Source organism: Dehalobacterium formicoaceticum, from assembly GCF_002224645.1.
GTDB lineage: Bacteria > Bacillota > Dehalobacteriia > Dehalobacteriales > Dehalobacteriaceae > Dehalobacterium > Dehalobacterium formicoaceticum.
This window is the reverse complement of record NZ_CP022121.1, coordinates 574,224-631,894: the sequence shown is the minus strand read 5'-3', so window position 1 is coordinate 631,894 and position 57,671 is coordinate 574,224. Positions and strand designations below refer to the sequence as shown.

Here is a 57,671-nt window from a genome sequence, read left to right as displayed (position 1 = left end):
AAAAGACGTCCCGCAGGATGCCCACCTTGGCATCGTCGAGGGTGGTAACCTCCATGCCGTTTTCCGGATCGACGGTTACTTTTACCGCATAGACCGCCAAGATTTCCCGCCACTGGCTTGCGGAGATGCTATTGCTACCGGACAGCTCCAGGGTGTCATGTGGATTTTCATTTTCTATCTGTTCTATTTTTGCCGCAAATTCATTGTTAAGCTGATTGACCACCTCCGACATAACCGGAGTGTTCCCGCCGGGGCTTTCATTGGAATAGAATATTCCGAATGCTGAGCCTAATAAAAGCCCCGCAAGACATATCACAAGAATAATCGTCACTGCTATCCAGCCGCCAGCGGCAATCAAGGCGGTCAGGCCCTTGGCTGCCGCGATGATCGCCTTTATAGCAGACAGCATTGCCTTAACTGCTGTCTTTGCAGAAACAGCCGCCGCTTTTGCCGCTAATCGTGCAGTCTGGGCCGCTCTTTGAGCAGCCTGTGCGGTTTTGGCGGCGGTTTTTGCCGCTGCCTGTGAAGTTTTAACAGCAGCTTTAGCAGTATGCTCGGCGGTTTTAACCGATCTTTGCGTTGGTTTAATCGTACCTTTAGCGGCTTCTTTTAGGGTTTTGCCGCCAGTTTCGACAGATTGCTTTATGGTGCGTCCTATTTTAACGGAGGTGTGGAGGGTTTGTGCCGCTGCTTTCCTGGCTGGTTGAAAAAGGGGACGTTGAGCAGGTATTCGCTCGGATATCTGTTGTGATTGTATTTGACCGATATTTTGATTTGCCATCCGGATTTCAATGGTTTGAGAAAATCGCTGTTTCGCTCTGCTTAGAACGAACCTGCGTTTTGCTAATTCGCTTGGTCTGGACAGGGTAACTTTCCGTTTTATGGTTTCCTTTGCCTTGGATGGGATAGCATTGTGTTTTGCCGCCTGCTTTGCTCCGGGTTGGGAAACGTTCTGATTTACTGCTTCCTTTGCTTTGACCGAAGTTGTGTTCAGTTCCGTTGCCGGTTTTGTTTTAGTCTGGACAACATCCCTGTGTGCTGATTCCTTCACTTCACTTGTGGGGGTCTGCCGCACATTCTCACCGTTTGAATCGTGGTAACGAGGAGCATCTGCATCCGGAGCGCGACGGTCCTTTATTTTTTCAACTGCCTTTTTGCCGTAGTTTCCTGCGGTATGTCCGGTTTCCTGGATAACAACTTTTGCACCCTCATGGATGTTATTCCCGGCATCATCCACATAGTTGCCGTTATCGTTATGTCCGAGATGTTCTGCTTGGTCTTTGGTGCGGATATAGGCATTTTTCATCCTGCGGGACACGTCTGTCGTCTTATCCAGTGCCTTAATATCCTTTAGGGTTTGTTTGGTTTTGATCTCTTTCACCGCGCGCGCCTCCTTTCAAAATTTTGCTGATTTTACCGTTCCATTGCGGATTGACGGATGGTGCACTCCATGCTTCGGCAATATTCGGGATAGCGCAGACGGATAGCCTCAAAAAAGTACGGTGCAAAGCCGCAGTCAAACAACTCATAGGGTGTGGAACGGTTTTCTTTTCCTTCCTCCGTAAAGCCGTTCCAGAGGTTAAAGGCCAAGCGGCACAGGCGGCGCGTACTGCCCGTCTGCCACGGGTCCGAAAGACCATCCGGGTTAATTCCGCCGTTTTTGAAGTCAAAGAGTGATCGAATATTGCGTCTTGTCTCAGCACAAATTCCCATCGCATAGAAAAATGCCCGATGATAGGCGTCGTCATTGCGGGTTTTAATAAGCATTTCGCAATAAAAAGCCTTATGCTCCTTACTTGCAAACCGTATGGTTTCCATTGTGTTTTCCTCCTTCATAAGATAGATGAACGGCTGACCGAAGGTACGGCCAGCCGTTTGCATGTATAAGGTTCTGTCAGATTTGGGCCTGTTCGCCCGGCTTGGTGGTCATCAGGTTATAGAGCTTGGTATTGCGCGGGAATTGATCGGTAAAGGGCACAAGGGAACTGCCCACCTTAATCAGACCGTTCCCCGCATCCACGTTGGTGATGTAGGAAAGCTGAAGGTCGGAAATGTTCAGGAGCTTGGCAAGCTCCATTCTGTCCGTGGAAGCCTGGTTGAGCATGACAATAAACTCGCTGTTTGCCAACATGGTGCGGGCCGTATGGCTCTGCAGAAGATCGTCCACGTTTTGAGTGATTCCCGTACAAAAAGCGCCGTACTTTCGGACACGCTTCCAGAGCGTGAACAGGAAGTTGGCGCTGTACTCATGCTGGAACAGCAGATAGATTTCATCAATGATAATGAAGGTGTTTTTGCCTTTCGCACGGTTCTGTGTAATACGGTTCAAGATGCTGTCCAGAACCACCAGCATCCCGATGGGAAGGAGCTGCTTGCCCAGGTCAAGGATGTCATAGCAAATCAGGCGGTTGTTGACATCCACGTTGGTAGGCTTGGCAAAGGTGTTCAGGCTGCCGCTGGTAAACAGCTCGATAGCAAGGGCGATTTCCTGTGCTTCCGGTTCCGACTGTTTCAGCAGCTCCGCATGAAAGTCCTGCAAGGTTGGCAGCTTATCACGGTAATTGCTTTGCAGATACGTCCGGTAGACGCTGGCAGTGCAGCGGTCAATTAAAGATTTCTGCTTTGCGCCCAGGTTATGCCCTCCGATTAACTGCTCGCACAAGGAAAGGACAAATTCGGATTTGAGGATGACTGGGTTTGCGCCGTCGCCGTAGTCTTTGCTCATATCCATTGCGTTAATGTGATTCGGAGAGGTTGCCGAGATATGGATAATTTCGCCGCCCATCGCCTTGACAAGCGATGAGTATTCGCGCTCCGGGTCAATCAGGATGATGTCGTCATCGCTGGAAAGAATTTGATTGACGATTTCCCTCTTGGCGGTAAAGCTCTTACCGGAGCCGGAAACACCTAAAATAAAGGAGTTTCCGTTGAGCAGGTGCTTACGGTTGGCAATGATCATGTTTTTACTGATAACGTTTTGACCATAGTAGATACCACCACTGTGGGAAATCTCCTGCGCCCGGAACGGGATAAATACTGCCGTGCTTTCTGTAGTCAGTGTACGGATGGCGTCAATTTTCCGCAGGCCAAAGGGCAACACTGTGTTCAGTCCGTCCATTTGTTGGAATGTCAGGGTAGAAAATTGGCAAAGATGCTTTCGAGCGTTGGTAAGCAGGGTTTCTGTATCGCTGTCAAGCTGCTCTTTGCTGTCTGCTATATGCACCATCGTCAAAACGGCAAACATCATCCTTTGGTCGCGGGTGGTCAGGTCGTCGAGAAATTCCTTGCTTTCCTTGCGCTGCTGCTCCATGTCGTAAGGCACAACAGCAGAAAAGTTGTTGCTTTGATTCTGCCGCCTCTGCCAATTTGTAATGTTGGTTTCCACACCGAGCAGCCGATTTTCCACTTCCCGCACGGCTTCATCGGTTGGAATAGGGATAATGTCAAGCGATAACATCATATTGCGGTTCAGGTCGCAAAGCTCGGATACCATGCTGTCCTTGATGTAGCTGGCATACTCGCGCAGGAAGATGACACGCCCATATTTGTTTCCAATACGGAAGTGATCTTTTTCAAATTCAAAGGTGTCAGGACAGATGAAATCCTTGAAATTGTGTCCTTTTCTCATGGTAGCGGACAGGTCGAAATGAAAGTCCGTTTCTTCTCCAGCGCGGAAAAAATCGTGCAGGATACGCAGGCGGTCGGTGGCGTCCAGTTCCACACACTTTGATCCCAGGTGGGAAAAATGGGTAATCAAGTCGGTGCCGATGCGGGAAAAGTAGTTCCTTGCTTCCTCAATATTTTTCTTCATTACTGATACGGTGACATACTTATCCTGCACAATGCTGTTTGCGCCTGTGGCTTTATCCAAAAGCATCCGGTTATATTCTCTGCGGTACTCGTCCAGCCTGTCATCTTTTAACGGGATCAGAATGGAGCTTTCAAAGTCGGCTTTATTCAGTCTGCGGTTGTTGATGGTGATTTTGGTGGTTGCTCCGCTGTCAAAGGAATTTAAAAGCTCCGAATAGGACAAAAACATTGCTTCCTTGTCTTCTTTGGATGCTACCGCATAGTTTATATCCTCAAAGCGATAGGATTTGGAAAATTTGTTGCCCACGCGAAAAATCCCATCCGGCCAGATAGCGCTGATGGGAATTGCCTGTTGGACACCTTTGGGCACAATAAACCGTTCCTTGTCCTGCTTCATGATTTTTTGCAGGGTCTTAATCATGGCGTTTCAATTCCTCCTTTTCATGATTTGCAATAACGTTTTTGAGCGCTTCAAAGTAAATGTTGGTCGGATAAAAGGTCAGTTTTTTAGGCATGAGAAATTCCGATTTGATATACGCCCATAGAAACTGCTCTGCCGTCATACCGTGGTACTTGATAAAGCCGAGCGCCGCGAAGGGGGCAGCTCCCAAAATGCACATCCAGCTTACGGTTTCCGTGCCGAAGTAACTCCGCAGACCTAAGTAGATGCCCACGGCTATCCCAACGGCAAGAACAGAAAAAATGAACTGCCGTAGAGACAGTCCAAAAAACATGCTTTCGGTATAATCCCGGATTTCCCGGTTAATCTTGACTTCCAAAACTCAATCACCTCCAAATAAAAATAGCGCCTCATATCTAACTAAGCGCTATTGGATTGCTTGACTTATCGTTCCCGCTGTTTATTTCGGTGTCGTTCCTTCTCCATTTGTATTTTTACTATCAACTCATCTACCTTGCGGTTCTGAGCCATAAATGCTTCATCCTGTGTGAGAGGGATACCACTTTCCAAGGCTTTATCCGCAAGCCTGTTAAGTTTTTCTTTCTCTTTTTCCAGTTCGTTATTGTAATTTTCATGTTTCAAACTAAAACCCCCTTTTGCTTTATTCACGTTGAAGAATCCTAATCTTAACGATATACCGTTAGTATAAGTTACCTCTATGTCTATTTCAACGGTATTCCGTTAAACATATAGAGTGTAAATTGATATTCTTTGATTAACGGAATAACGTTTAGAGGTGATACAATGAATATTTCTCAAGCAGTAACCAAACGCATTGAAAGATTGTGCAGGGAACGAAATCTGACAATCAACGCTCTCAGTAACATTTCAGGCGTCACACAATCGACTGTAAATGATATAGTAAGCGGCACAACCTATAATGCGGGGATTGCCACTATTAAAAAGCTGTGCGACGGACTGGGAATCAGTGTTAGAGATTTTTTTGATTGCGACTTGTTCTCCAATCTGGAGCAGGAGATAAAATAGTCTGTAATTGGGACAGTCTTCCATTTCTCTTTTACATATGTGATAATGGAAATATACAGACTACATGGAAAGGAGTGTCCATTATGCCAATTGCAGCAATTATTTCACTTTGCATTACGGCGGGATTGCTCATTCTCTCTTTTATATTTAAAGTAGCCGGAAAAATCCGGCTGACGATTCCCATTCTTTGCTTCCTACTGTTCAGTACCGTGCTGAACAAGTGGGCAGGAGAACATGAGACTTTAGCATTCATCATTCTTTTCTCGCTGCTTGGCTTGACCATGTTAAGCTGGATTGTGTCGCTTATAAAGGCGATACGACGCAAACGTGATGAGAAATACCTTGAAGATGATGCCGCATGGCAAATCCGACGGGCAAGAGAGATGGGCGTACCTCTTGACAAAATTCAGTTTAACGAGCATGGGGATTTGCTTGATCCAAGAACAGGGGAGCCTGTTGTTTATGGGGAGGGTGTTCAGTTCAAGGATATATGAGGATACGGACTGTAATACCCGATCTCCCTTATAATCCCATCATCTCCCGCACCACCCGGTCGGCCATTTTCACTGCTCCGACCAGCACCAACATATTGAAGATCAACTCTCCTACATAGGACCATACCATTGTGACAGCGCTGACGCTGGTATCCACCACCGGCGGGGAGGAAGCAAAGACAGAAAAAATGACACAGGCAAGCACAATGATCGCCCCTTCCAGACAGACGGCGGCATAGCCTTTCAAAAAGGATTTGCCGATGCTCTGGCTCGGTTCTCCGGCAAAGGAGGCCAAAGGCACAGGGGCGATTGCCGTGTATAAATACAATTTAAAAAACCGCCCATACACCGACATAATCATAATGAAGGACAGTACCGTGATAAACAGGCCACCGATCAGCGTCACCGCCCACAACGGGATACTTTCCCAAAAGCTGCAATTCTCAATGGCCTGCACGATGGTGTCTGGCAAAACAGATTCGGTTGTTGTGCCAAAGCCTGCGCTGCTCATAATGGTGGAGATAATCCCCTGTACAATGTCTAATAGTGCCATCATCAGCTCCAGCCCGTAGGTTACAACAGCTTTTGCCAGGGCAAAACGTATGAATAGCTTTAAGGCGTGTTCGGGCTTTTTGACTTCTGCAAAACTGCCGCAGGTCTTGACCACGCCGATAACGAAAAACAGTACCAGCAGGGCAAGGCCGATGGCCTGCAGCGCTCCGTGTATATTCACAATAACGTTCCAGATACCGCCGCCTTTGAATTCCGTGGGGGATTGGGTCACAAGCTGCCAGATCTCCGCCAGTTTGTTATTCCAGGTTTCCAGTGCATTGTTCAAATTATCAATTACCCAGTTGCCGCTTCCCAAATAAACTCACCTCATTTCAAAGCAAAGCCCGCGCATGAAGCGCGGGCCTGCCTTTGTGATTGTTAACGGCATGGTTCATCCCTGCCGGGCAATTTGTCCCTGATGACGCCATACTTGTCATCCACATAGAATTTATTGACAAAGGGGTTGTAAATTGCATGGCACTTGACGCCGTTGTATTCGGCAAGATAATCGTTGTCACCCAGCCTCTTTAGGATGGTAGCTTCCCGCAGTTCGCCGTCAAGTGAATGTATGTGCATTTTTTCATTGATGGGGAATTTGTTAAACATAGCGATCAACCTCCTACGATGAGGTTCAGTATTTCCTTTGCAAAGGTGATGATAACGCCGCCCGCAAGGGTCAAGAAGCCGTTGGCCCTTTGGGATGGGTCATGGGATTTGAGGGAAAGGCCGATCTGCACGATGCCGAAGCCTAAAAGAATCATCCCAATAGCCCGGATCAGCCCGAATATGAAGTTGGACAGGTTGTTGACGACGGTCAGCGGATCATTTGCAGCGTAGGCCGGTGCGGCAAAGAGAGTAACAATTAGTACCAATGCGCAGTAGATGGCAAAAGTCATCTTGGTTCTCTTGGACATTTTCATAAGATCATACCTCCATATATTGTTTTTCAAGATTGCATTAAGGTTTCGAGTTCATCCTCAGAGAGAAGCTCGTAATCGCTTCCTTCGTTCAATAGCACAGTTCTCCAGTCCAGGGCACTTTCCACACCTCCGTGTCGGAATGGTTCACCGTTGCCATCAACGGTCAGTTTCAGATTGGGGTGTTTGAGAATATCGTATTTGTCGTCCATCACTGCCCGTTCTCCCCGGATGAACAGCAGGGCGTAACGATTGTCCAGCATCCTTACCTCGTCGGGGGTGAGAAGCTCCCGACCGGACTGCTGATAATTGGTGGAATAACTACCGTTTCTGCCCTTGCTCAGCCCATAGGTATTAGTGTCGATAGTTTCCTTGCCTAAAAGCTCGGACACATACTTGTGGGTGGACTGCTCGTTGCCGCCAAGGTACAGAAATTCGTCGCAGTTTCCGACGATGGACTCCCATGTGTCCTTAAAAAGGGCTTTTAATTGCGCCAGGTTTTGTAGGATAATAGAAACCGATATTTCGCGGGAACGCATGGTGGAGAGCAGCTTGTCAAATTCATCCGGCAAGGCGACGTTGGAAAATTCGTCCATGACAAAATGGACATGGATGGGCAAGCGTCCTGCATGATGATAATCGGCAAGATACATAAGGCTTTGGAAAAGCTGTGTGTAGAGCATTCCAACGATAAAATTGAAACTGCTGTCATTATCAGGGATTACGGCAAAAAGTGCCGTTTTGCGTTCTCCAATAGAAGGGAGCTCCAATTCGTCTGTGGTTGTAATTCCGGCGATGGAAGCCAGATTGAATTTCTCCAGTCGCACACCCAGGCTAATAAGAATGCTTTTGGCTGTCTTGCCTGCCGCCAGCTTGAAGATGTTGTACTGCTTGACCGCCAGATGCTCCGGCTCGCGCATTTCCAGCCGTTCAAACAGTTCATCCAGGGGGCTTTGATAGGTTTCGTCATCCTCCCGGACTTCAGCGGCGGCGATCATTTCCATGACCATTGGGAAGTTTTGCTCCTCCGGTGGCGCTTCATAGAGCAGGTAGAGAATCAATGCCTCCAGTAGCGCGGTTTCGGAGCGCTCCCAAAAGGGATCGTTAGTGTTGGAGCCTTTAGGGGTAGTGTTTCTAATCAGATTTGTCACCAGCTTTAACACATCCTTATCATCCTGCAAATAGGCAAAGGGGTTGTAGCAATGAGACAGGTGCATGTTGATTAAATCCAGCACTTTGATTTCATAACCTTTGGTTTTGAGTAAGTTCCCTGTGTCCCGCAGGATTTCTCCTTTCGGGTCGAGGACGACAAAAGAGGTGTTGGCCTGCATGACGTTGGGTTTTGCGTAAAATCTCGTCTTGCCTGAACCGGAGCCGCCTACCACCAGCACATTCAGGTTCCGTTTGTGCTTCCTTCCGTCCAGGCCGATGCGGACATTCTGTGTAAGGATTTTGTTTTTCTGAGGGTCTTTGTCCCGGTATTTCTTGCAGACAGCCGCCGCGCCGCCCCAGCGAGCGCTGCCGTGTTCCTCCCTTCGCCGGTAATTGCGTTTGGTGGAAAGATAAATCCCGATGCCCAGACAATAGGCGGTGACAAAAAGTAGGATGCACTTTAACGAATCGTCCACCCATCGGATATGAAACGGGTTGTTCATTGCCGCCGTGAGATTGGCAAGGATTTCGGGAAGTCCGCCCGACAGGGAAGGGGCGGTAAGCAAAGCCGCCCATACCACCGGAATTAAAAAAACCGCAAAAAGTATCAGGTTACTTCTTGCGGTTTCAGCGCGCTTCATCATGGTTCCTTCGTTTTACTTTTTTGGTTGGGGCGTCGATAGTTTTGAGAAGAAGCTCATCCACGGCATCGGTGGGTCGTTCTTCTTTAATCAAGTCGTTGCGCATTTCGTTCAAAGCGTTTACGACAACGCCGTATTCGTAATCGTCCAGGGTAAGCACCCTTTCTTCTTCCTTCATTGGCAATCCCTCCTATCGTTCCGGCTCCTGCCGTTTTTGCTGTCTTTGCTGCGCCAGCATCCGGTTCATCCTGCCGGAAATTTCACTGGCAGCTTCGCGGATGACAGAAAGCTCGGTGCGGATCTCCTGTGCGTCTAAGCCCTCCAGCATTTGTGGAGCGCGGTCAAAGCGATAGCCGTTTGTGTCCACACCATACTGCTTACAGAGCATATAGGACACGCAATAAGCGTGGAAGGCATGAGTAGAACGGTTGTAGCTTCCGTCTCCATTATCCATCTCCGCGTGGGCAAGCTCCTGGGAAAGGGCACGGAAGATATTGCTTGCGTCCATGCCCTTTCGGACTTGGATTTCTCTTGCTTCCGGACGGTACAAAGCGTTTGTGCCTTCCTGCAGGGTATCGCTGATACTGATCGGCACGGGTGTATGGGCCATCAGCGCTTTGATACGGGTGCGGTCATCGGGATAGGTCGGGGTTTCCCGTTTGCGGCTGTTCCCGGTCTGCGCAATATCGAACATCTTTTTGGGATTGTAACTGATGCCGGTGGTGCCGTCATCGCGCTGGTACTCCTCGCCCGGCTCCAAGATGTAGAAGCCGCTTTCCTTTTTGCGGATATAGGCACCTTGCTCCTTCCAGGTGTCAAAGTCCGCAATACGGGTGGCATCTGGCTTCTGTGCAAGGATCAACAGGGCGTTGGCTACGCTGTAGCGGTCAAAACGGCTTTGCACATCCAGGTACTTCTGGAAGGCAGCACCATCTTGTGCCACGGTTAGTGCTGTATCGTCGATCATGGCGTAAACCGTTTCCCGCTGTTCCTGCTTTTGCTGTTTCCATGCCTCCTTGTCAAAAGGCTGGTCGTTTCGGGAAGCAGGCTGTTCGTTTTTCTGCCGGAAAAGATCATCGAAACTACTCATAAAACTTACCTCGCTTTCGATTTTGGTTTTTTGGATTTGTTTTGCTGCCTGCTGGGTTTGACATTCTGTTTTGTGGTTTTTGGCTGTTCTCGGGCAGGCTCCCGCTTGGGCTGTGCCGCTTGTTCCTTTTGAGTGGCCTTAATTTCCCATAATTCTTGGCGGACGGATCTCCTTGGCGGCTCAATAGCACCCTCGGCGGCTTTCCCGCTGCGCTCTGAGGTAGGCTCGGACGGATGGGATTTCTCCGTCGTCGCCGTCGTGGGGTTTGGGTTGTCGGGCTGCTCCTTTACCGGCTCCGGCTGTTCGGGCTTTGCCATGAGTTCGTCCAGAAAATCATCTGCACTTTTTTCAGCGGGCGTTCCTTTTTCGGTAGGAGCTTTTTCATCGGCTGCTTTTTCCGCTTGCTTGGCGGCTCTGGATTTTTCAATTTCGCTCTTGATGCTTGCCGTATCCACGGTGGCCAGCTTGAAGCGTTCCACAATACGGTTGATTTTGGAGGCATCCTCGGTCCGTACCATGATGTCGCACATGCCGTCCGTGTCATTTTTGTCACGGAGGGCGCAATAGAGGACGCCGTAGCGTTTAGCCTCCTGAGTGAATTTCTTCAGGTCTTCGTTCTTGACCGCAAAGACTTTCAGTTCCTTGCCGCTGCGCAAAAGTGCTTCCAGACGGGCTTTTCCCTTAGTCTTTTTTTGGTCTTTCAAAACGGCATAGAGATAAGTGGCAAGGTTTTTTGCTCCCTCGCCGGAGATTTTAGCCATCACCTCAATCCCTTTAAGACTCATATTGATGATTTGGTCCGCTGCGTCGGCTCCGCTGTTCATATGCCTTTTCCTCCTTTCTTTGCTGGATTTCTTCCTGTTTTATTTGATGCAGTTTCTGCTTCATTTCTTCAGAACGGGACAGGATGCCCGCACATAGCTTCACCTCCTTCCGGAGCAGGGACAGCTTTTTCGAAAGTCCGGCGATCTGTTCCTTATATACCGTTATCTGTTCATCGTCTTTGCATCGGCGGATTCGGCTGTAAAGAGATTTCCGGGTGTCGTACAAGCCTGCCATTTCCTGCTCCAGGCTGTTTCGAAATGTGAGAAGCTGCTCTTTGTTTTCAATGCGGTGTGTACAGAGTAGTTTGGTTTGAGCGGTGATTTCTTCCATGTGCCGGATATCCTCGCGCAATAAAAAATGCGTCCGTTTATTGGACGCGCGGTGCTTGGGCAAGATGCCCATTTTGTAAAGGTAGTGAAAATAGAGCGCTTGCAAGCCAGTAAGCTTTTTTACTTTTTTAAGGCTTGCACCGCCTCGAATAGTATAACGTTTTTTCTTAGGTTCGGGCAGGGCTTGTGGCCGCTTCGGGGCACGGTTTTGAAGAATACGCTGCTTTATGGCTTCTTCGGTGTAATTGTCTCCCAAAGTTTTCAAGCGGACAAAACGCTCCTTGCCCGCAGGACGCACCGCCATGTATTTCACTCCAGTTTTCACCTCATAGCCCTGTTTGCGGAGGGTGGCAATAAACTGCGTGAAGGTCATGGACGCTGAGATTGCTTTATCTACATCCTCGCGGATGAGGCCACGCCAGGTGGGTTTGCCTTCCTGCTCGGCTTTCCATTCGGCGTAATGCCTGGATTTGCCTTTTTGCGGGTTTTCGATAACGTATAGAGAGTATTCCCGGCACAGACGGTCGGAGGTCTGCCGCATGAGGGTATAAGTGGCATTGTTGTCGTAATACCGCTTGCCGTCCGTAAAGGATACGGAATTGAGGACAAAATGATTATGAAGATGATGCTTGTCAAGATGAGTGGAAACTATCACTTCAAAGCGTTCGCTCCACAGTTCCTGCGCCAGTTTCACACCGATGGCGTGGGCAGTTTCCGGTGTAGCTTCTCCCGGAACAAAAGACTGATAGCCGTGGAAGGCGAGAATGCCGTCTGTTTTTTGGAATTGGAGCTTTGTCCGCGACATTTGTTCACAAGCAGTGGTCGGGTCGCAATTGATGCCGGTTACATAGAATTGCTTTTCGGTCTTGGTATCCTGCTGTGTGTATGCTAAGACATTTTGCAAGCCTCGAAAGTCAGGACTGGAAAAGTCAAGGTTCTCTGTCTTTTGAGGGTTGGTGGCGTAGTCGATTACCCGGTCAAGGCGGTCGGTTACATCCCATATCGCTGTGGTTGCCATTGTCAGCCCTCCTTTCAGGCGCTGTAACCGCCTCTATAATATCTTGTACCGCCTTTCTGAGTCGGTTGGCTTCATATTGAAACACCGTTTTGTCGATATGCCCGGTGGCATTGGCCTTTGCTGCAATCTGATTCAAGTTGCTGCCGATGGCGTGAAGTTCCCGCAGCATGGAAAAATAGTCGGGAGGGGGCAATTCCTTGGGTATGTAGCCGTTAATAAGGGAACGAATAAAAGCCTCCTGTGAAAGTCCGGATTTTTTTACCTGCTTAACAAGAGATTGCTGTTCTTTGGCATTCAATCGAAACGTTATTTTGATGCTTCTTTTGAGCATATAGAACCTCCTGTTCTGTTAAGGGTTTCAGGGATTATCCCTGACAAGCGAATAATGCTGGCATTATTCAGTGCTTGCTGCAACACAAGACATCGGTCTTGTGTTGGGTGTGGGTTACGATTGTTCTTAAAAAAAACCTGCCGAAAAGAAAAGGCCGGAGGTCATCGCTCCAAGCCACAGTGCTTCTTATTTCTGTTTCGTGAGTACACTTTCTTTTCCTGTGCAGCAAACTCCACACTGGCAAAGGGTTTCTTTGATTCCACCTGATAGGTTTTCATAAAAGCAAAGCTCCTTTCTTTATTTTTGGGCAAAAGAAAAAGGCATTGTTTCTTTTATCAACACCTTTAACTACTTTATTAAAACATTGATTATTAAGAATAATAATAAAGATTGTATTACTTAAAAGCTGATTGGGTTAAATTCGGATAATCAGCTTCAACATTAACGTTTTTCGTATTACCATCTACTTTAAAATTAAACACTTGTATATACTCATTCATAAAACAATCGAAGAACATGATTCCAAGGCTTGCTTCCACATCTTGATTGCTGTATTTAATTCCTATCAAAACTTTTTTTTCAAGAGTCTCACCAGCCTCCACAATATATTGAAATGCATTTCCTCCAAAATTGCTACCATTATAATACACACCTGTTCTTGCAAAGCTTTTACCCACATTTTTTAGCTCAATATGCGTATAAATAATTCTATCACCTTTCCCGATATCGCATAGATGCAGAAAATCATTTATATTAGCTGGCTTATTAGAATAATTATCTAATAGCTTTATATTTAAGAATGGTTGATTTGAGATTTGTCTATTAGATATATCTGATTTTCTGTAGTAATTAATTATTATGAATGTTCCACCCAGCGAAATCATCCCAGATACTGCTCCACCAATTATTCCACCCCAATATGATGCAACAGAACTAATCCAAGTTGCAGTATTAGCTTCATTATAAGGTTTTACACTATATATATTTCTGATATACAATTCTAAATACTTGAATGAATAAAAAAATAATATACAGAATATAATTGCAACTGCAACATAAACAAACATTTTTATAATTTCCCTCAAACAACTCTTTTTTACTTGTGGAACTCCCATGCGAGAAATTTCGATACTCGGTTTTTTCAATATATCTCCCCCCTTTAATCACATTCACATTAAGAACGTTCTTATACTAAATGTCCGTGAAATACTCTTGAATAACTGGAATTAAAGAATCTGCTGTTTCGGGAGTATAACCTGGAGATTTACTTAATATAACAAAATCGTATTTATCGTTATTTAAAAAACTTTGTTTTGGTACGGCCTTAAATGGAATAGCGGGGTCAATATTTAACGGAGTAATTTGTTTTAGCCTATCCATATTATCTCTATAAACCTCATAACTAAAGTTTTTCAGTTCTATTTGTAATGTTCTAAAGTCAAAATCTTTAAAAAACCATTTATGTAAATCTTCACCTTCCCATTTTTCATGATATACAAATTCCAATGAATCAACCCACCCTAAAGCTATAGCGAAAATTAAATAGTTTCCACATTTGATTTTACTCTCGTCAACATCTTCAATATAGTTTCTATTAGCTAAAGGTAATCTTGTAAGTTCTGTCATAATATAAGTTATTGAACAATCTCCAAACCAAAGATCTGGATGTGCGTCAACGTGAGTAATGTTAAAAGGTTTTTTTAATAAGTGATTTTTTATCATCTCATTCCATACGTATAATGCCTCATTATGGTGATTTACTACTTTACCTGGAACTTTATTTTCCAATGATAATCCGCATTGCTTCTCTAAAAACAGTTTCACATTTTCCTTAGAATCAACTAAATATTCTTCTGAGCTTAATCTCAGCCCACATGTATCATCAACATCATATGCAATTTTATTTAAAAAAAAGTCCAAATCAATATCTAGTATTTTCATCATAGTTTAATTCCTCAGTTATTAATTTTATATTCCTGACATCAGTCTAAGCAACCAATAACAAAATTCCACATACTATCAAACATCCAACCAATATTTTAAAGACAATATTGTAATTCTTATCTATTTGATTTATTTCCTGCTTAATATCACGCTTTTTACTCATTATAGCATCGTCTAGCAGTTGTAATGTTTTTAGAATAGTTTTTGCTTCTTGTATTATCGAATCCGTACAATATCTGAAAACATGTAAATGTCTTACTATCTGTGATTCATTATTCTTATTAGGATTCTCAAAAGCAATTAATTGTTTGCTTAAAAATCTATAGTAATCTAATCTTTCGTTTAGTCTTTTTATTCTCCTATTTATATCCTCATACCTTATAAGAAACAAATTACGCTTATTAATATAGTTTTCTTTTTCTTTATTAGTTTGCTTTAATAAATCAAGGAGTTCTTCAATTTTATTTTCTTCTATACTGTTTTCCATTTTGTCTATAAATTTACTTACAAGATAATCGCCTAAAGCAGGTAATTCAGGAATCTTATCAAATATAATAAATTCGTAAACATTTTTATAATCTGACATTTGAATTTGTTTTCCGTCTAAAATATCTCCAAAAAAGCGACGATAATCGGCTCCATCTATTTGCGAAATGTTCGTTAACGAATTATTTATCGACTGTGAAACAAATGTATATTTTGTTAAATCTATTTCCATTCTTCTAATATTGTTTCGTTTTCCATTTATATCAGTCAAAATGAATACTAACAGTCCTAATAAAGCAGAGTAGAAGAAACCTATTAGTACATTTATAGTTATATCTTTTGTCAATACATCAATAAAATTGGTCATATAATAAGCACCTTTCTCACGACATGAACCTATAAATAATTAAATTCTCGCATCTTCTTTGCTTTTATAGTTCCCCGCAATCCTGAAGGACAATTTTTAGAAAATCATGAAGGGAAAAGTCCGGATTGCCATAGCAGGCGACAGAATCTACCATAAAGCAGTCAGATTCCAATTTCCCGGCCCGGATTTGATCTGCCCGCCTGATTGCATGTCTTACATCTTCAAGGGTAATCTGCCTTAGTATCCTTTCAAGATTAGCCCTTTCTTTAATATCCGCCTCTCGGTTCAACCCATATATTCTGCGTACATCAACAACGTAAGCACCATTTGAAGCAACCGGTCTGTTAAAATCCTCTTTATGAAGAATAAACCACAAGTCTATGTTCACATTGCTGTATGCGTGGTAAACATTTTTTCCCTTTTCTCTCCGGCTTTTTCTTCGGAGCTGTTCACATATTATTATGTTTTGACGAAACTCCGTGTCCTTGAAATCATAGTCAAACAGAGCGGCGTTATCATACTCTGTGTAGTTTTTCTTAAGTCTTTCAGCGGAACCGCGTGTCGTATTGAAGGTAACAACCCGTTCCGGAAATATTTTCAAAAGAAATGCAACATGCTTTAGGTACATTTCTTCCTGCTGGCCGTCACAGACGCAAAAGTAAGTTTTACGGTACATCATTCTTCCTCCTTTGCTTCTTCGTTAAAAAGCTTGGAAAAGTCAATATACGGAAGTGTACCGTATTTTCCTTTAAAATAATTTAACAGATAGTTCTGGTCATTCCTGACATCTGTGGAACCGAAATCAGCCAGCGAATAAACGGTGCTTTCAAAGGTGTCCTTATCTTTTTCGACAAATTTGATTTGATCACGCCGGAATATCTTGTTGCTCAGATAAATCGGGTTATGTGTAGTAAAAATAAGCTGTGCCCCTTTTTTATTTACTGATTGATCATTGAAAAGAGCGATGATGCCTTTTATCAATTCAGGATGGATTGCCGCATCAAATTCGTCCAGTACGAATATGCCTCCCTTCGTGAATAAGTTTTCAAAGGGAATGGCAAAATCCAAAAGCTTCAAGGTTCCCCTTGATTCCATCAATTCAGCGGAAACCATTATATCCCGCTTGCCGGACTTGTAGATAGAAACAAGCTGCATATCGGCGGAATGCTCATCCTCCGATTTTTGGGATTTGAACAGGATTCGCTGAGGGCCGAAATCCGCGTTTTTTACAAAGCCGTCAAGTGTTTTGTTCCATGCAAGGAAATCTTTATCCGGCATATCGGTCGCAGAAAATGTCAGGTTTGCTTTCTTAAGGGTAAAATCACTTACCACAATCAGCTTGTTTTTAAAAAAATCAATTACTTTATCGGCAATTTCGCTGCTGACAACGGTTTTGAACGCATGTGTTAAAAATAACTCAGCTGGGTCAAGGTTTTTATTGATTTTGTTTTCAAATTCTGCCAGCAGCTTTTCATTATACTGTATAAGGGAAAGCACTTTCTTATCCCGTTTGATAGTAACCTTTTGCAGGTCGCGCTCAAAAATCTGTATCATTCCCTTGTTGCTGTCTATCCATAGCTGTTCCGATGTAATCTGGCGTTTTCCCTTGTCAAACAGCTTGGTCATGACTTCAAAGGAATATAGAAAATGAGAGCCTTCGTTTGAAAACTCCACTTCAAATAACATGGGGTTTTGTTTCGGACTGTGGGCGAAGGGGTATAATTCAAGATTATTCAAATCTGGAGACGAAGCATCAAGAGAACCTTGTAATACGATCTCCCGCATCAGTGCCAGGGACATAATAATATTTGATTTTCCGCTGGCGTTTGAACCATATATGACAGCAGAGGGAAGGATACGAAGTCCATTTTCGCGGATGAGATTTTCGTCCAAAGTCCGCTGTGGTCCTGCTCCCATATTCAGTTGGGTCTTGCCCTTGAAGGAGCGGAAGTTTTGAAATACATACTTTATCAGCATAAAGCATCCTCCTTAAGATTGCTATAATTCCGTAATTCATTATCTATATTATAACCAATTTCCTAATATAATACAATGCGATTGAGGAAAATCCTCAATTTACTTGTATTGAGGATGCTTATCTGTGTAAATTGCTAAAACTGCATAAAAGATTGCTGCTATTATTTTATTTTTCTCCCGCTATCGCTTTTATTTCAGCGATAACATGCCGAAAATAAAACTTTCAGCTTATTCACGTTCCCGTAGCTGTCGCATCTTTGAGGTAATTTTCAAATAGTCGTTCACATCCTTTCCACGCTTTGGCGGCTCATCGGAAACGGTAAGTGAGGAGGAAAGAAGGGTCTTGATAGTCTTTGCTGCCAGCCGTCCAGCCGTGTCGTTGTCCAGATGTAAAGCGATTTCCTTTATTTGTGGGAAGTCTTTTAAGTATTGCATGAGTGCAGCAGGTGGGGTGCTTTCCTCAATAATCTTTTTCGGCATATAGATTCCCGCAAGGGACAGGCAATTTTCCTGCTGCCAGTCCTTACCGGAAAGCAGTTCCAACGTACCATGGGATAATAAATCAATAGCGCTTTCAAATAAGTGCAGTTTGCGGCATTCGTTCCTGGCTGGGATAGAGAAGGAGAAGTGCTTGTCACTTCCGTTCACTTCCCCCATAAACCGTTTGCCAAAAGTTCCACGGAGAGTAGCATATTTGGGAACGCCATGCCGGTCAAAACCGATAAAGACGGCGTTGTGATAATCACGGCTTTCATATAGCTGTTTGGTCCGGATACAGTAGTCTATAATCTCCCGGTGAATGCCGCGCCCCATGAGGTAGGTAATCACGTGGTCATTGTTTTCATTTTTCTCAGGCAGGAGCAGTTTTTTAGGCTCAACAGGTTTCTGCACCTTTGGCGAAACAGGCGGCATGACCGCTGACTGTCCGTCTATCTGAAGTACCGCTTCCGGGAGCGTCATGCCCCGTACCTTGATGAGATAGTCCAGGGCAGAACGCCCGCCGATGTTGCGCGACCACCAGCACCATTTCCCATTGCTGATTTTCAGGCTGTCATGGGTACGTGTGGTATAGACGTTGCCGGAAAAGCGCACCAGCTCCTGCGGCTCATAATATTGCAGGTAAGTCAGCAGATCCATTCGCTTTGAGCGCTCAATCTGCTCCGGTGTTACATAAGGCATGTTTTTTCACCTCATCTTTCGTAGCCCACGGCTTTCTTTTCCGGTACATCTATGTCCTCATCCGGCTCGCCGTCGATCATCTCGTTTTCATGTTTATCCATGTTGAGCAAAATGTTCAGCTCTGCAAGCCGCGCAGATTTGGTTTGAAGCTCTTGCTCCTTCTCAAAGGGAATGTCGATTTGCTCTTTAGCCGTTTCCATCTGCTGGTGGAGCGTTTTTAACTGTTCTTGGCAATATTCCAGCTTCTTTGGTATTTCGGCAAGAGTGTTATTGAGTCTTGTGATATTGCCGTGGATGTCTGTACCCAAAGTGAACGTATGACTGAGAGCGCCCCGTAGGGTGATTTGATACTGCTTATTAAATCCATCAAAGGAAAACAGCATCGGAAATCCCATGTAGCTGCCCAGCTCCTGCGGCTCCGGCGTGGTCATCAGCTTGCAGGCTTCAAGGATGGCCGCGCCCGCCTGTGCCTTTTCGGTGTACGAAACTCCCTTGACCGTCATGCCCGCAAATTTGCTTTCCTCTGTGGTGCCATCGATAGTTTTCAATGTGCTATGCTGCTCATACAGGGAAAGGTCTTTTTCATAACCCTCAATCCGTTCCTCGGTGGATTTGATCTGCTGCGGGTAGTGTTTGAGCAACCGGTCTTCCAAAGCGTAACGCTGGCTTAAATGATTCGCCTTCAAAAGCTTCAACTTAGACACCTGAATATCCAGATCCATCTTCTCTTTTATATAGGGATTGCCAGTAGCCAGCGCCTTCACCTCAGCATAAGAAAGCGCTGTTTCGTCAATGTCCTCGGCGCTTCTTACAGGGGATTTGCTGGTCATAATCTGACTGATAAACCGCTGCTTGTTCTCAAGTATCTGGTAGAGGTAAGCATCGAAGGTGTTTTCCGTTACATACCGGAAGATATGCACCTCGTCGTTTTTATTGCCTTGCCGCACAATACGTCCGGAGCGCTGCTCCAAATCTCTTGGCCGCCACGGGCAATCCAGGTCATGAAGCGCAATCAATCGGTCCTGAACATTGGTTCCAGCCCCCATCTTAAAGGTGGAGCCTAACAGGGCACGTACCTGTCCCTTGCGGACTTTGGCAAACAGCTCCTTTTTCTTGGTCTCCGTGTTGGCATCGTGAATAAAGGCAACCTCGTCGGCGGGGATTCCACGTGCGATGAGTTTTTGGCGCACATCCTCGTACACATTGAAATTTCCGTCACCTTTAGGTGTGGACAGGTCACAGAACACAAGTTGCGTCAATTTCTTATCGCTGTTTTCCTGCCAGAAGCGGAAGATATTGTCCACGCAGGCGTTTACCTTGCTTTCTTCGTGGTCTGGCAGCATGGGATTGGCCAGTCGCTGGTCAAGGGCCAGCTTGCGGCCATCGTTGGTGATTTTAAGCATATTGTCCTCATAGGGTTCTACCAGCTTGGCGCGTACCCGTTCGGCGCGCTCGGCAAGCTCGGCCACCATGTCCTGCTGGAATACGCTGGGTTTCACAGCCACATTGTGGTAGTTAGCTTTCGGTACAGGAAGATTCAGCATATCCGCAGTTTTGATATCCGCGATTTCCTTGAACATGTTCATGAGTTCCGGGAGGTTATAGAACCGTGCAAACCTCGTTTTGGCCCGGTAGCCAGTTCCCTCCGGCGCAAGCTCAATGGCCGTAACGGTTTCCCCGAATGTACTTGCCCAGCAATCAAAATGTTGGAGTCCGTTTTTACGCAGAGCTTCGTACTGCAGATACCGCTGCATGGTATACATCTCGGTGATACTGTTGGAAATAGGTGTTCCCGTGGCAAAGATGATACCGCGCCCCTCGGTCAATTCATCCAGGTAGCGGCATTTGGCAAACAGATCGGAGGACTTCTGCGCCTCGGTCTGGGACAGACCCGCCACGTTCCTCATTTTGGTGTAGAGGAACAAATTTTTATAAAAATCTGCCTCATCAACAAAGAGTCGGTCAACGCCCAATTCCTCAAACGTTACCACATCGTCTTTTCGGCTGGTATCGTTGAGCTTATCCAGCTTTAATTTCAGAGTCTTTTTGGTTTTTTCAAGCTGTTTGATGGCGTAACGCTCGCCTTTTTCCTCTTTCAGTTCCTGAATCCCGCTGGTAATCTCCGCAATCTGCTCCTGCAACTGCTGTTTTTGGCGCTCCACAGAGATGGGGATTTTCTCAAATTGGCTGTGGCCTATAATCACCGCGTCATAGTCGCCAGTGGCGATTCTTGCACAAAACTTCTTGCGGTTTTTAGTTTCAAAGTCCTTTTTCGTCGCCACAAGGATGTTAGCAGACGGGTAGAGCTGCAAAAACTCTCCGGCCCATTGTTCGGTCAGGTGGTTCGGCACCACAAACATGCTCTTGTTGCAAAGCCCCAGATGTTTGCTTTCCATTGCTGCAGCCGTCATTTCGTAGGTCTTGCCCGCACCCACGCAGTGAGCCAGCAAGGTGTTGCCGCCATATAGGATGTGCGCCACCGCATCTACCTGGTGTTTGCGCAGGGTGATTTCCGGATTCATACCTGTAAACCGGATATGACTGCCGTCGTATTCGCGGGGACGGATGGAGTTGAAGCGGTCGTTGTAGAGCCTTGTCAGACGTTCCCGGCGTTTAGGGTCTTTCCATATCCAGCTTTGGAATGCCTCCTTGATGGTCTCCTGTTTTTGCTGGGCGATGGCGGTTTCCTTTTTGTTCAGTACACGCTTCTCAACACCGTCCTCATATACGGCATCAAAGATCCGCACATCCCGCAGATTGAGGGTTTCTTCGACTATCTTGTAGGCATTAATACGGCTGGTGCCATAGGTCATAACGGCCTTAATGTTTCCGCTGCGGTCGTCGTTTTTGCCCTTGACGTTCCAGTTGGCGGTATAGGTGGAATAAAAAACATCGATGTAGCGCCTGTACATATACGGAGTTTCCAGAAGCTCAAAGATGAAGTCCTTAACCACATCCGGGGGAAGCCAGGTCGCACCGAGGCGTACATCAATTTCAGAGGCGTTCAGGTCCTTTGGCTGCACTGCTTCTAGTGCCGTAACATTCACACCGTAGGTGTCAGGGTGCATTTCGGCAAATTGCCGGGCGGTTTTGAGTTTTTCCCGGACGTTGCCGGAGAGATAAGCATCCGCCGTTTCAAACATCGGCTTTCCTGTATTGTCTAGCTTTTCAGGATTGAGGAACACGACGCCTTCCAGGTCTTTTACAAGCTGTTCCTCGGAAAGCCCTGTCAGGCTCTGCATGAAGCCCATATCCACACAGGCTTTTTCCGCAATAGAGATCGCCAATGCTTCGGTGGCGGTATCCACATGGGTAACGCTCGTGCGCTGTCGGATGGTGCGTTTGGTGAACATATCCGCCTTACGCTCCAGCTCGCCGTTCTCGTCAAGAATTTCAAGGGAACAGAGCAGGCAGTAGGAGCTGTCGTCGGAAAATGCCATGTTGTTGCCGCGGCTGTTCAAGAGGCCGTATTTTGCGACAAAAGCGTCATATAGACGGTTCAGCTTGCACTGTTGTTCCTGGATTATTTCGTCGCTGTAATCCTCGGTCTGGTATTCTATGAGTTCACGGACTGAGTCCCGGATAGCAATCATGCCCTTGATCCGGCCCTCTGCCGTAACGGAAGTTTCCACGCGGTTCATACGGCTGTTTTCGCGGTAGTAGATTGCGCCGTCTACAATGGTATAGCTGAAATTGCGGACATTCGGATCTGCCGGGATAGAGGTGCCCACATCCTCGGTTACATCCTCCAGTTCATACTCGGTAATTTCCGCATGGATGTTTTCCAGCGCCTCGCGCAAGAGCTCTGCGAGGTCGGCACCTTCATAGGGCATACAGGTGGTTTCACTTTTGTTGCCGTACATCCGGTCGTCGTAGGCCAATGTGCCCAGTACCATTTCGGGATTGTCGGCAAAATAGCGATTTACGGGGATGCCGTCCTTGGTGGTGGAGAGATGCACCCAATCCGGTTCAATGTCGATTACCCTGTCACGCTTTTGCAGGAACAGGATGTCGGTGGTGACTTCCGTGCCGGCATTGGCAAAAAACGCATTGTTGGGAAGCCGGACGGCTCCCAGAAGCTCGGCCCGCTGCGCAATGTACTTGCGGACTTCGGAATTCTGCTTATCCATCGTGCCCTTAGAGGTGATAAAGGCAACAATACCTCCGGGCCGCACCTTATCCAGTGTTTTGGCGAAAAAGTAGTCGTGAATATAAAACTTGTATTTGTCGTACTTTTTGTCTGACACGCCATAGCTGCCAAAGGGCACATTGCCGATAGCCAGGTCGAAAAAGCTGTCGGGCAGGTTGGTTTCCTCAAAGCCCTGCACTGCGATGCTGGCGTTTTGATATAGCTGTTTGGCAATCCGGCCCGTGATGCTGTCCAGCTCCACGCCATACAATTTTGAGTTTTCCATGCTCTCCGGCACAAGGCCAAAAAAGTTGCCGATGCCACAAGCAGGTTCCAGAATATTACCGTTCTGAAAACCCATATTTTCCAAACAGGCATACATGGCCTTGATGACGGTGGGGGAGGTATAATGGGCATTTAGTGTGGAGGCCCGCGCGGACGTATATTCCTCATCAGTGAGCAGTTCCTTCAACTCGGCGTATTCCTTGGCCCATTGGCTGTTTTGCTCATCAAACACCTGTGGAATACCGCCCCATCCAACATACAAGGACAGGATTGATTGTTCCTCCGGAGTTGCGAGGCGATTTTGTTCTTCCAGTTGGTTCAAGAGCCGGATGGCGGCGACATTCCAGCCGTATTTGCTCTTTGCGCCTCCACGACCTAATTCATCGTCGATGATAGTAAAATTGATGCGGGGTTGCTTTGGTGTTTCCGGCACAAGGTCAATGATGACTTTAGATATTTCGCCAGTCTGTGTTTTCTGCCATATGGGTTCTTTAGCCTGTTCCAAAATGCTGCGTATAAACTCAATGTTTTCGCTGCGGAAAATAGGGAAGCCCGTACCGCGCTGGAAGGTGATGTCCCGCAGACTGACTGTACCGACTTTCTCGTCAATAGCATCAATGGTATAGCGCCGGTCCTCAATGGAAAGCTCCAGGCCCACGTTTATTTCTTTTTCGGCTGATTGCTTTTCCATTTCTCCTGTTTGACCATCCGGAAGCTCCAGGTCAAACTCCGCATAAGTTTTTTCGCTCTCGCCGTCGCTGTCGATGGTGACGGTATCTCCCTTGCGGGTGATGGTCACATCGCCAGTTGCCCACACCCATTCCGTTGCTGCGGGATCATCGGCATGAAGAGTAACGCTGTCCCTTTTTTCCGTCAGATAGTCCTGGTAGGACCGCTGAAACACATCCTCGTCAAGCCATTCCTTAAACTGCGGCAGGGTGGTATAGGCTTCATAAAAAGTCGGATGCTCCTTCCGCATGGAAAGGGCAATGCGGTCGATGGCACTGCCTAGCTCTCGTTTGGCACTGTCAGGGTCGGTATCTCTGTCTCTCAGGTAGGGGTAGATTTCGTCAGTTCGTATCTTATTTACGATTAGAGGCAGATACGTCTGGTACAGCGCGCTTGGGGATGGTGTTCCCGTTTTTTCTTCGGCTGGTTGCTCCGGTGCTTCCCCGGCTGCAATAAGATGGTCATTGAAGGGATTTTCCCGCAGCATCCGGTCAAAGTCATCCCGCACCAGTTCCTTGCTGAACAGCGGAAAACTGATGTCGCGGAGCAGCACCTTGCCACTGTCAAAGGATAAAATCTCGTATTCGTCCGTGCCGAGATACACCGTGTCGCCAAGTGAGAAGGCATATTTCGCATTCTTTCGTGACGGCGGCTTTGGTTCGGAGGGAGCCGGTTCCCGGTTCAGGATTTCGCGGGCATAGGTTTGCTCGGCAAGCTGTTGGCGGCGTTCCTCCATCTGCTGTTCATAAACGGGTAGGTATTCCTTTTCCTTACTGTTTAAGTAGCGGTTGGCGGCAATCAACTCGCTAAGGCGTTTTTGTACCTTTGACCAGGGCAATACAATTTTTGCATCCGGTCCCATGATTTTTCCGCTGGTGAGGGTAATGCCCTTGCTGTCATGCCATTCATGAATATCGGTGCCTGTCAGAACAGGTGCACGCCCGCCGATACCGTACTCATTTTTCAGAAAATCGACATTCTCTTTCGCGGAAGCATTGGTTTGATAGTGCAGATAAATCCGGTACTTACCGTCCTGCACACCGCTTCCCTGCCGCAAAACCGTATCAATGGCTTCCTGGGGAATAGAAAAAGCGGAGGATTTTTCTTCCTCCGTCTGTTCGATCAAGGTAATTTGCTGCTGCACTGACGGCAATGCCAGCGGTTCATCAAGGAATTCACCCAGCAGAATCATACTGCCGAAGTGACCGGCAATGACGCCCCAATCATAGTAGCTCTGTGATGTTCTTGCGGCGTAGCTGCCCTCCCAAAGATGGAGAACATTTTGGTAGGTCTTATACCCGACGCGATGATCTCCGTTGATTTTCAGTTCTGTGTAGTCATTATTAAAAATGTTTTTGATGTATTCGGTACGCTCGTTGCTATCCTCGTGAATGGTATAAAAGTCTACGATTTCCTGCTTTGTTGCCTTCAAGTGCGGGGTAGAGCGCAGGAGTTCATTGATAAGCGGCGTAGAATGAAAAAACGGAAGACTTTTGTCCTCCGTTTCTCTGTCGTACCATGTTAATTGTAAATCAGCTCCGCCAGCACCGACTCCTCCGCTGAGTGCCGTAGGTTGTTCATGTGTCCTGTCCAGCCCATCGGGTCGGTCGCCTTGTCCGGCGCGGGACTGCTCTGTAAGAGCTTCGCTGTGATCTGTTCGATGCGCTCCTTCGCTGTCCGGTCGATTTCCGACAGGTGACTGTTCAGTTTGCCCGACAGCATCAGGCTTGCGTACATTCCTTTCCGGTAGTTTTTCAGATATGTTTTGCGCAACATCCCATATTTGCCGATGTACGTTTCTTCCTTCGGCAGCATCAGGTCGGGTATCAGATAATTGCCCTTCTGCGTGTAGGTCAGTTCCATATTTACCATCCCTTTCAGAATTACTGTTTTGCTTTACGTTTTCATTGTGATGTACATCCTGATTTTTTGCAAAGGTACGGTTTTGTTTTTTCTCCGCTTTTTGCAGTTCCTTGACCGTTGCCCCGATTTCCTTTAAAACCATTTCGGAAATATCACTTGTGGCCGCACCCAAGCGCGAAATGGTATCCAGCGTATTGAAATTCACTATGCTTTGAAAATCCTCAAAGCTCAGGTATTTATCGGCAGGGTAGCCGCAGCGGACTAATGCTATGTAAGCCACGGAAATCTTGAGAATTTCCTTGAAGATTACTTCCACATTCAGGTCGTCCAGCTCTTCCAAAAAGCTATTTTCCCTAAAGTACATCAGATCAGAGAGATAGTCGGGGAAATTATCATCCACGGCATTGCGGGCGGCAGAGATTAAGGCGGTCACAATATCTTTTTTTCTTCAAGCTCACCAAAGGTGCTTTCCAACGTTTCCTTCACGGACTCCGCATATCTATCCTGCATCGCCCAAAGCGCAACGGGGCGGTTATAGCGGCTGTTGGTGTCCGACACATCGAACACATGTCGCAAAGTTAAACGGCTTCCGCTGTCGTCGATGAGGGCGATGCCCTTTGCGCCTCGGTTTACCCATCTGCCAAACTTCTGATTCCATAGCTCAATGGGAGCACAGGCAGTCGCATCGGGACGCTGCGCATAAATCAAAAGCTGATCCTGAAACGGATATTTGTAATTCCATGCTGCCGTTTTCAGAAAGGAAGTCCAGTTGACAGGATTTCTTGTGGCGCTGTGAGCCGTCCTTTCCGAAAGCTCTGTAATCAGTTGCAGCTTCGTTGCCAACGTTTATCCCTCCTTATCGTTCCGGCTCGTACCTTTTCTTTTGGGGCTGCTGTACCGGTTTTTCGGGTGTATCCTTTTCCTGCTGGAGACTTTTTAAATAATGGACTTCATCCAGCGCACGATTACATAAGTCTTCAAGGGCGGTTAGGCGGTCATTCATGTAATGGCCCCAGAAATATTCCTTTTCACCCTTTCTGCATTTCCACGTCACAAAGTTTGCGGGTGCTTCATCACGCTGACCGATTACAAATTCCGCATTTCCCACGGTCAGCCGGTCGGTGATGACATAACCTGCATTGATTTCCTTTTCCATGTTCAAACCTCCTAACGTTCCTGCTCATATTTTTTCTGCTTTACCTGCCTTTCGGTCTGTATCTGTTTGAGCCGTTCCTTTGCCCAATCGGGCATATGTTCTGGCTTGATGGTGCCCAAAATATCCTCCCGGTTCCAGCGCGATTCCTTTCCGGAGTATAGGTTGACGGTGTAGACTGCGCGGCCCCGGGAATTGGCATGAGAGCCAAAGCCGCCTGTGGCCAGCACGAGCTGTTTGTCGGCAGTACGGTATTCAGGACGCAGGCGCTCCGGACGGATGACCGCCACCTTGTTTTCAATACTCTCTCCGTAATCATTCGGGATACAATGCTCCAGCACGAAAGGCTGCAGGGGAACAGTGATTTTGTCCCGTTCCGCTTTGATCGCTTCAAGCTGCGCCTGTACGCGGTCGGTAAATTCTGTCATCATTTCCACGTAGTCCGCACTTGCTGAGGCATTAAAATAGTGATCGATGCCCAACGGGTTATCCCAGGTGCAATTGCATACCATGTACGGATAATCGGTTTTGGTATCATCCAGCGCAAAAAGGATTTCTTTATCTCCAACATGAATGGCGTGTTTTACCTCGTAGGTATCCACCATGCGTTTTTCTTCATACATCGATATTTCCACTCCAATCTATGAGGCAGACGAAAAGGGACGGTTTGCCGTCCCTTTTGCCATCCTGCCGTTATTTCTTTTTCCGCTTGATGTGCAAATACACCGCACCACCGACAATTACAAGACAGAGCACGATGGCCAGTATCGCTTTCAGTTCCACAAAATCACCTCCTACTACTTAACAGCAAATCAGTTCGTATATCAAAAGAGCCACGGCATACGTGAAGAAACCAATGCTCAGAAATACGGCCAACGGGACGCTTTTTTGCTTTGTCGCCTTTGCATAGATACAGGCGGGAAGCAAAGCAATAAAGAGAATGACCGCAAGAGAGTACAGGCCAAAGCAAAAGCCCATTGCCGCCGTGAGCTTAATGTCGCCGCCTCCAACACCTCCAAACTTGGCGGCAAGGAAAAACAGGCACAATCCCGGCAGCAAGAATCCCATAACCCTCTCAAACAAGGGAGGATAAGGCGTTTTTAGCAAGAAAGCGGATATCCCGCCGGTCAGAAGGATTGCAATCCATATCCAATCAGGGATAATCCGCTTTTTAAAGTCTGTTATCGCTGCCCAAAGAATTGGGACAGCGCAAAGCAGCACTGTATGCATAATTAATTCCCCGTGGTGACATCATCATCGTACATGCTGTCAACCACAAATATTTTTAGTTCTCCTCCGGTTATCCATTTGGACAGAGTCCCTCCGGGAGTATGCACGTCAGTAACCAAAAGCTGCACGATATAATCCGTGTTGTCCGGGAACCAGGTTGGAACATATTGCTTTTTGTACCGGAACGGTGAGCTGGGATTCTCCCGGAAAGTACAATGATTCGTACTGTCGGACATCAACGGTACGGATGTTTCATAGCGGTACTGCGGCAGATAGACTTCCGCCGTCTGGGCGGCGGTAATCAGCTCCGGATTATCGTAATTGGTGTTTACGGTGGCAGTAACGCTGATGGTAAAGCCGTAGCCCGACTTGAGATAGCCCTTTGCCCTGGTGTCATAGTCCAGCACAGCGGTGACTTTCAGTTCGGCATAAAACTGCCGCCATACAAATTGGCCGTTTTCATAGCGTTGCTCCCACCACGACACTTTTGGCTGGTCGCTTCTTTGCGGCGGTGTGGGGACGGTCCTGCTTTCTTCCTGCTCATCATAGGCTACATTATTGATGACGGCATTTTGGGTATAGGTGTTGTTGGCGGCAGTGGTTTCATTGTCTAATACTTTATCGGGGTTGATGGTGGCGATCAGAGTGATGTTTTTATCAGCTTGGACATTGGGGGTATTCCATTTGAGCGATACGATGTTCCAGGTGTCTTGCTCCATGACCACGGCATCAACACGCTTTTTGATCGAAAGCTCCGGGATTTCAAACAGGACGGAAACCTTTTGCCCCGGCGTAAAGTCCAGGCTTCCTTTGTTGGATACCTTGATGGTGCTGATGACCGTTTGGTTTTCCTTGTATTGATCGGGCGTTATCCGCTGTACATCCAGGTCATAGGGACGTTCTACCACCATGATTTCCGCTGCCGCTTGGTTGTTGCTGGTGTTGCTATCTCTGTAATCTGTAGGCGGTGATACCTGTGCCGCCAAATGAATGGTTGTGCCTTTTTCTCCCGCCGTGCTTTTGACTACGTAAGCTTTGGTTTCATAGGCTTTGAAATTTGCAGTGGATGGCACTGTCAAAACCGCCTTGCCGTCAATGGAAGCGTTCAAGCTCACTCCCGACAGCGCTTTGTCCGTGGAATTGGCAAAATACACAGTAAAGCTGTATTCCTCCTGCTCGTAAACCATGGGCGGGCAGGATAAGTTAGCCCATATGTCGCACAGCTTTTTCGAAGGTACATCCGGATTGTCTGGGTTATCGGGATTGTCCGGGTTATCCGGAGGGTTGTCGGGATTATCAGGCGGATTGTCAGGATTGCCGGAAGGCTTTTTCACTACCGTGATTTTTGAAACGGCGGTGTTGTTGGCCGGATTATCGTCCCGGAAGCCGTTCGGCGTTGTAATATTGGCCCACAGGTTATATATCTCGCCCACGTTTCCCGCCGTGCCTGTAATGGTGAAGGATTTTGTCTCTCTGGGATTGAAACTGTAAGTTTTCGGAATTTGTGCCAAAGCGGTATCGTTGTTTGTCCCCCGCAGCAGCACATTTTTCAGTTCCGTACCGGATTGGTTGGTAAAGCTCACGGTATAGCTGTAGTTCTCATGTTCGTATACGGTGGATGGCGCAAGAATGCTTGCCGACAAGTCGCAAAGCTTCGGTGAGTCAGGCGGCTGATCCGGGGGATTATTCGGGATATCCGGCTGATCGGGATTATTGCCAGGGTCAGGCGTTTTTTCAGGCTCCTCAATGATTTTTATGATTGCCGTGGCTGTGTTGTTGGCGAGATTGCCGTCGGTAAAGCCCTCCGGTACACCGATGTTCGCCCACAGGTTTATCACATCAGCAGAAGTGTCGGCCTTGCGTTTGATGGTGTAGGTTTTGCTCTCATTGGGTGAGAAGTCCTGCACGGCGGGAATCTCTTTGATCAGGTCATCGTCCACCGTGCCTTTGAGTGGTACATCATAAGCCGGACTATTTCCGCTGTTCATAAAAACTACGGTGAAGGAATAGCTGTCCCCCCGGTAAACCGTGGCAGGGGCGCGGATGGCAACCGACAGGTCGTTTCCGTCACAAGCCTTGAACTTGAAATAGAAGTCTGCGTCGGGAATTTTGTAATTAATTTTTTGCGTAATAGAGGTCTGTGTACTACTTTCTCCATCGGTATATTCGGCGCTCTCCGGCGTGTAGTCCCATTCAAGACCGCAATAGATAAAATTGCGGGACAGGAGGATGTCGTCCTTGGAAAAGGTGACGGAGGTAGTCTGATATGGGAAAAGAAGCTCCGGCACTCCCTTGTCCTGGGCTGAGAGCTTTCCATAAACCTCTTGTTTGCTTTCATCACACCAGGTTGCATCAATGTTGATTTTTACCGGAGCCTGATAGGTGATTTCCGTGTTTCGCATGGTTTCAAAGGCAATGAGGGCTTTCTCCGTCCAGCCATAGCTGGTAGTCAATGGTTCAAAATCCATGTTCGTATCATAGGTTCCATAGAGCTTGCCGGAAGAAAAACCGTAAATTTCCACGACCAGACTACCCTTTAGCGTGTAAGTACCTCCGTCATATTTATCAATCCAACCGGCAATCCGTTCCTGCTCGTGGTCGGCAACGGTATTGGCGTTCACAAGATCGATACGCTGTGGCTCTTGAAAGGATTTCAGCAGTGTTTTGCCCTCATAGATTTCCTTTACGTTCATGCCTATGGTGCGGTAGCGGGTGTCATAAATGGCTTTGACTTGAAATACCACATTGGCCGTGACGGTGAGGACGGCTCCCTGGTCCGTTTTGGCGGTGATGGTATAAGGACCGGAAGCCTCCTTGCTTTCGACGGTCAGAATATATTCCGGCGTTATCTCCCGGCTATGGCCGCCATACTCCAATTGAACCCTTGTGAGCGTACCGGTTTTTGCTGTGACGCTCACGGGAATTTGTGCCGGGAATTGCTCCACGGCAACCACGCCACTTTCGCTTTGCAGGCTGTCTATGGGAGAAGTGACATTGATTTCAATGTCGCTGTTCGATGCGGCAAACGCCTTGACGGAAAAGAGCAGACAGCATATAAATACAAGCGGCATGGCTAAAATATACTTTCGTTTCATTCGGAACCTCCTTTCTCGATTCTGTTGTTGACGCTGGAGATGGTAAAGGGAAGCCGAACCTCGCCGGTCAGGAAGCCGAAAATGCTGCGGGTTTTCAGTGTCCCTTTCAGCGTCAGCCGGGGTGGGTCATCGGTGGCCTCCAGACTTTCAATTTCAAGCTCATAAACCCATTGCCCATTGGCATATTTGTCCATTTCCGGGTTCAGTCCCATGCTTTCGTGCAAATATTCGTACAGCGTTTCCTCGGCAAGGGCGCTGTCCATCCGTGAATAGCCGTCTCTTCGGTATTCGTCGAGCATGGCGTATTCTACAGAGTCGTTTACCCCGCGCTGGAGCACGTATTCCACTTGCTGGTAAAGACTTTCCATGCGGAAGTATTCGATCAGGATAGCGGCAAGGGTGAGAATAAAAAAGACGAGGATAAGGATAAACACAAAAGCGTCGCCCTTCTGGTTGTTCATAATGCGTTTGAAATTGCCCACAGGTTTTCCCTCCTTTCCGGCATTTTCATTCCGATAGCTTCCAGTATTTTTCCGACATACCGGTGATGCTTACCTTCATGGGAATATTGATCTGAACAGGCGGCGTAAAGGACGGTTTGAATAGGGTAAAGGCATAGCTGTCTGTCATCGTCACAGTAAAGGTATCCCGCAGTTGGATTTTTTGGCTTCCGTCGCAATACTCCACATTCTCGATGGTCATTTCCGGCGAAAGGCCGGTCTGCTCCTTCAGCCGGTAAAAGACGTCGTAGGCGTTGTTCGATGCCTGTCCCTCCAGCTCAACCACCCGGACAACACGGCGGCACATATGGTTCAAGTTCAAATAGGCGGTAAAGATACTCAGAAAGGACATCACTGTGGCCATGAGCGTAATCACCACCAGCGTCTTGATAATCAGCTCGTAATAGGCGCTGCCCTTTCTACCCAAAAGCAGCTTTTTGAAAGGCTGAGGGGGAGAATTTCTCCCCCATATGCCCCGGTGCTTCCTGTTCATCTGCTTGCACCTCCCCTGTGAGTAAATATACCCGGCAATGCTGCCATCAGCTTAATAAGCCGGTGATCTTGGTGACGATGCTGTTCCAGATGGTGGTGATGGAGCCTTGATACAATGTCATGAACACTGCGCCTACTACCACGACAATCAAGACGACGATAAGCCAGCCGGTCATCTGGTCGCCGGATTTGTTTGCCAATACGTTCATGGTTTTTAGTCCTGCCATGCGAATTCTGTTTTTTAAAGTTGCCATCATAATAAATACCTCCATATCGTTTTTTTATCTTGCTTTCATGGGAAAGGGGAGCGATGCTCCCCCCGGTGTTTTTGCCTTTCGGTTTTAAATACTGTTAACTCAAAAGGCCGGTAATTTTAGTGACGATATTGTTCCAGATAGTGGTGATTGAATCCTGATACAGCGTCATAAATACTGCACCCACAACTACCACGATCAGGACAACAATGAGCCAGCCGGTCATTTGGTCGCCGGACTTGCTTGCAAGAATCTTTCTTGTTTTTAGTCCCATCCTCTGAATTTTGTTTTTTAAAGTAGTCATCATAACAAATACCTCCAGATCATTTTTTTGATTTTGGATTAAAAGAAAAAGGGGAGAACGATTCTCCCCCGGTTGCCGTACCCTTTCGGCTGCAAGTATTGTTAGCTCAAAAGGCTGGTGATTTTGGTAACGATGCTGTTCCAAATGTCGGTGATTGAACCCTGGTACAGTGTCATGAACACAGCACCCACTACTACGACAACCAGCACAACAATGAGCCAGCCGGTCATCTGGTCGCCGGACTTACTTTTAAGAAGTCCTCTGGCACTTGAAAGAGTGCTGGCGATTCTTTTCTTCATGGAATTTTCCCTCCTTTCTCCGGTGATTTGGATTGCGTTTGTTTTGTTTTCCATGTGTAATACCTCCTGAAAATGTATTTTGAAAAAGGGTTGCCCCGTTTTCACATTAAAAAAGGCCCCCCATTGACCTGATTAGGTGGGAGCCGATAACGTAGAGCAAGGTGGCCAGGGTTACAGCCACCAATGGGATGGACGCTATTTTGATTTTGCCGGGCAGCTTATTCAGCTTTTTCTTTAAGGCTTCCTTAGCTTTGACGTCCATATCTCGGGCAAGATAGGCCAGCGCTTCGCCCTGATGCTCGCCTCGGTACAGTCCGATAAGGGCATTGACCAAAAAGGACACGTCCGTAAGGCCGATGCGTTCATTGAAATTCCGAAGGGCTGTTTCAATATTCTTGGCCTTCATCTCCATGACCAAAACCGAAACATCGTAGCGGAACACATCGCTTGCAACCATTAGGTAATCCTCGAATATCTGGATCAAATCCACCTGCACGACTGTTTTTTGGCTGCCTTCCCGGATATCGTCCAGCTTATACAGGATGGAACGGACAAAGCTTGGAAGTTCCGCTTCGATAAGTGCCTTTTTTGTTTTTAGTTTATCTTTAAAGTCCGTCGTAAAATGGAAATAGACCACAATGGAAAAAATGAGAACGACGGGCGCGATGCTTTTTGCCCCGACTGCCAAAAGCGGAACCAGGAGCAGAAGGGTGAAGGAAGCGCAGATAAGTGCCCTGGCTCGATATTCCCTTGGTGTGAGGTCAATCCCTCCGCGTCTTAGCGTGGACGCCAGCTTCGCTTCCTTTGCCGGATCAAGCCTGATCCATCGGGATACCGGCTTGACAAGGGGCATGACAAAGCGGTTTAACAGCTTTTGGCCCGTTTTCTCCTTTTTGGTTTGCAGATTTTTGATATTTTTCTTCATGCTCAGCTTCGGAATTTTAAGCAGTTGCCGGCAAATTAAAAATCCTGCTGCAGTCAGCAGGACAAAGACGATGAGCTGATAAAACAACTTGGAACCTCCTATCTGTTAACAGGCTTAGTAATCTTCATCACATAAAATGCCGTCGCCAGGGCGGTCAGCAGCATAATAACAATCAGCAGCTTGCCGATGGTGGTTTGGGTCAGGATGGAAAACCATTCGGCGTTGGAAAAGCGCATCATGGGGATGACACTGAACATTAATCCAGCCGTCATCAGGTAATCCCGCCAGACTCTAACCATCATGCCATCGCTTTCGATCTGCATGGACTTTGCGTCGTTCATGGCTTTGATGATGGGAAACAAAGCAAATTTCAACCGCCGGTCGTGATAGCAGAGGATGAGCATTTTTGTCCACTCGGCAAAATACCGGTTTTTGATCTTTGCCGCTAAACGGTACAATCCGTGTTCTACATTCGGATTGATGAGCTTGATTTCCGATACAAATTCGTCAAAGGCCGTCGGACTTCTCAGGTGAGCCGGGATGTACCGGTTTTTTTCTTCCACATAAGTTTCCACGGCTTTGATGATGTCGTCACACCCTGCATAGGCATTGGTGATGATAGACATGGTGTTTTCCAGACCCTCGATTTCCTCCCGCGCGGCTGTGGCGCTTTTTACGGTCAGGTAGAAGAAGGGGGCAGGGGTCAGGCATACCGACATTACTGCCGCCAGCTCGACACTGTTAAACAGCATAAGCCCGGCCAAAAATCCGCCTGCTACTGACGCGCCTGTCATAACTAAATATTTCTTTTGAGTACATCCAGTTTGCCTGAACAGGGTTTGAAACCGGATGGCAATCCGCTCGGTGATTTTCAGCTTTGCCCCCGCCAGGTATAGACGTCGTTTTTTCAGCGGGCTCTGCTCTGCTGTAAAGGGGTTCAGTCTCAACAGGAGGAAAAGCGACACGCTGATGAGAGCAAATACCAAGATAAGGGATATTTGAATGCCCATTGCTAACCTCCTTCCGGTCTGTACCCGTTGCCTGCAAAACGGCGGATATCTGTTAGTTCAACGCCATTAACCAGCAGTCGCTCGGCAAGAGCAGGAGAGATGTTCTCCATACGCCGGTGGCTTCCCACGACCTTTGTAATCCATCCGGCTTCATCCTTTTCATAGTGGTCTACCGCAAATTTGAAAAGGGTGCTGCCGGTGACCTCGCCGTCCTTTACCCCCGTGGCTTCAAAGATTTCCATGTATTTACGGGATTTGTCGGGGAGCTGCATTTTGAAAAGCATGATGGGAAAGGCTTCCACGATGTTTTTCAAGAGTCTTTCCTCCGACAGGGAGGTCCCGGCCTCCAGGCACATGGTAAGAATTCTGTCATAAGCGGCTCTGGCGCTGTTGGCGTGCAGCGTGCTGACGATGGTGTGTCCCGTCCGTCCGGCCTCCTGCACCGTCAAGGCTTCTTTTCCTCTCATTTCGGCGGGAACAAGAACGGTGGGATGAAGCCGCAGGGAGAGCTTCAACAAATCCAGCATGGTAATGGGGTTGGGTTCTTCCTTTGTGAGAAGATGAATTACGTCGTTTACCATCACATTGTTATCATCATACTGCGCCAGGGTCAATTCACGGGTATCTTCAATTGTAATTATCCTTTTGTCCTTTGAGATGCAGCTCAAAATATATCCCATGTCGGAGGTTTTCCCGCTGCCGGTGGCTCCGGCAATGGCCACCGATATGCCGTTATTGACGCAGAGCGTAAGCAGGTCTAATTCCTCCGGCGTGGCTGTTCCCCAGCCGATGAGGTTTTCCCTTGTGATGTAGGACGGCTTTTGCTTTCTGACCGAAGCGATGGCTCCGGCATCGGGATCGACACAGGGCTCAATGGCTCCCGACATGCGGATGCCCCGCGCGATAAAGCTGTCTCCGATGGGCTTGCTGCCGTCCAATATAACATTCCCGAACCGGCTCATTTTTTTGGCGATGTTGGCGCAAGCCTCCGGGCTACCAAAGGTGTTTGACAGCCGCACCTTTTTGTCCTTGTACAGCACCCAGATGCCGTTATAGCCGTTAACGTTGACTTCCTCCACGTCACTGTCCTGGAGGTAGGGGGATAAAAGCCCCAAGCCGGCCATATCATCGTAGATCATATCCACCAACTCGGAAATGTTCTGAATGCCCTTTGCCACCATATGCTCACTGTTCAGGTAGCGCATGATCAGGTCCTTGAGCTTGCCCTCGGCTTCTTCCGAATACAGCACCTGTGCCAGTTCTGCGGAATGGTTCTTGGCTATGATCCGTTGCAGCTTATCCAGAATTTCGCCGTAGTCCTGGGCTTCCAAATTGCTTTCTCCGCTGTCGGAGCGCCGCTTGTTGGCCCGGTAAATCAGGTCGTTGACGGAAAATCTGCTGTTCACGATGCTTCACCCCCGCAGATTCCCTTTGCTATTTGCTCCAGTACCTTGCCGTAGCGCTTGCATGTTCTGTCTTGAAAGAAATAGATAGGCGTCCCGGCGTTTTCCAGTTCACCTGCCCGTTTTATATAGGGCAGCTCATAGGCAAAAGGAAGTTCCGTCATGCTTCGATAGGTCTTGTCATCAAACTCGCCGTTAGGAAGCTGTAGGATATGGGTCTGCTTGTCGGCAATATGCAGCTCCTGTACAAAATCCGAAACGCCTTCATGCCACATTTGCGCCGCCATGGATGGCTTATGCAGGGTATATATCCTTTCGGCCAGCCACAGTCCCACGCCGGATAACGGATTGGTCACCTCTGCGGCTCCATCCACGATGAGAATGTCAAAAACCAGGGATGCGGCATTCATCATCCGTTCCGCTTCCCGGAGAGTAACGGCATCGCAGAGAAGCCCGGTATAGTGGGTGGGTGCGGACAGGAAAAACAAATTTTTGCTTTCCCCGTATTCCGTAAATTTCTCTCCGATGTTGGGATTATCCTCATTCAAAGCCTGAAACAGTCCCTTTTGGGGGGGAATGATCTGACCGAAAAAGATTTGAAGATCTCCGCAGGTCAAATTGGAGGATACAAGGCCCACCAGACGGTCACGGGTCGAAAGGGCGCAGGCCAGATTCACTGCAAAGGTGGTTTTCCCGCTATTGCTTCCTCCCCAAACGGCAATGATTTTACCGCTCATGGCTTGCACCCCTTTTCTCAAAGATTAGATGCAATTTTCCCGTATATTCGGCTTCGATGAGCTTTGTGGCCTGGGCTTCGGTGGCAACTAGGGTTACGGCTTTAGGTACGGGGTCACCGGAGGATGACTGACCTTCCGCTTGTTGCTCCCGGACTTGAGTAGTGCTTTGTGTACGGGCATTTTCCACACTGTAAACCTCCAGTCCTTTCAGTTCAGGATATAGGATTACCTGTGGAGAGGCGCTTTGACCGTCGGATGCCTTAGTTATAAACACGGCCACCGTCACGATATCACCGCTTTGCAGATGGGAGGAAAGCCCTGCGGCGATGCTTGGTACGCTGATGGTGATAAGGCGCTGATTGTTTTTGGCTATATGGTCCAGCTTTTCATCGGCAAGATATTCGCCGAGCTTTTTTGGGGAAAAATAGTCCCCCTTGAAAATGTCGGTCTGTGCGATTTTACCGACAATTTGGGACTTGTCATTGATTACGTCCTCCGGCAAGCCTAGTTTTCCAACCTCTGCCTGGACAAGGTGTTTATCCTCTATCCTGGTGCCTGCTGGGATGTCCTCTGCTGCCCGCAGTACCATTACGGTTGCGTCCTTATTCTCGTAAAACCTTGGCAGAAGCACAAAGGAAACGGCTGCTGCCACAATGATGCAGAGGGCACTTAGAAATATCCGGTTTTTCAATATCTTCAAACTCTTTTTGCCTCCTTCCGTTGTGATGAATTAAAAAAGCTCCCTGTGTTTTCACAGAAAGCGCGATTACGGGCCGAAAAAGAAAGGCGGGTGGTTTTTCTGCTTTTCGTCCTTTCTCCTTACAGCAGACTCATTACTTTCCTCCCATACTGCTTTGCGGGTGATGTGGATTCGCCGAATCAAGGTACGGAAGGTTTTGGGTTTCTTTTGTGTTGTCTGTTTCATAAAGGGCTCCTTCCATATAGAATTTCATGGTATTACCAGCCGAAAGGCGGAAATATTTCTTTTTCGGCTGGTAAATTTTTAGGGGAGGGGTGTGGGGAGGGGGAAGGCGCAAGGCCGCTATGCGACGCCTGCAAGCAAAAGGACAGACTACCCCCTTGGTGTAAAATCACCTCGTTAATCTTCAGGTATGACACATTTTTCTTTGCTGCATTTCCCACTATGCTTGTCAAAGTATCGGCATTGCTTACAATCCTCATCCCTCACTGGTTTTGCAGAAAGCTCATGGTCATGCTTCGGTTTTTCCTGCATTATGCGCTCGTATGCGCGCAGCCGCCCTTCTGTAAAGTACATGGAAGCACCTCCTTTCAAAAAGGGCATAAAAAAACGTCCTCATTCATGAGAACGAATTGGCATGTGTCACGATCATATTGTGTTTTATCGTTCCTGCTCCCGCTGCCGCTTCTTATACCAGCTTTCCAGCAGCTGGACAATCAAGTCCTCCTTTTGCTTCTCGGTAAAGTTCTTAGGGAAAAAGCGGTCGATGCGTTCACGCTGGATATTGAGTTTTTCTTTTTGATTAGGCTTTTCCTCGGTAAGAATGGAAAAGATGACATCTACACTTAGCCTGCCGTCCTGACTGAGCTTTTTCATCCTTTGCGCCTGTGCCAAAGATGGGGTACAGTCCTCCGACTGCATGGTGTTATATAGTTCCTGCTGTTCCTTTTCGGCTAAGTAGGAAAGCTCCACAGCCGGATTAAAAGCAATCTGCTTTTCGTCCACCATTTCAAGAAGTGGCGGTGTAAGTTCAGTGAGGCGTATATAGCGGGAAATTTGATTACGACTTTCGCCTACTTGTTCTGCAAGAATTTCTCTGGATTCTTTGCCAAAAGAATTACTTCCAACTTGGGCGGAATTTTTACTTGGCCTGCCTGCTTGTCGCTTCATGGCCTCCAGTTTCATCTTATATGCAAAGGCTTTTTCGCTCGCCAGTATGCTTTCCCGTTGTAGATTGCTGTCAACCATGATAATTGTGGCGGCATCGTCGTCTAATTCACGGACAATACAGGGCATTGTTTCCTTGCCTGCAAGCTCACTTGCTTTTTTGCGCCGATGTCCGGCAACCATTTCATAGCCGCCATCCGGTTTCGGTCGCACAAGGCCGGGGACTAAAACACCGTACTGTTTTACGCTATCGGCCATTTCCAGCATGGCTTCATCCGCTTTCACTTTAAAAGGGTGGTTGGGAAAATCGCTGATTTCCGAAAGAGGAATTTCCAGCACCTTTTCTCGTTGGCTATCTGCGCGGCTCTCCTCTGTGGAAAAAAGTTCATCTACTGAGGTCAGCTTGATGCTGTTTCGCACGTCGTTTTTCGCCAATGTCCTGCACCTCCTTTGTAAAGGCTTGATAGGCTTTGGCAGCTATTCCGTGCGGGTCAAACGCATAAATGCTTTTTCCCTGCGCGCTTGTTTCAGCCGCCCGGATGGACAGGGGGATTTCCGTTTGAAATACTCGCAGCTTGTCGCCGTAGTCCCGCCGCAGGATAAAGGAAATATCCTTTGCAAAGTTGGTGCGGTTATCCACCATTGTTAGTAGCACACCATCAATGGTAAGCCTGGGATTGATTTGCCTTCTCACACGGGCAATGGTTTGCAAAAGCTGTGTCATTCCTTTAGCGGGCAGATAATGAGCCTGAACTGGAATAATTACGCTGTCCGCAGCAGCAAGGGCATTGATGGTCATCATACCAAGTGAGGGCATACAGTCGATCAACACATAATCATATTTGTCTTTAACCGTGTTGATATATGTGCGCAGTACCGTTTCCCGGCTCATAGTGTTGACCAGTGATACCTCAATAGCAGACAGTTCAATGTTGCCAGGCATCAGGTCAACACCTTCCGCATGGTGAAGGATACCTTCGTCCGGCTTACTGAACTTTTCATCAATTATTTTGTTCAGTACGATAGCCAGTGAAACAGGTAGATTATCCGGCTCCTGATAACCCAATGAATCCGTCAGATTCCCCTGTGCGTCCGCGTCTACAAGTAGAACTTTTTTACCCAGGGCCGCAAGACCGATCCCAAGATTGACCGTCGTCGTGGTTTTCCCTGTACCGCCTTTCTGATTGGCGAGGGCGATTACTTTAGACATTTTTAATTTCCTCCTTTCATATAAAAAAGCCACTTGCTCTATAACAGAACAAATGGCTCAATCTTCATTGTTGCAACTCCCGATTGAATAAATAGGCAATAACACTCTTCTTTTGTAGAAGGTAAGCATTATGATGCCTGATATATCTTACCTTTTCGGATTTGCACCATGATACTAGTGTACTTTTTGAATGTCCGGTGACTTGTTGTATTTGCAAACTGGTCATCATATCCGGATAATCTGCAAATTGCTGTTCAAGATATTTCTGATAATCCTTGACCTCTTTTATGCCTTTTAGCTTGTAAACATATTTATAGCTATCAGGGCGCGGTTTGGCCTTATATTGCCTAATTTCGCTCGGCAAAAAAGGATTGTTAAAATGATTCGGCAGATAATATTTTTCAGGATTTTTATCTCTGTCTTGTAGAAAGAAAATAATATCTTTTATTGCAATTTTGTACCTGCGTGTCTTTTTTCCAGAATCAATGCAGGGAATAACGCCATTCTCCAGATAATACAGCGCTGTTTTTTTGCTTATATGGCATATCCTATAAAACTGATCTTTCGTTACAAATTCGGGATACCTATTTATTAGAAAGCTATAGTCAGACATTAACAGCACCTCGCTTTGACATGAAAGTGCCAAAGAGCTGCTCATATTGTTTGGCTTGCTCTTCATGTACGGCTGATTTTCTTGTTGTGCTTCGATAATACAGGCCGGTCAAAAAATCAAGGAATGAATCTTTCGTTATAAGCGTTCCTTTACCTCGGTGGAATGATTGTAGCCGCTTGTTTTTATAGCTTAAAGGTTTCAATTCATTACGCAGTATCCAATTGTTTACTGCTGATTTTGAATATCCGGTAAAACGCATTATATCAGGAACCAATAGCAGTTGGGGAAAGTCATGCAATTGTTTTTGATAATAACGGCGCAAACCTTCAATATATTCATTTTCTATTTCGTCAAAGCACATCTTTTCATATTGATATAGCAGAATGTCTGTAATCTTTATCCGTTGCCTTCTTCCTTCTGATGTGCTTACATATTCAAAGGGAATCATGCCTTTTTTCTGAATTGAATAGGCTGTTGATTTGCAAATACCTAAGATGGCACACATTTCTTTCTGCGTGACATATTCAGGATAACGATCAATTTCCGAAGAACAATATTCATTAAAATTCATTTGCTTCACTCACTTTCTTAAATTTGTCAACGGCAAGTGGTGAAAGCATATCTTTGTATTAATAATGATAGAATTTTCGAGTTCTATCCGAGTTCTATCCAAAACGGGTTGGGATGCAATTTTTTCGTTGATTTTTTGGAGTGCTCAACATTCCTTGCAGACACGAAAAAAATCCCCGGAAACCCTGATTCTACAAGATTTTCGGGAGCTTTTATCTACATGGATTTACTGCTAATTTCCACTAAATTCTCATTTCATCGTTGCACTCGAAAAGTCGTGTTCCGAAAGGGACCTAGGGTTCGAATCCCTAACCCTCCGCCAAAAACCCGCGGTTTTCCTCAGTTTGAGGGAAGCCGCTTTTTTCTTTGCTTGCAGAGAAGACTTGTTTTTTGTCATTATTTTGGTTGGATAGAGCCATTATTCTGTTCAACCTCGTTCGATGTTTCAATGACGAAATTCAATCCATCGACCATAGCCTGAGCTGATGAGATTTTTGAGTTATAGTCCAGATGTGCATAGATATTGGCCGTTGTCGAGAAATCACTGTGTCCAAGCCAATCTTGTATCTGCTTCATCGGAACATTGTTTGCCAGCAGCAAGCTGGCACAGCTGTGTCTCAAATCATGGAAGCGAATTCTTCTTAAGCCATGATCTTCTAATAGCTTAGGAAAAGCTGTAGTGATATGCCCAGGACGAAGTCTAACCCCTAGCTCATTGACACAAATGTAATCCAGATAGTCTTTGCTATAGGATCTTCCGCATAGCTTTCTGTTAAACTCCTGTTTTTCCTTCATAGCTAACAGCTTTTCTTTGAAAGCTGGCACTAGAGGCAAAGTTCTCATACTGGATTTATTCTTTGTTGAATCTTTTGCTTGAATGATATGTTTGCCATCAAGATTAAAGGCTGTAACAGTGTGTTTAATTACTAATGAGTTATTTTCAAAGTCGATTGCGCTCCATTTTAGACCGACCACTTCGCTTCTTCTAAGTCCGTAAAAGGCACCAAGAAGAATTGGAATTTCCAGGTTAGTTCCTTTAGCCACATCAAATAATTGATTCATTTCTTTGGTGTCGTAGAAACTTCCTACAAACCGTTCCTGCCTAGGGCGTTCAATTTTGCTGGCTGGATTCGTTGGGATCAGGTCAATCTTAACAGCATACTTCAGGGCTTTGTGAATGATGGCGTGATAGTGAATCACGGTGCTAGCCTTCACTCGCTTTAGCTGCAAAGTATAGAAGTCCTGGATATCCTTAGGCTTCAAGTCAGTAAGCTTGATTTTCTTCTCTTTAAAATACGGTAATATGGCTGAATTTGACATACCTATATAACTTGAATAGGTGGTTAGTTGGATCGTGCTCTTGGCAATCTCCAGCCACTGCTTAAGGAAATCATGAAAAAGCATATCCTCCGTAGGAACAGGGATATCAGGAACAAAGTTTTTTTGGCTTCTTGGAGTAGATCTTGGGCTCGCTTCTTATTCCCTTTAACAGTTAAACCGGTCGTAATCCATTTGCTCTTGCGTTTTCCTTCATGGTCCTTGTAGGTAAGTACCATGTAGAAATAGCCTTTCTTTTCTTGCAGGTGTCCTGCTACCATTATAAAAACCTCCTTTGCTTGTAGCTCCGATTACCTGCCGTTGACACTTAGAACGTATCATAGGCAAGTTGCGTCGTGCAATGTTGTGGAGGTTCAAATGGACGGCTGTTCATTTCCGACTCTGAGATACGATATGATGTGTGCTTTTGGGATTCGATAGTTTCGCCCAATTTTGATAAAGGTCACGTCACCGTTTTTCAGGAGCTTATAACCCGTCTTGGTACTGACACCAAGGATTTCACACATTTGATCAATATTCATGACGTCGGGATAATCTTTGAGCATGAGGCTATAGGCGTCTTTACTGGATAAAGTTGTGTTCATGCAAAAACCTCCCTTCATTTAATAGAAAACAGCCGCACCTGAATCAATCGTTCCGCCATTAATATGCGGGATTACCAGGTGCGGCTGTTATATTTGATTCTGGTTCTTTGGATGGACCGGACAAGCATTGGCTTACACTCTCATAGGACTTTCACCTCCCTCCATTCTGATGGCGGGCCGTACTCATTGCCTGCGACGGTTTGATCACGCTCGGACTGTGACTATACGGAAGTATCATTATCTGATGCACAAGGTCATGGCCAGCCGATCTGCCAAGATCGACCTGCAGCATGGGTATGTCTCGCTCTCTTCTTAAACGAAGGTCATGGCGTACCTGCTGCCTGGCTTGTCCTTCCGGCTCGTGCACCAAAAGTATCCGGTTCTCCTATATGAAGTTGTCAAAGATCGATTTTATGAGAAGATAAAAGTCCCTCTCATAAGCCATGAGATTTGAAGGTCATTTATAAACCCTATTCCTCAAAATTTTTCAATTCTTTTTCTAAAGTCTTCAGTCCTTGGCTAATGGACTTGCAGACAGCCATAACACTGACGCCTTCTGCTTGGGCAATCTCAGTCTTGCTCATCTCCAGAAAGTAGTAGGCATAGATTCGTTTGGCCTGGATATCCGGCAGCTTGGCAATGGCAGCATGAAGCTCCTGCTTCGTCATCTTCCGCTCATAGATCTCATAGGGTGACAGGGAGACAAAAATTGCGTCATGCTCGATCCCGTCGTCCCGATCCAAGGAGTAGTGAGCCTTGTTCCAGTAGACCTTTCGTTGATAATTCAGCTCTTTGCGTTTGGATTCTTCAAAGATCTCAGCGATCTCATCATCGACCATGACAAAACAGTCATTCTCATAGAACGGGTATACTTCCCGCAGATTAATCTTTTTCATTTTTATTCTCCTTCTCGTTGTTGGCTTGTTAGCGGCGAACAAGAAGGAGGCGGCGGGCTGCGGCATCTCGGTGAGACAAGACAGCCAGCTCTATTCATTTGGCTAAAAATAAACATGACAGGCTCCTTTTGGCGGGGAGCCTGTCATTGGTGATGCACTGCCAAAAAGCTGATTACTGAATAAAAAAGGCCGGATGATCCTCTCAATTGAGTAATCATCCGGCGGTGGTAGCTCAGTGAATCGGCTCCGGTGCTCGGTATCGATTGATATTCAGTTGTTCATTACCTGCTCGTGCGGTGGTCGCTACTTCGAAAAGTGCGCCGGTGCACCATAATCAGATAATGAGTTTATCCCTGGTCTGCGATGACCGGAATGGTTGCGACTTTTCCACACATCTCACATTTGATGGTGACAATGCCTACGCTGTCAGTAGTGACATCGAAAAGTCGCTTCCCACAATGGGGACAGTTGATGGCTTTGTAGAATTCGTCAAAGGCTTCCTTTTCTGCTCCAAGGACGATCTCTGTGGTCCTCAGACAGTCAGACTTGTAGGGGCAGACCTTTGTATTGCTGCACTTGATCAGAATCTTCAGTTTTGAGCCTTCTATGGTGTCAAAGAGTCTTCTTTCTCGATTGCATTTGATCTGGACGGTTCTCATTGGGTATCCCTCCTGTACTAGGCGTACATGATGCCGGGCATGATGACCTCATGACTGCTGTCTCCAGATGTTTTCATACTGCCTAACAGGGAGGCTGAATAGATGGACCATTTTCCAAAGCGACCTCGTATGGTCTCGATGGTATCATCCAGTTTTTCAAGTCTGGCCCGTCTGGCAGCATCATCAAAGAGCATCAGCTGCTGTGGCATGAATTTGGGTTCGAGGTTGATGGCGCGAACAGTTACTGCCCGCACAAATGTATGCCAGTCGTAGTTATTTTCAAACAGATGCCGTGCCGCTGAGGCAATCTCCATGGGGCTTTGGGTCGCCATGGGCAGCTGCGTCTGATATTGACGATAGGATAGGGTATTGTCCTTCACTGTGATTTGGACGCCATTAGCTTTCATGTCATGGACTCGAAGCCGATGGCTGATATCCTGGGTCAGGTGTAGCATGACTTTCCAAACCTCATCATTGGTTTCCAGGTCTGAGATGCAGGTCGTGCCATGACCGATGGATTTTACCGGTGATTGAAAGTCGTTTGGCATGACTCGGGATAAGTCCTCGCCGTTGGCAAAGAACCAGAGCATCTCTCCGTTCTTGCCCAAGGTGCTCTTCAAAAAGTCTCGCGGTGCCCTGGCCAGTTCTCCGATGGTCCTGATGCCGTAACGGCTAAGCTTCTTGTCGGTTGCTCGTCCTACATAGAAGAGATCAGAAACCGGCAGCGGCCAGACCTTCTCTTGATAGTCACAGCGATTGATGACCGTGATAGCGTCAGGCTTCTTCATGTCGCTGCCAAGCTTAGCGAAGATCTTGTTATAGGACACGCCGATACTGACGGTAAGACCTAACTCCTCTCGGGTGGTGCGCCGGATCTCCTCCGCAATGGAGAGAGCACTTCCACAGACGCCTAGACTGCCGGTCACGTCCAGCCAGCATTCATCCATGCCATAGGGCTCAACCTGATCCGTATAGCGCTGATAGATCTCTCGGGTAAGCTTTGAGTATTTCAGATACTGCTCATATTGCGGTGGAACCATGATGAGACCTGGGCATTTCTGCCTGGCTTCCCAATTGACCATGCCGGTCTTGATCCCGGCTTTCTTGGCTTTTTCGGATTTGGCCAGGACGATGCCATGGCGGTCCTCTGTTGATCCGCAGACTGCGATGGCTTTATCTCGCAGTGTTGGATTCAGCATGATTTCTACGGACGCATAGAAGCTGTTTAAGTCGCTATGCAGTAGTGCGCGGTCCTTACTCATAAAAAGCCACTCCTTCCAAAGGTTTCTATAACTTCTTCGTTGACAGATGAAGTTTGCGAAGGTATAATGAAGTTAACTTCATCTTGTAGCTCAATATTAACAGGATAATGAAGAATAGTCAATACAAAAATGAAGTTGACGAAGTTATATTCATTACGGGAGGCAAGGAAATGAAAACTTTCTCAGAGAAGATCAAAGAAGCTCGGGAGGAATTGAAGCTCAATCAGCAGCAACTGGGTGAGCTTGTCGGAGTTTCAAAACGATCCATTGCTGCATACGAAACAACGGACACCAAGCCTCGTGGAAATATCGCTAGAAAACTGGCTGCAGCTCTGCAGGTATCCGTAGACTATCTGCTCAATGATGAGATCACAGACCCGAAATACGGTATAGAAAAAGCTCCCTACATTGAGGAAGCTCGGGAACGGCTGGGACCAAAGGCAGCTAAGGAAATGGATGTTCTCCTTGAGCAGAATGTGGCCTTGTTTGCTGGCGGAGCCCTGGATCAGGAAGCCAAGGATGCTTTTTTTGAAGCCGTCATGAAGGCGTATTTGAAGTGTAAGGAAGAAGCCCGGAAAACCTATGGCCGAAAAAAGGAAATGGATTAAGGATTTCTTCGTTCTTATTTCCAACCGGCCGACCATTTTATCGTTCACTGTCCGTATTTTTGTACCGACACTTTGATTTAATGATAGTGAGGGATCGTTAGCAGGATGAGTATTTGATTTTATATCATTTGAAGGTGATTACATGTCGATAGAGATAATTTGCCGGGAAGTATCCCGCATAATGCGAAAATATGATGAGCCAGATCCTTGGAAGCTGGCTGAAGCCATGGGGATCATCGTTCAAGTAATGCCGCTTGGCAGTACAGAGAAATCTTGCAAAGGGTTCTTTCTGCGACAATCAAGAAAAAAGCACATCACAATCAACAGCGACTTGCCAGAGCCAATTCAACGGATTATCCTAGCCCATGAAATCGGTCACGCTGTTCTTCATCATGAAGCCGCAAAGATGAAGGCCTTCCATGATTTTGCATTATATGATACATCCTCCCAGATGGAGTATGAAGCAAATCTGTTTGCTGCCGAATACCTGCTGGAAGATGACGAGGTCACAGAACTACTCAGTGAGGACACCTTCTTCTTCTCTGTTGCCAAGGAATTGGAAGTACCTCCTGAGCTGCTTGACTTCAAATTTCGGATTCTCAAGCGAAAAGGCTGGCAGATCGAATCTCCTATCCAGTCCAACAGCAATTTCCTTAAACACCTGTCGGATAGAGGTGAGGACACGTGACTTCACAGGCTAAAGTATATGTTGCCGTCATTGCTTCCTTCTCCGAAGACGGACATCTTTTCCCAAGACGCCTCCGCTGGGAAGATGGCCGTGAATATTCCATCGAAAAGATCCTGGATGTCCGTCCTGCAGCTGCGCTGAAAGCTGGAGGGCAAGGTGACCGTTATACAGTCCAAATCAATGGTCATCAGAGTTATCTTTTCTTTGAGCGAAGTCCAAATATCAGCGGGACACACCTTGGAAAATGGTTTGTGGAACGAAAATAATAGCTTCTCACGAGAAACCAATAATGCCGGCAGAAGTCTTTCTGATCGGCTTTTTTAATGCCTTGTCAATGGATGTTCACACCTAAAATCGTAATCCTATATAGAAAAAACGATTTTCAAAGAGAAATTCGCAAATGTCTATATATTTTTCTGCCATTCGCGAATTCAACGTGATATAATCGAATGGATAGGCAATGTATTGTAATCCTTATAAACGAGGTGTGAATTTATGGATGTCAGCTACAACAAACTCTTTAAACTTCTGATCGATAAAAGCATGAAAAAAACGGATCTTCGACTTGCTACAGGAATCAGTCCTAACACCCTCACTAAACTTTCGAATAACGAATATGTTTCCATGGAAGTGCTCGTTAAGATCTGCCGAGTGCTTGATTGTGATTTTGGGGACATTATGGAAATTGTGCCTACCCAAAAGTAGGCATTATTACATGCGCTTTGAGAGAATAATTTTGTCGTTATAATTTAACTTGGAAATAAACAAGGTTAATAAATGTGTAAAATCGTTCGAATAATCAAACAACGAAATTTAAGGATCAAAATACTCTTAGAAATGAGGGAAAATTATGCAAATGCCGGAATTGTTGGATAACGTCAGCAGAACTGTCAAAGACGATTTGATGGTTACAATAAAAAAAGGAGACAAGCTGTCCATAGCGGCGGCATGTTTTTCTATATACGCATACCAGGCCCTCAAGAAACAGCTTGATGGCATTGATGAGCTGCGCTTTATTTTCACTTCTCCGACATTTCTACACGAGAAAGCTCCAAAAGAAAAACGGGAGTTTTATATTCCTCGCCTGGATCGTGAGCGCTCCCTGTATGGTACTGAATTTGAAGTGAAGCTACGCAATGAATTGACACAAAAAGCGATTGCTCGCGAATGTGCGGATTGGATTCGCAAGAAAGTGAAATTCCGCTCAAACTTAACTGGTGGAAACATTAGCGGTTTTATGAATGTAATTGGCGAAGAGCCCAAAACTTATATGCCACTCCATAGTTTCACAACTGCTGACATCGGGTGTGAACGCGGTAACAACATTATCAATCCGGTCAATAAGATGTTTGCGCCCCTTTCAGACGAATATGTTCGCATGTTTGGCCAGATTTGGAATGACAAAAATCTGATGCAGGATGTGACTGAGCAAGTCATTGACGGCATTACCGTTGCTTATAACGAAAATGCTCCGGAATTTATATATTTTGTTGCAATCTATAATATCTTTAATGAATTTCTGGAAGATATTTCTGAGGATGTACTGCCAAATGAAGCCACCGGATTTAAGGACAGCAAGATTTGGAATAAGCTTTATACATTTCAGAAGGATGCAGCCCTTGCAATAATCAATAAGCTCGAGACATTCAATGGATGCATCCTCGCTGATAGCGTAGGACTTGGTAAGACATTTACCGCACTTGCTGTCATGAAATATTACGAGAACCGAAATCGCTCTGTACTTGTCCTTTGCCCGAAAAAACTGTCAGATAACTGGAATACTTTTAAAGATAACTATGTCAATAATCCCATTGCAGCAGATCGATTAAGGTATGACGTCCTTTACCATACTGACCTCTCCAGAGAACGAGGAAAATCAAATGGATTGGATTTGAGCAGACTAAACTGGGGCAACTATGACCTAGTCGTCATCGATGAATCTCATAACTTCAGAAACGGCGGAGAGGTCTATGGTGATGATCGACGTGAAAATCGCTACCTTCGACTTATGAACCGTGTCATTCGTGCCGGCGTTAAGACAAAGGTCCTCATGCTTTCAGCAACCCCGGTCAACAACCGCTTTATTGACCTGAGAAATCAGCTTGAACTGGCTTACGAAGGTAATCCAAGCCTTATTAATGACAAGCTTGGAACGAAACGACCGATTGATGAGATATTTCGAAATGCACAGAAGGTATTTAACTATTGGAATAAACAGAATGATGGCGAACGAACTACGGAGATGCTCCTAAAATCTCTGGATTTTGACTTTTTTGAAGTGCTTGACAGCGTAACCATTGCTCGTTCTCGTAAACACATCGAGAAATATTACAACATGAATGAGATTGGTTCTTTTCCGGAACGATTAAAGCCTCTTTCTCTTCGTCCGCGCCTCAGCAACTTGGAAGGAACAATCAACTACAGTGAGATTTATGAGCAATTGATGAGACTAAACCTCTCGGTATATATACCAACCGACTTCATCTTCCCGAGCCAATTGGGCAAGTATGTCGACACGTCGATTAATATAAACCGTGCAGGGCGAGAAATGGGAATACGCCGTTTGATGAGCATTAACCTCTTAAAACGACTTGAAAGCTCTGTGGAGTCCTTTCGATTGACCTTAGGTCGCGTTAAGAAGCTCATTGACGATACAATTGATGAAATCGATGCGTTCACATCAGGGGGTGGCTCAGTTATCAAAGGGCGCGAACTTGTTGGTGATGATGTTGATTTCGATGATGATGACCGCAATACAGAGTATTTCGCGGCTGAACATAGTATAAAATTGATCTAGCGGATATGGATTACAAGTCTTGGCGAGATAGGCTCGCCGAAGATGCTGAAACGCTAGGACTTCTTAAAATCATGATAGATGATATCACACCTGAACATGATACCAAGCTCCAAACTCTTTTAGGGTTGATTGAGAGCAAACTAAATAATCCAATTAACGAAGGGAATCAAAAAATCCTGATTTTTTCAGCTTTCTCCGATACAGCCGAGTATCTTTACAAAAACGTAAGCGCTTTCGTAAAGTCTCAGTTTGGCTTGGACTCAGCAATAATTACGGGAAGTGTAGAAGGCAGGACCACCATAAAGGGCCAAAAAGCGTCCATGAATGATGTGCTGACATTGTTTTCGCCGATTTCTAAGGATAAGAACTTGTTGATGCCAAACAATCGAGATGATATTTCCGTTTTGATTGCAACAGATTGTATTTCAGAAGGCCAGAACCTCCAAGACTGTGATTACTGTGTTAATTATGACATTCATTGGAATCCAGTTCGCATTATCCAGCGCTTTGGACGAATCGATCGAATAGGCAGCCATAATGCTGTAATTCAACTTGTTAATTTCTGGCCGGATGTGGATCTGGATGAGTATCTCTCTCTTAAAGGGCGAGTTGAAACCAGGATGCGCATTTCGATCATGACAGCCACTGGCGATGATGATCTAATCAATGCAGAAGAAAAGGGCGATCTCGAATACCGCAAAGCACAACTTAAACGACTTCAGGAAGAAGTTGTGGATATCGAAGATATGCAATCAGGGATATCCATTATGGACTTGGGTTTGAATGAATTCCGGCTCGATCTACTTGAATATGTAAAGCAAAACGGCGACATGGATACGATCCCCTACGGACTTCATGCTGTGGTTCCCGCTTCAGAGGATTGCCCTCCTGGAGTCGTGTTTGTTCTCAAGAACCTGAATAACAGTGTAAATATAGACATGCAAAACCGACTTCACCCATTTTATATGGTTTATGTGGGAACGGGTGGGGAAGTTATCTGTGATCATCTTTCCCCTAAGGATCTTCTCGATAAATTCAGGTCACTGTGCAAAGGAATAAACACCCCGGTAATGGATGTTTGCCGTGAGTTTAATACTGAGACAAAAGATGGCCGGGATATGCAAAGTATCTCAACCCTTCTTACAGATGCAATAACATCCATCATTGAAGTGAAAGAGGAAAACGACATTGACAGTCTTTTTAATATAGGCGGCACCTCTGCCTTAAATAACAAGATAAGCGGTCTGGATGACTTTGAAATGATTTGCTTCCTGGTGGTGAGGTGAAGATATGTTAGGATTACCCCGTTCAACTGAAGTCAACCGGCGTGTGGCAAAGGAAAAAATTTATGCTAACACAACAATGACTACCCAGTTGCGCGACATTATAAAAAATCAAATTGAATCGATTATCTGGAGAAATAAACTTTCTGATACAACAGTGGGCTTGGCTCCCGGTGAGGATGTTAAAGAAATACAAGTATTTGAAATTTCCTTGCGGCAGCGCGGCTTGGATAAACGTGTTTTGACGGCTATAAATAAGGCAATCCCATACAAAATTTTATTCGTGCTGACTTTTGAAAATGTTGCTCAAACTTGGATCGAAGCATCAGGTACATACTACAACTCTGACTGGTTTCGAATTGATGGAAGCACGCTAAAGCTTGACGGATTAAATCTAGATACCGTTTATGAAAATCTTGCACGCCATATAGCTGGCGGAAGATTAGATACAGAGGGAGATATAGCCGAAGCGGTTGAAAAAGACAAACTACGGCAAAAACTTGAACGCGAGATTGCTGGACTGGAAAAGAAAATAGTGCGGGAAAAGCAGTTTAATAAACAAGTTGAGTTGAATGGGGAGTTGAAACGACTTAATAAAAAACTGGAGGAACTACAATGAGTGATGGATTGAAGTTTGATCCGGCAAATATGCCGAGAATAGATTTGTCAACAACAAATCACCTTGCTAATTCTGTGGTTGACTCGATTGCTGTAAATCAACGTGAAATGGAGCGGTCACTGCGAGATGTCCAAAGAGAACGCGAACGAAAAGAAGCAGCAGAAGCTGCCTATCGTGAAGAAACAATCCGAAGTCTCCGCGCCATTGAGCAGAACACGACTAACCTCTATACACTTGTTGACCTTATCAGCAAGAGCAATGAGCAGCAAGATGTGTTAATTGAGATAATTGCCGAGGTATTAACCATCGCCAAGGCAAAAAATCAAGCCGAAGCGAAATCAGTCTATACCAAGGTTATGGGCAGGATAAAGAAAACAATCAAAGATGCATAAACTCTTGCAAATATATCAGGTTACGCCACGGTTGTTTGGAACTTGGCTCAACCGATCATTGAGAAACTGCCACAAATAGGAGGATAATTGATATGGATAAAATGAAATTCGAAACCCCAAACCTTACCGCCGAGAATGTTGCGAAGATTGCCGAGCTTTTTCCCGGTGCGGTTACCGAGGGAAAGGTCAATATTGACCTGTTGCGCACCATGCTTGGCGAGGATATTTTTGGAGATGAAGCCTATGAGTTTACATGGGTGGGAAAGCGAGCTGCCATTGCCGAGACCGGTAGACCTATACGCAAAACACTCCGACCTTGCATGGAAGAGAGCAAAGATTGGGACACAACCGAGAATCTTTACATAGAGGGCGACAACCTTGATGTGCTGAAATTGTTGCAAGAAAGCTACCTTGGCAAGGTGAAGATGATCTATATTGACCCACCATACAATACAGGGAAGGATAGTTTCATATATCGTGATAAACATATTATGACTGAAGATGAATATGAAGAAGCTGTAGAAGTGTATGATGATGACGGATTACGGAATTTTAAGGAAAACAACACGGCTAACCCACGGTATCACTCAGCTTGGTGTTCTTCAATTTACCCAACACTTCTGCTTTCACGAAATTTAATGTCGAACGATGGTGTGATTTTCGTTTCCATTGATGATAACGAAGCACATAACCTTAGAAAAATATGCGATGAAGTTTTTGGTTCGGAAAATTTGATTGATGTGTTCTATATTCAAGTAAGGTATGCAAGCAAGTCTCTAAATGAGAAAGATGATTTTCAAAAACTAATCGAACAGGTTTTGGTTTACGCTAAATCTAAAAGCGATTTTGTACCTAATAAACCATTTGAAGAGTATGACGTAGGCAAGTTTAGAAACGAGATTGTTGAGGACGCACAAGGAGAAACGATTGTTCTCGGAGGTAAAACTGTCACAATTTTCAAACCCGGACAATATCGTATAATTCAACATTCAGAAGGTAGAATTGGACTGCTAAAAGACACATGGGCATCAGGGAGTGTATTAACGGGCAACACATCTGGAAAGTTTTTTGATAAATATCTCGGTACCAGAAAAGATATAGATGGTATTGGATGCCTATATAAAGTTGAGGGTATTGGCGAAGATGGGATAGGGTATCGTTACTTTACCGGCCCTAAAAAAGAGAGTGCGACAAAAGGCCAGTTCTATTCGGGTGTTCCGTTGACACGAGTAGAAGAGTTAAATGCCGGTAGTTCTCGAAAATATAAGCCAATCGTAAACTTTTACGATATGAGCGGGGATTTTGGAAATATAAGGCATGAGGGAGGCGTCGATTTTCGGGCTGGGAAGAAACCAACAAAAATGATTCGCCAATTCCTTGATATTGTTGGAGATAAAAATTGTTTAGTGTTAGATTTCTTTTCCGGTTCCGCCAGTACTGCACATGCGGTAATGTTACAAAATTACGATGATGGTGGTAAAAGAAAATTTGTAATGGTTCAATTACCAGAACCTGTCGAAGATAGCGAGTTCACCACAATTTGTGAAATTGGTAAAGAACGTATCCGCCGTGCCGGTGATAAAATCAAAGCTGAGGCGGGGTTGACTGCGTTGAATCTCGATATTGGTTTCCGTGTCCTAAAACTCGACGACACAAACATGAATGATGTTTACTATGCTGCAGGCGACTACACACAGGACATGATTTCAATGCTGCAGTCAAACATTAAGGAAGATCGAACGGATATGGATCTTCTGTTTGGGTGTCTCCTTGACTGGGGACTTCCTCTTTCATTACCTCACACTCATGAAAAGATAGAGGGCTTCACAGTTCACACGTATAACGAAGGTGACTTAATAGCTTGTTTTGAGGAGCGTATTACTGAGAAGGTTATCCGAGAGATTGCTAGTCGTCAGCCTCTTCGTGTGGTGTTCCGTGACAGCAGCTTTACCAGTTCGCCAGAGAAAATAAATGTGGTCGAGATATTCAAGCTTCTCGCACCAAATACCACTGTAAGAGTGATTTAGGGGGTGCGATGATGAGATTACAATTCAGGCATCAAAAATTTCAGTCTGATGCTGCAAATGCGATTTGTGAAGTGTTTAATGGTCAGCCATTTCACTCACCGACCTATATGATAGATCCAGGATTAGGACAAATCGGCCTGGAAGATGCTCGTAGCTTTACTGGTTTCAATAATGCACCAGTGGTTATTGGCGACGATAAAATTCTTGAGAATATCCGTAATATACAGAGATCGGGGCAAATCAAGCCATCAGAATCACTTGATGGGCGTTATAACTTGACCGTTGAAATGGAAACCGGTGTAGGTAAAACTTATACCTATATCAAGACAATGTACGAACTGAATAAGCGTTATGGATGGAGTAAATTTATCATTGTCGTCCCTAGTGTTGCCATACGTGAAGGTGTTTACAAGTCATTTCAAATGACAGAGGATCATTTTGCTGAAGATTACGGTAAAAAGATCCGCTACTTTATTTATAACTCTGCCCAGCTAACTGAACTCGATCGGTTTGCATCTGATAGTTCAATTAACGCCATGATTATCAACAGCCAAGCGTTCAATGCCAGAGGAAAAGACGCAAGGCGTATTTATATGAAACTCGATGATTTTCGTTCCCGCCGTCCAATTGATATTTTAGCTAAAACGAATCCGATTCTGATAATCGATGAGCCACAGTCAGTAGAAGGTGCAGCAACCAAAGAAAGACTGAAAGAGTTCACTCCTTTGGCAACACTGCGGTATTCAGCAACGCATCGGGCGGACAGTGTCTACAATATGATTTATCGCCTCGATGCCCTTGAAGCTTACAACAAAAAGCTCGTTAAAAAAATCGCCGTAAAGGGGATCTCTGTTTCAGGGAGCACTGCAACTGAGGGCTATATCTATATTCAGAGCATCAACCTCTCTAAGGGCAATCCGACTGCAACAATAGAATTTGACATCAAAGGGAAAACAGGTATTCGGAAGGTTTCCAGGATCGTCACTGAAGGATACAACCTTTTTGATAACTCTGGGGAATGTCTATGGTAATCTAATAGTAGGCCACCGTAGTCATTGAAAAACCGGCCACAATAGATTAACCTACTTGAGAGGAAATTCAACAGGTAGGGGCTGGGAGAGATGATCACAATGAACATCAAGCAACAAATTTTAATGATGCATATTCATGAAGGGAAATCGCGCCGGGAAATTGCGAAAATAACAGGGATCAATCGGGACACCGTAGGAAAGTACATTGGACAATATGAGGAAGGGAGACAGCAATTATTGTCGAGCGGGTCGGCAGATATCCAGGCACTAGTCGACACCCTCACTTCTGCCCCCAAGTATACTGTGGGCATTCGACCCAAAAGAAAAATGACTGACGAGGTTGTGAACAGGATCCAGTTCTATCTTGACGAGAATGAAACTAAGCGAAATCAGGGGCGGCACAAGCAGCAAAAAAAAGCCATTGATATCTTTGAAGCACTGGAAGCCGAGGGTACTCAACTAAGTTACAGTACCGTTCTTCGAACCATTAGAAGCTTGGAACGGAAACCAAAGGAAGCGTTTATTAAGGCTCTGTATGAACTTGGAGACATTTGCGAATTTGATTGGGGTGAGGTTAAACTAAAAATTAATGGAAAATTTCAAGTTTTTCAGATGGCCGTATTCACAACGGCTTACGGGAACTATCGCTTTGCTTATCTGTTCACCAAACAAACAACAGAGTGTTTTCAGGAAGCACACGCCCTGTTTTTCCAGCATATCGGCCAAGTGTATCGTACCATGGTGTACGATAACATGAAAGTCGCGGTGAAAAGGTTTATTGGAACGGAGAAGGAGCCGACGCAAGGATTGCTTCAATTGTCGCTCTACTATGGTTTTCAGTATCGGTTTTGCAATATTCGCAAGGGCAACGAAAAAGGTCATGTGGAGCGAAGCGTCGAGGTCGTTCGCCGAAAAGCCTTCGCTTTTCGGGACGAATTTGAATCCCTGGAGGAGGCAAATCAATATTTGCAGGATGTGTGCACTAAGCGTAATCGTAAGTCCCATGATGAGTACAACGGCCAGACGGCGGAGGAACGATTGGAAGAAGAGCGCCCCGCATTGCTGCCCACCCTTCCACCATTTGATGCAGCTCGCGTGATTTATGGACGGGTGAACAAATATTCCACCATCATCGTTGATCAGAATCGTTACTCAGTACCGGATCATTTGGTAGGTGAATCGATCATGATTAAAGCATATGCGACCCGGGTGCGATGCTTCCATCAGGAATCCTTGGTAGCGGAGCATGTGCGATTAACCGGCAACCACGAGTGGCGGCTTGATCTGAATCATTATTTGGATACGCTAAGGAAAAAACCTGGTGCATTTGCCGGTAGTGCGGCATGGCAGCAGGCTCCTAAAAGGATAAAAGAAATATACGAAACATATTATACCAAACAAGACAAGGAATTTATACAGCTATTGCAATATATTCGAGACGATGTCCCATTTGCGGAAGTCGAGCAAGCTATTCGGGAGCTGGAGAAAATTCATCCGGCTCAAGTGACTACGGATAAAATTAAAGTGCTTTGTGCTAGGAATCGTGACGCGATGCCTGTTGTTCAACCAAATCTCTCGAAAACGGGAAAAGAGATTGTAGAGCGGTCAGCACAGCAGCTTCGCATGTACGATGACATGTTTGATACCCATACACCAAAAGCAAAGGAGGACGTTGCATGAGTAACGCGCCGCGCAAGGCGTTTAAGGAAGCGATATTGGAATATAGCAAAGAACTGAGACTCCCTATGATTCGTAAGCATTTGGATGAGCAAGTTCGGGAGTCAACGCAGCAGGATGCCAGTTATGAAGCATTTCTGGCGCAGTTACTGGAGAAGGAATGTGATGCTCGTCGGGAAGCCTCGCGGCATAATCGCATTCGTCTGGCTGAATTTACACATAAAAAGTACCTTGAAGATTTGGTCATCGCGGATTTGCCAGATGATGCCCAAAAGAAGTTAAAGCAGCTGAAAACATTAGAGTTTATTCAGGAGGGGCGCAACATTATTCTGGCGGGGAACCCGGGAACAGGCAAGACGCATGTGAGTATTGGGCTAGGCTTAAAGGCCTGCCTGGAGGGATATAAAGTATGGTTTACAACTGTTCCCCTCCTCATTAACCGGATTAAAGAATGCCGAGCAGAGCAAACTCTTCGAGCCTTCCAGAACCGCTTTGAAAAATATGATTTGGTTATTGCCGATGAAATGGGTTATATATCTTTTGATAAGGAAGGATCTGAATTATTGTTTACCCATTTGTCGCT

The 57,671-nt window shown here is 45.9% G+C and carries 62 protein-coding genes (2 of these 62 cut by a window edge); 14 read left to right on the top strand and 48 right to left on the bottom strand.

Features of this window, described 5'->3' with window-relative positions; all coding sequences use genetic code 11:
* The 5 genes from CEQ75_RS03155 to CEQ75_RS03135 form a co-directional block, all read right to left on the bottom strand.
* On the bottom strand, window positions 1-1,381 hold the 5' portion of the coding sequence (locus tag CEQ75_RS03155; RefSeq protein ID WP_089609041.1) for a hypothetical protein. It extends 254 nt beyond the left edge of the window; the window shows 1,381 of its 1,635 coding nt (coding positions 1-1,381); its start codon is at window positions 1,379-1,381; its stop codon lies off the left edge, out of view.
* 32 nt (window positions 1,382-1,413) lie between these two features.
* On the bottom strand, window positions 1,414-1,818 hold the full coding sequence (locus tag CEQ75_RS03150; RefSeq protein WP_089609040.1) for a DUF6075 family protein: 405 nt from the start codon (window positions 1,816-1,818) through the stop codon (window positions 1,414-1,416).
* Between the two features lie 76 nt (window positions 1,819-1,894).
* The gene (locus CEQ75_RS03145; RefSeq protein ID WP_089609039.1) at window positions 1,895-4,231 is read right to left on the bottom strand and encodes a VirB4-like conjugal transfer ATPase, CD1110 family; all 2,337 of its coding nucleotides are present in this window, start codon (window positions 4,229-4,231) and stop codon (window positions 1,895-1,897) included.
* Complete coding sequence (locus CEQ75_RS03140) at window positions 4,224-4,589, bottom strand: PrgI family protein (RefSeq protein WP_028308839.1); 366 nt, start codon at window positions 4,587-4,589, stop codon at window positions 4,224-4,226. The genes CEQ75_RS03145 and CEQ75_RS03140 overlap by 8 nt, the downstream gene beginning before the upstream one ends.
* Window positions 4,590-4,654: 65 nt before the next feature.
* Window positions 4,655-4,852: a hypothetical protein gene (locus tag CEQ75_RS03135; protein ID WP_028308840.1), complete on the bottom strand. Its 198-nt coding sequence runs from the start codon at window positions 4,850-4,852 to the stop codon at window positions 4,655-4,657.
* Window positions 4,853-5,014: 162 nt separating this feature from the next.
* Here CEQ75_RS03135 and CEQ75_RS03130 point away from each other — a divergent pair, with 162 nt between their 5' ends.
* The gene (locus CEQ75_RS03130; RefSeq protein ID WP_089609038.1) at window positions 5,015-5,257 is read left to right on the top strand and encodes a helix-turn-helix domain-containing protein; all 243 of its coding nucleotides are present in this window, start codon (window positions 5,015-5,017) and stop codon (window positions 5,255-5,257) included.
* A gap of 83 nt (window positions 5,258-5,340) precedes the next feature.
* Entirely contained in the window at window positions 5,341-5,751 is a 411-nt protein-coding gene (locus CEQ75_RS03125) for a hypothetical protein (RefSeq protein ID WP_198306618.1), read from the top strand.
* 28 nt (window positions 5,752-5,779) lie between these two features.
* Here CEQ75_RS03125 and CEQ75_RS03120 read toward each other — a convergent pair whose 3' ends face one another.
* The 43 genes from CEQ75_RS03120 to CEQ75_RS02915 all read right to left on the bottom strand — a co-directional run bounded on the left by CEQ75_RS03120 (window position 5,780) and on the right by CEQ75_RS02915 (window position 45,903).
* Complete coding sequence (locus tag CEQ75_RS03120; RefSeq protein WP_089609037.1) at window positions 5,780-6,619, bottom strand: VirB6/TrbL-like conjugal transfer protein, CD1112 family; 840 nt, start codon at window positions 6,617-6,619, stop codon at window positions 5,780-5,782.
* 62 nt (window positions 6,620-6,681) lie between these two features.
* Window positions 6,682-6,909, bottom strand: coding sequence for a hypothetical protein (locus CEQ75_RS03115; protein ID WP_089609036.1), 228 nt, complete (start codon window positions 6,907-6,909; stop codon window positions 6,682-6,684).
* A 5-nt stretch (window positions 6,910-6,914) separates the two neighbouring features.
* The gene (locus tag CEQ75_RS03110; RefSeq protein ID WP_089609035.1) at window positions 6,915-7,223 is read right to left on the bottom strand and encodes a TrbC/VirB2 family protein; all 309 of its coding nucleotides are present in this window, start codon (window positions 7,221-7,223) and stop codon (window positions 6,915-6,917) included.
* A gap of 26 nt (window positions 7,224-7,249) precedes the next feature.
* A complete protein-coding gene (locus CEQ75_RS03105) occupies window positions 7,250-9,013 on the bottom strand; it encodes a VirD4-like conjugal transfer protein, CD1115 family (protein WP_089609034.1) in 1,764 nt (587 codons plus the stop codon).
* Entirely contained in the window at window positions 9,000-9,191 is a 192-nt protein-coding gene (locus CEQ75_RS03100; protein ID WP_028308845.1) for a hypothetical protein, read from the bottom strand. The genes CEQ75_RS03105 and CEQ75_RS03100 overlap by 14 nt, the downstream gene beginning before the upstream one ends.
* A 12-nt stretch (window positions 9,192-9,203) precedes the next feature.
* Window positions 9,204-10,103 (bottom strand): ArdC-like ssDNA-binding domain-containing protein, encoded by a 900-nt coding sequence (locus CEQ75_RS03095; protein ID WP_089609033.1) that lies wholly within the window; start codon window positions 10,101-10,103, stop codon window positions 9,204-9,206.
* Between the two features lie 5 nt (window positions 10,104-10,108).
* Window positions 10,109-10,927 (bottom strand): PcfB family protein, encoded by an 819-nt coding sequence (locus CEQ75_RS03090; protein ID WP_089609032.1) that lies wholly within the window; start codon window positions 10,925-10,927, stop codon window positions 10,109-10,111.
* Window positions 10,878-12,275: a relaxase/mobilization nuclease domain-containing protein gene (locus CEQ75_RS03085; protein WP_089609031.1), complete on the bottom strand. Its 1,398-nt coding sequence runs from the start codon at window positions 12,273-12,275 to the stop codon at window positions 10,878-10,880. Before CEQ75_RS03085 ends, CEQ75_RS03090 begins: the two co-directional genes overlap by 50 nt.
* Complete coding sequence (locus tag CEQ75_RS03080) at window positions 12,235-12,606, bottom strand: plasmid mobilization protein (RefSeq protein ID WP_089609030.1); 372 nt, start codon at window positions 12,604-12,606, stop codon at window positions 12,235-12,237. Before CEQ75_RS03080 ends, CEQ75_RS03085 begins: the two co-directional genes overlap by 41 nt.
* 395 nt (window positions 12,607-13,001) lie before the next feature.
* Entirely contained in the window at window positions 13,002-13,751 is a 750-nt protein-coding gene (locus tag CEQ75_RS03075) for a hypothetical protein (protein ID WP_089609029.1), read from the bottom strand.
* A gap of 46 nt (window positions 13,752-13,797) precedes the next feature.
* A complete protein-coding gene (locus CEQ75_RS03070) occupies window positions 13,798-14,550 on the bottom strand; it encodes a peptide arginase family protein (RefSeq protein ID WP_089609028.1) in 753 nt (250 codons plus the stop codon).
* Between the two features lie 43 nt (window positions 14,551-14,593).
* Window positions 14,594-15,403 carry a hypothetical protein gene (locus CEQ75_RS03065; protein ID WP_089609027.1) on the bottom strand — a complete coding sequence of 270 codons (810 nt, stop codon included), beginning with the start codon at window positions 15,401-15,403 and terminating at the stop codon, window positions 14,594-14,596.
* A gap of 64 nt (window positions 15,404-15,467) precedes the next feature.
* Window positions 15,468-16,082, bottom strand: coding sequence for an RloB domain-containing protein (locus tag CEQ75_RS03060; RefSeq protein ID WP_242965362.1), 615 nt, complete (start codon window positions 16,080-16,082; stop codon window positions 15,468-15,470).
* Window positions 16,079-17,380, bottom strand: coding sequence for an AAA family ATPase (locus CEQ75_RS03055; protein ID WP_089609025.1), 1,302 nt, complete (start codon window positions 17,378-17,380; stop codon window positions 16,079-16,081). The genes CEQ75_RS03060 and CEQ75_RS03055 overlap by 4 nt, the downstream gene beginning before the upstream one ends.
* A gap of 228 nt (window positions 17,381-17,608) precedes the next feature.
* Entirely contained in the window at window positions 17,609-18,559 is a 951-nt protein-coding gene (locus CEQ75_RS03050; RefSeq protein WP_089609024.1) for a DUF3991 and TOPRIM domain-containing protein, read from the bottom strand.
* Window positions 18,560-18,570: 11 nt separating this feature from the next.
* Window positions 18,571-25,998, bottom strand: a complete 7,428-nt coding sequence (locus CEQ75_RS19470; RefSeq protein WP_476728650.1) for a helicase-related protein — start codon at window positions 25,996-25,998, stop codon at window positions 18,571-18,573.
* Window positions 25,995-26,408, bottom strand: a complete 414-nt coding sequence (locus tag CEQ75_RS18820; protein WP_089609022.1) for a hypothetical protein — start codon at window positions 26,406-26,408, stop codon at window positions 25,995-25,997. Before CEQ75_RS18820 ends, CEQ75_RS19470 begins: the two co-directional genes overlap by 4 nt.
* A gap of 13 nt (window positions 26,409-26,421) precedes the next feature.
* Entirely contained in the window at window positions 26,422-26,721 is a 300-nt protein-coding gene (locus CEQ75_RS03030; RefSeq protein ID WP_089609021.1) for a hypothetical protein, read from the bottom strand.
* A gap of 11 nt (window positions 26,722-26,732) precedes the next feature.
* Window positions 26,733-27,341 (bottom strand): hypothetical protein, encoded by a 609-nt coding sequence (locus CEQ75_RS03025; RefSeq protein ID WP_089609020.1) that lies wholly within the window; start codon window positions 27,339-27,341, stop codon window positions 26,733-26,735.
* 70 nt (window positions 27,342-27,411) lie between these two features.
* The gene (locus tag CEQ75_RS18245; protein ID WP_156946500.1) at window positions 27,412-27,501 is read right to left on the bottom strand and encodes an LPXTG cell wall anchor domain-containing protein; all 90 of its coding nucleotides are present in this window, start codon (window positions 27,499-27,501) and stop codon (window positions 27,412-27,414) included.
* A gap of 18 nt (window positions 27,502-27,519) precedes the next feature.
* Complete coding sequence (locus tag CEQ75_RS03020; RefSeq protein WP_089609019.1) at window positions 27,520-27,948, bottom strand: prepilin peptidase; 429 nt, start codon at window positions 27,946-27,948, stop codon at window positions 27,520-27,522.
* Window positions 27,949-27,950: 2 nt separating this feature from the next.
* Window positions 27,951-31,043, bottom strand: a complete 3,093-nt coding sequence (locus tag CEQ75_RS03015) for a DUF8195 domain-containing protein (RefSeq protein WP_089609018.1) — start codon at window positions 31,041-31,043, stop codon at window positions 27,951-27,953.
* Complete coding sequence (locus CEQ75_RS03010; RefSeq protein ID WP_242965361.1) at window positions 31,040-31,525, bottom strand: TadE/TadG family type IV pilus assembly protein; 486 nt, start codon at window positions 31,523-31,525, stop codon at window positions 31,040-31,042. Before CEQ75_RS03010 ends, CEQ75_RS03015 begins: the two co-directional genes overlap by 4 nt.
* Window positions 31,526-31,550: 25 nt before the next feature.
* A complete protein-coding gene (locus CEQ75_RS03005; RefSeq protein ID WP_089609017.1) occupies window positions 31,551-32,036 on the bottom strand; it encodes a DUF4320 family protein in 486 nt (161 codons plus the stop codon).
* Window positions 32,037-32,082: 46 nt separating this feature from the next.
* Entirely contained in the window at window positions 32,083-32,307 is a 225-nt protein-coding gene (locus CEQ75_RS03000) for a hypothetical protein (RefSeq protein ID WP_242965360.1), read from the bottom strand.
* 79 nt (window positions 32,308-32,386) lie between these two features.
* Window positions 32,387-32,596 (bottom strand): hypothetical protein, encoded by a 210-nt coding sequence (locus CEQ75_RS02995; protein WP_045641618.1) that lies wholly within the window; start codon window positions 32,594-32,596, stop codon window positions 32,387-32,389.
* 98 nt (window positions 32,597-32,694) lie between these two features.
* Window positions 32,695-32,946 (bottom strand): hypothetical protein, encoded by a 252-nt coding sequence (locus CEQ75_RS02990; RefSeq protein WP_242965359.1) that lies wholly within the window; start codon window positions 32,944-32,946, stop codon window positions 32,695-32,697.
* Between the two features lie 52 nt (window positions 32,947-32,998).
* Window positions 32,999-33,904 carry a hypothetical protein gene (locus CEQ75_RS18815; protein ID WP_242965358.1) on the bottom strand — a complete coding sequence of 302 codons (906 nt, stop codon included), beginning with the start codon at window positions 33,902-33,904 and terminating at the stop codon, window positions 32,999-33,001.
* An 11-nt stretch (window positions 33,905-33,915) separates the two neighbouring features.
* Complete coding sequence (locus CEQ75_RS02980) at window positions 33,916-34,827, bottom strand: hypothetical protein (RefSeq protein WP_089609016.1); 912 nt, start codon at window positions 34,825-34,827, stop codon at window positions 33,916-33,918.
* Between the two features lie 2 nt (window positions 34,828-34,829).
* Entirely contained in the window at window positions 34,830-36,233 is a 1,404-nt protein-coding gene (locus CEQ75_RS02975) for an ATPase, T2SS/T4P/T4SS family (protein ID WP_089609015.1), read from the bottom strand.
* Window positions 36,230-36,967 carry a CpaE/TadZ family protein gene (locus CEQ75_RS02970; protein WP_089609014.1) on the bottom strand — a complete coding sequence of 246 codons (738 nt, stop codon included), beginning with the start codon at window positions 36,965-36,967 and terminating at the stop codon, window positions 36,230-36,232. Before CEQ75_RS02970 ends, CEQ75_RS02975 begins: the two co-directional genes overlap by 4 nt.
* Window positions 36,957-37,667, bottom strand: a complete 711-nt coding sequence (gene cpaB, locus CEQ75_RS02965; RefSeq protein WP_089609013.1) for a Flp pilus assembly protein CpaB — start codon at window positions 37,665-37,667, stop codon at window positions 36,957-36,959. The genes CEQ75_RS02970 and cpaB overlap by 11 nt, the downstream gene beginning before the upstream one ends.
* 66 nt (window positions 37,668-37,733) lie before the next feature.
* A complete protein-coding gene (locus CEQ75_RS18580) occupies window positions 37,734-37,892 on the bottom strand; it encodes a hypothetical protein (RefSeq protein WP_198306617.1) in 159 nt (52 codons plus the stop codon).
* Window positions 37,893-38,066: 174 nt separating this feature from the next.
* On the bottom strand, window positions 38,067-38,243 hold the full coding sequence (locus CEQ75_RS18575) for a hypothetical protein (protein ID WP_198306616.1): 177 nt from the start codon (window positions 38,241-38,243) through the stop codon (window positions 38,067-38,069).
* Window positions 38,244-38,327: 84 nt separating this feature from the next.
* Complete coding sequence (locus CEQ75_RS02960; protein ID WP_089609012.1) at window positions 38,328-39,269, bottom strand: ParB/RepB/Spo0J family partition protein; 942 nt, start codon at window positions 39,267-39,269, stop codon at window positions 38,328-38,330.
* A complete protein-coding gene (locus CEQ75_RS02955; protein ID WP_028308868.1) occupies window positions 39,220-40,044 on the bottom strand; it encodes a ParA family protein in 825 nt (274 codons plus the stop codon). Before CEQ75_RS02955 ends, CEQ75_RS02960 begins: the two co-directional genes overlap by 50 nt.
* A gap of 64 nt (window positions 40,045-40,108) precedes the next feature.
* On the bottom strand, window positions 40,109-40,657 hold the full coding sequence (locus CEQ75_RS02950) for a hypothetical protein (RefSeq protein WP_089609011.1): 549 nt from the start codon (window positions 40,655-40,657) through the stop codon (window positions 40,109-40,111).
* Window positions 40,650-41,228 (bottom strand): hypothetical protein, encoded by a 579-nt coding sequence (locus CEQ75_RS02945; protein WP_089609010.1) that lies wholly within the window; start codon window positions 41,226-41,228, stop codon window positions 40,650-40,652. Before CEQ75_RS02945 ends, CEQ75_RS02950 begins: the two co-directional genes overlap by 8 nt.
* Before the next feature lie 395 nt (window positions 41,229-41,623).
* Window positions 41,624-42,631, bottom strand: coding sequence for a tyrosine-type recombinase/integrase (locus CEQ75_RS02940; RefSeq protein WP_242965357.1), 1,008 nt, complete (start codon window positions 42,629-42,631; stop codon window positions 41,624-41,626).
* Window positions 42,632-42,918: 287 nt separating this feature from the next.
* Complete coding sequence (locus CEQ75_RS02935; RefSeq protein ID WP_089609009.1) at window positions 42,919-43,149, bottom strand: helix-turn-helix domain-containing protein; 231 nt, start codon at window positions 43,147-43,149, stop codon at window positions 42,919-42,921.
* 470 nt (window positions 43,150-43,619) lie between these two features.
* Window positions 43,620-44,045: a sigma-70 family RNA polymerase sigma factor gene (locus tag CEQ75_RS02925; RefSeq protein ID WP_089609007.1), complete on the bottom strand. Its 426-nt coding sequence runs from the start codon at window positions 44,043-44,045 to the stop codon at window positions 43,620-43,622.
* A 347-nt stretch (window positions 44,046-44,392) separates the two neighbouring features.
* The gene (locus tag CEQ75_RS02920) at window positions 44,393-44,704 is read right to left on the bottom strand and encodes a hypothetical protein (protein WP_089609006.1); all 312 of its coding nucleotides are present in this window, start codon (window positions 44,702-44,704) and stop codon (window positions 44,393-44,395) included.
* Window positions 44,705-44,721: 17 nt separating this feature from the next.
* A complete protein-coding gene (locus CEQ75_RS02915; protein WP_242965441.1) occupies window positions 44,722-45,903 on the bottom strand; it encodes a DNA polymerase Y family protein in 1,182 nt (393 codons plus the stop codon).
* A 233-nt stretch (window positions 45,904-46,136) separates the two neighbouring features.
* On the opposite strand from CEQ75_RS02915, the gene CEQ75_RS02910 reads away from it, so the two are divergent.
* The 12 genes from CEQ75_RS02910 to istB form a co-directional block, all read left to right on the top strand.
* On the top strand, window positions 46,137-46,574 hold the full coding sequence (locus tag CEQ75_RS02910; RefSeq protein WP_089609004.1) for a helix-turn-helix transcriptional regulator: 438 nt from the start codon (window positions 46,137-46,139) through the stop codon (window positions 46,572-46,574).
* 181 nt (window positions 46,575-46,755) lie between these two features.
* Window positions 46,756-47,262, top strand: a complete 507-nt coding sequence (locus CEQ75_RS02905; protein ID WP_242965356.1) for an ImmA/IrrE family metallo-endopeptidase — start codon at window positions 46,756-46,758, stop codon at window positions 47,260-47,262.
* A complete protein-coding gene (locus CEQ75_RS02900) occupies window positions 47,259-47,528 on the top strand; it encodes a hypothetical protein (RefSeq protein WP_089609002.1) in 270 nt (89 codons plus the stop codon). Before CEQ75_RS02905 ends, CEQ75_RS02900 begins: the two co-directional genes overlap by 4 nt.
* 229 nt (window positions 47,529-47,757) lie before the next feature.
* Window positions 47,758-47,967, top strand: coding sequence for a helix-turn-helix domain-containing protein (locus CEQ75_RS02895; RefSeq protein WP_089609001.1), 210 nt, complete (start codon window positions 47,758-47,760; stop codon window positions 47,965-47,967).
* A 145-nt stretch (window positions 47,968-48,112) separates the two neighbouring features.
* The gene (locus CEQ75_RS19300; RefSeq protein ID WP_338031994.1) at window positions 48,113-50,059 is read left to right on the top strand and encodes an SNF2-related protein; all 1,947 of its coding nucleotides are present in this window, start codon (window positions 48,113-48,115) and stop codon (window positions 50,057-50,059) included.
* Window positions 50,060-50,130: 71 nt separating this feature from the next.
* Window positions 50,131-51,345: a C-terminal helicase domain-containing protein gene (locus CEQ75_RS19295; RefSeq protein ID WP_338031993.1), complete on the top strand. Its 1,215-nt coding sequence runs from the start codon at window positions 50,131-50,133 to the stop codon at window positions 51,343-51,345.
* Between the two features lie 4 nt (window positions 51,346-51,349).
* Complete coding sequence (locus CEQ75_RS02885) at window positions 51,350-51,961, top strand: DUF4391 domain-containing protein (protein WP_089609000.1); 612 nt, start codon at window positions 51,350-51,352, stop codon at window positions 51,959-51,961.
* Entirely contained in the window at window positions 51,958-52,353 is a 396-nt protein-coding gene (locus CEQ75_RS02880) for a hypothetical protein (protein ID WP_089608999.1), read from the top strand. The genes CEQ75_RS02885 and CEQ75_RS02880 overlap by 4 nt, the downstream gene beginning before the upstream one ends.
* Window positions 52,354-52,445: 92 nt before the next feature.
* A complete protein-coding gene (locus CEQ75_RS02875) occupies window positions 52,446-54,380 on the top strand; it encodes a site-specific DNA-methyltransferase (protein WP_089608998.1) in 1,935 nt (644 codons plus the stop codon).
* Window positions 54,381-54,388: 8 nt separating this feature from the next.
* Window positions 54,389-55,411, top strand: coding sequence for a DEAD/DEAH box helicase family protein (locus tag CEQ75_RS02870; protein ID WP_338031992.1), 1,023 nt, complete (start codon window positions 54,389-54,391; stop codon window positions 55,409-55,411).
* A 90-nt stretch (window positions 55,412-55,501) separates the two neighbouring features.
* Window positions 55,502-57,091 carry an IS21 family transposase gene (gene istA / locus CEQ75_RS02865; protein ID WP_089608934.1) on the top strand — a complete coding sequence of 530 codons (1,590 nt, stop codon included), beginning with the start codon at window positions 55,502-55,504 and terminating at the stop codon, window positions 57,089-57,091.
* Window positions 57,088-57,671, top strand: the 5' portion of a protein-coding gene (gene istB / locus CEQ75_RS02860) for an IS21-like element helper ATPase IstB (RefSeq protein ID WP_089608935.1). 196 nt of this gene lie beyond the right edge of the window; only the first 584 of its 780 coding nucleotides appear in the window; it begins with the start codon at window positions 57,088-57,090; the stop codon falls past the right edge of the window. The genes istA and istB overlap by 4 nt, the downstream gene beginning before the upstream one ends.

Bases quoted from the DNA above. Each gene is read 5' to 3' on its own strand.
- CEQ75_RS18575 (WP_198306616.1), bottom strand. From the start codon at position 38,243: ATGTACTTTACAGAAGGGCGGCTGCGCGCATACGAGCGCATAATGCAG.
- CEQ75_RS02945 (WP_089609010.1), bottom strand. From the start codon at position 41,228: ATGAATTTTAATGAATATTGTTCTTCGGAAATTGATCGTTATCCTGAA.
- CEQ75_RS02920 (WP_089609006.1), bottom strand. From the start codon at position 44,704: ATGAGAACCGTCCAGATCAAATGCAATCGAGAAAGAAGACTCTTTGAC.
- CEQ75_RS03015 (WP_089609018.1), bottom strand. From the start codon at position 31,043: ATGAAACGAAAGTATATTTTAGCCATGCCGCTTGTATTTATATGCTGT.
- CEQ75_RS03025 (WP_089609020.1), bottom strand. From the start codon at position 27,341: ATGTATGAAGAAAAACGCATGGTGGATACCTACGAGGTAAAACACGCC.
- CEQ75_RS02905 (WP_242965356.1), top strand. From the start codon at position 46,756: ATGCGAAAATATGATGAGCCAGATCCTTGGAAGCTGGCTGAAGCCATG.
- CEQ75_RS03105 (WP_089609034.1), bottom strand. From the start codon at position 9,013: ATGAAGCGCGCTGAAACCGCAAGAAGTAACCTGATACTTTTTGCGGTT.
- CEQ75_RS03115 (WP_089609036.1), bottom strand. From the start codon at position 6,909: ATGTTTAACAAATTCCCCATCAATGAAAAAATGCACATACATTCACTT.
- CEQ75_RS19300 (WP_338031994.1), top strand. From the start codon at position 48,113: ATGCAAATGCCGGAATTGTTGGATAACGTCAGCAGAACTGTCAAAGAC.
- CEQ75_RS02880 (WP_089608999.1), top strand. From the start codon at position 51,958: ATGAGTGATGGATTGAAGTTTGATCCGGCAAATATGCCGAGAATAGAT.
- CEQ75_RS03070 (WP_089609028.1), bottom strand. From the start codon at position 14,550: ATGATGAAAATACTAGATATTGATTTGGACTTTTTTTTAAATAAAATT.
- CEQ75_RS02925 (WP_089609007.1), bottom strand. From the start codon at position 44,045: ATGAAAAAGATTAATCTGCGGGAAGTATACCCGTTCTATGAGAATGAC.
- CEQ75_RS02950 (WP_089609011.1), bottom strand. From the start codon at position 40,657: ATGTCTGACTATAGCTTTCTAATAAATAGGTATCCCGAATTTGTAACG.
- CEQ75_RS02895 (WP_089609001.1), top strand. From the start codon at position 47,758: ATGGATGTCAGCTACAACAAACTCTTTAAACTTCTGATCGATAAAAGC.
- CEQ75_RS02995 (WP_045641618.1), bottom strand. From the start codon at position 32,596: ATGATGACTACTTTAAAAAACAAAATTCAGAGGATGGGACTAAAAACA.
- CEQ75_RS03065 (WP_089609027.1), bottom strand. From the start codon at position 15,403: ATGACCAATTTTATTGATGTATTGACAAAAGATATAACTATAAATGTA.
- CEQ75_RS03150 (WP_089609040.1), bottom strand. From the start codon at position 1,818: ATGGAAACCATACGGTTTGCAAGTAAGGAGCATAAGGCTTTTTATTGC.
- CEQ75_RS03080 (WP_089609030.1), bottom strand. From the start codon at position 12,606: ATGCTCAAAAGAAGCATCAAAATAACGTTTCGATTGAATGCCAAAGAA.
- CEQ75_RS02885 (WP_089609000.1), top strand. From the start codon at position 51,350: ATGTTAGGATTACCCCGTTCAACTGAAGTCAACCGGCGTGTGGCAAAG.
- CEQ75_RS03095 (WP_089609033.1), bottom strand. From the start codon at position 10,103: ATGAGTAGTTTCGATGATCTTTTCCGGCAGAAAAACGAACAGCCTGCT.
- CEQ75_RS03000 (WP_242965360.1), bottom strand. From the start codon at position 32,307: ATGGAGGTATTTATTATGATGGCAACTTTAAAAAACAGAATTCGCATG.
- CEQ75_RS03145 (WP_089609039.1), bottom strand. From the start codon at position 4,231: ATGATTAAGACCCTGCAAAAAATCATGAAGCAGGACAAGGAACGGTTT.
- CEQ75_RS02970 (WP_089609014.1), bottom strand. From the start codon at position 36,967: ATGAGCGGTAAAATCATTGCCGTTTGGGGAGGAAGCAATAGCGGGAAA.
- CEQ75_RS02980 (WP_089609016.1), bottom strand. From the start codon at position 34,827: ATGGGCATTCAAATATCCCTTATCTTGGTATTTGCTCTCATCAGCGTG.
- CEQ75_RS18580 (WP_198306617.1), bottom strand. From the start codon at position 37,892: ATGAAACAGACAACACAAAAGAAACCCAAAACCTTCCGTACCTTGATT.
- CEQ75_RS02955 (WP_028308868.1), bottom strand. From the start codon at position 40,044: ATGTCTAAAGTAATCGCCCTCGCCAATCAGAAAGGCGGTACAGGGAAA.
- CEQ75_RS03085 (WP_089609031.1), bottom strand. From the start codon at position 12,275: ATGGCAACCACAGCGATATGGGATGTAACCGACCGCCTTGACCGGGTA.
- CEQ75_RS03005 (WP_089609017.1), bottom strand. From the start codon at position 32,036: ATGAACAGGAAGCACCGGGGCATATGGGGGAGAAATTCTCCCCCTCAG.
- CEQ75_RS02935 (WP_089609009.1), bottom strand. From the start codon at position 43,149: ATGAACACAACTTTATCCAGTAAAGACGCCTATAGCCTCATGCTCAAA.
- CEQ75_RS03055 (WP_089609025.1), bottom strand. From the start codon at position 17,380: ATGCTGATAAAGTATGTATTTCAAAACTTCCGCTCCTTCAAGGGCAAG.
- CEQ75_RS03020 (WP_089609019.1), bottom strand. From the start codon at position 27,948: ATGCATACAGTGCTGCTTTGCGCTGTCCCAATTCTTTGGGCAGCGATA.
- CEQ75_RS02915 (WP_242965441.1), bottom strand. From the start codon at position 45,903: ATGCTGAATCCAACACTGCGAGATAAAGCCATCGCAGTCTGCGGATCA.
- CEQ75_RS03050 (WP_089609024.1), bottom strand. From the start codon at position 18,559: ATGCCTTATGTAACACCGGAGCAGATTGAGCGCTCAAAGCGAATGGAT.
- CEQ75_RS03090 (WP_089609032.1), bottom strand. From the start codon at position 10,927: ATGAACAGCGGAGCCGACGCAGCGGACCAAATCATCAATATGAGTCTT.
- CEQ75_RS02875 (WP_089608998.1), top strand. From the start codon at position 52,446: ATGGATAAAATGAAATTCGAAACCCCAAACCTTACCGCCGAGAATGTT.
- CEQ75_RS02990 (WP_242965359.1), bottom strand. From the start codon at position 32,946: ATGGAAAACAAAACAAACGCAATCCAAATCACCGGAGAAAGGAGGGAA.
- CEQ75_RS03100 (WP_028308845.1), bottom strand. From the start codon at position 9,191: ATGAAGGAAGAAGAAAGGGTGCTTACCCTGGACGATTACGAATACGGC.
- CEQ75_RS19295 (WP_338031993.1), top strand. From the start codon at position 50,131: ATGATAGATGATATCACACCTGAACATGATACCAAGCTCCAAACTCTT.
- CEQ75_RS03125 (WP_198306618.1), top strand. From the start codon at position 5,341: ATGCCAATTGCAGCAATTATTTCACTTTGCATTACGGCGGGATTGCTC.
- istA (WP_089608934.1), top strand. From the start codon at position 55,502: ATGATCACAATGAACATCAAGCAACAAATTTTAATGATGCATATTCAT.
- CEQ75_RS03060 (WP_242965362.1), bottom strand. From the start codon at position 16,082: ATGATGTACCGTAAAACTTACTTTTGCGTCTGTGACGGCCAGCAGGAA.
- CEQ75_RS03130 (WP_089609038.1), top strand. From the start codon at position 5,015: ATGAATATTTCTCAAGCAGTAACCAAACGCATTGAAAGATTGTGCAGG.
- CEQ75_RS02870 (WP_338031992.1), top strand. From the start codon at position 54,389: ATGATGAGATTACAATTCAGGCATCAAAAATTTCAGTCTGATGCTGCA.
- CEQ75_RS03030 (WP_089609021.1), bottom strand. From the start codon at position 26,721: ATGGAAAAGGAAATCAATGCAGGTTATGTCATCACCGACCGGCTGACC.
- CEQ75_RS02910 (WP_089609004.1), top strand. From the start codon at position 46,137: ATGAAAACTTTCTCAGAGAAGATCAAAGAAGCTCGGGAGGAATTGAAG.
- CEQ75_RS02940 (WP_242965357.1), bottom strand. From the start codon at position 42,631: ATGCTTTTTCATGATTTCCTTAAGCAGTGGCTGGAGATTGCCAAGAGC.
- CEQ75_RS03110 (WP_089609035.1), bottom strand. From the start codon at position 7,223: ATGAAAATGTCCAAGAGAACCAAGATGACTTTTGCCATCTACTGCGCA.